This window comes from Aeromonas sp. sif0611 (genome assembly GCF_019218845.1).
GTDB classification, from domain to species: domain Bacteria; phylum Pseudomonadota; class Gammaproteobacteria; order Enterobacterales; family Aeromonadaceae; genus Aeromonas; species Aeromonas media.
In genome coordinates this window covers 691,400-749,070 of record NZ_JAHUWU010000001.1, presented here as the reverse complement: position 1 = coordinate 749,070, position 57,671 = coordinate 691,400, and the positions used below count along the sequence as shown (strand labels likewise).

47 protein-coding genes and 1 pseudogene (2 of these 48 running past the window's edge) are annotated in these 57,671 nt (G+C 57.8%); 19 read left to right on the top strand and 29 right to left on the bottom strand.

Features of this window, described 5'->3' with window-relative positions; translation table 11 throughout:
• The 5 genes from KW824_RS03220 to KW824_RS03200 form a co-directional block, all read right to left on the bottom strand.
• Positions 1–913, bottom strand: the 5' portion of a protein-coding gene (locus tag KW824_RS03220; protein WP_218408888.1) for a proprotein convertase P-domain-containing protein. Its footprint begins 1,502 nt before the window's first position; only the first 913 of its 2,415 coding nucleotides appear in the window; it begins with the start codon at positions 911–913; its stop codon lies off the left edge, out of view.
• Positions 914–948: 35 nt separating this feature from the next.
• Positions 949–2,991: a prolyl oligopeptidase family serine peptidase gene (locus KW824_RS03215; RefSeq protein WP_218408887.1), complete on the bottom strand. Its 2,043-nt coding sequence runs from the start codon at positions 2,989–2,991 to the stop codon at positions 949–951.
• A complete protein-coding gene (locus tag KW824_RS03210) occupies positions 2,991–5,141 on the bottom strand; it encodes a TonB-dependent hemoglobin/transferrin/lactoferrin family receptor (protein WP_218408886.1) in 2,151 nt (716 codons plus the stop codon). The genes KW824_RS03215 and KW824_RS03210 overlap by 1 nt, the downstream gene beginning before the upstream one ends.
• 260 nt (positions 5,142–5,401) lie before the next feature.
• The gene (locus KW824_RS03205) at positions 5,402–7,249 is read right to left on the bottom strand and encodes a DUF3413 domain-containing protein (RefSeq protein WP_218408885.1); all 1,848 of its coding nucleotides are present in this window, start codon (positions 7,247–7,249) and stop codon (positions 5,402–5,404) included.
• Between the two features lie 43 nt (positions 7,250–7,292).
• Positions 7,293–7,520: a DUF1414 domain-containing protein gene (locus KW824_RS03200; RefSeq protein WP_011705556.1), complete on the bottom strand. Its 228-nt coding sequence runs from the start codon at positions 7,518–7,520 to the stop codon at positions 7,293–7,295.
• A 73-nt stretch (positions 7,521–7,593) separates the two neighbouring features.
• Between KW824_RS03200 and yejK the strand changes: the two genes are divergently transcribed.
• The 5 genes from yejK (at position 7,594) to KW824_RS03175 (ending at position 14,070) form a co-directional block, all read left to right on the top strand.
• Entirely contained in the window at positions 7,594–8,655 is a 1,062-nt protein-coding gene (gene yejK, locus KW824_RS03195) for a nucleoid-associated protein YejK (protein WP_043130040.1), read from the top strand.
• A 396-nt stretch (positions 8,656–9,051) separates the two neighbouring features.
• On the top strand, positions 9,052–10,233 hold the full coding sequence (gene malE, locus KW824_RS03190) for a maltose/maltodextrin ABC transporter substrate-binding protein MalE (RefSeq protein ID WP_005328161.1): 1,182 nt from the start codon (positions 9,052–9,054) through the stop codon (positions 10,231–10,233).
• A gap of 75 nt (positions 10,234–10,308) precedes the next feature.
• Positions 10,309–11,961 carry a maltose ABC transporter permease MalF gene (gene malF / locus KW824_RS03185; protein WP_005328158.1) on the top strand — a complete coding sequence of 551 codons (1,653 nt, stop codon included), beginning with the start codon at positions 10,309–10,311 and terminating at the stop codon, positions 11,959–11,961.
• 12 nt (positions 11,962–11,973) lie between these two features.
• On the top strand, positions 11,974–12,864 hold the full coding sequence (gene malG, locus KW824_RS03180) for a maltose ABC transporter permease MalG (protein WP_025326477.1): 891 nt from the start codon (positions 11,974–11,976) through the stop codon (positions 12,862–12,864).
• Positions 12,865–12,933: 69 nt separating this feature from the next.
• Positions 12,934–14,070, top strand: a complete 1,137-nt coding sequence (locus KW824_RS03175) for an ABC transporter ATP-binding protein (RefSeq protein ID WP_043130037.1) — start codon at positions 12,934–12,936, stop codon at positions 14,068–14,070.
• A 101-nt stretch (positions 14,071–14,171) separates the two neighbouring features.
• On the opposite strand, the gene ppk2 is transcribed toward KW824_RS03175, so the two are convergent.
• The gene (gene ppk2, locus KW824_RS03170) at positions 14,172–14,987 is read right to left on the bottom strand and encodes a polyphosphate kinase 2 (RefSeq protein WP_042648271.1); all 816 of its coding nucleotides are present in this window, start codon (positions 14,985–14,987) and stop codon (positions 14,172–14,174) included.
• A 242-nt stretch (positions 14,988–15,229) separates the two neighbouring features.
• Here ppk2 and KW824_RS03165 point away from each other — a divergent pair, with 242 nt between their 5' ends.
• Positions 15,230–16,036, top strand: coding sequence for an alpha/beta fold hydrolase (locus tag KW824_RS03165; protein ID WP_218408884.1), 807 nt, complete (start codon positions 15,230–15,232; stop codon positions 16,034–16,036).
• Positions 16,037–16,106: 70 nt separating this feature from the next.
• On the opposite strand, the gene KW824_RS03160 is transcribed toward KW824_RS03165, so the two are convergent.
• The 3 genes from KW824_RS03160 to KW824_RS03150 all read right to left on the bottom strand — a co-directional run bounded on the left by KW824_RS03160 (position 16,107) and on the right by KW824_RS03150 (position 18,495).
• A complete protein-coding gene (locus KW824_RS03160; protein WP_218408883.1) occupies positions 16,107–16,916 on the bottom strand; it encodes a MipA/OmpV family protein in 810 nt (269 codons plus the stop codon).
• Positions 16,917–17,101: 185 nt separating this feature from the next.
• Complete coding sequence (locus KW824_RS03155; RefSeq protein ID WP_218408882.1) at positions 17,102–18,172, bottom strand: AI-2E family transporter; 1,071 nt, start codon at positions 18,170–18,172, stop codon at positions 17,102–17,104.
• Positions 18,173–18,252: 80 nt separating this feature from the next.
• Entirely contained in the window at positions 18,253–18,495 is a 243-nt protein-coding gene (locus KW824_RS03150; protein ID WP_218408881.1) for a sulfurtransferase TusA family protein, read from the bottom strand.
• Between the two features lie 130 nt (positions 18,496–18,625).
• On the opposite strand from KW824_RS03150, the gene KW824_RS03145 reads away from it, so the two are divergent.
• Positions 18,626–20,080: a M48 family metalloprotease gene (locus tag KW824_RS03145; RefSeq protein WP_353852146.1), complete on the top strand. Its 1,455-nt coding sequence runs from the start codon at positions 18,626–18,628 to the stop codon at positions 20,078–20,080.
• Positions 20,081–20,150: 70 nt separating this feature from the next.
• Here the strand turns inward: KW824_RS03145 and KW824_RS03140 are convergent, their stop codons facing one another.
• A complete protein-coding gene (locus KW824_RS03140; RefSeq protein WP_042648265.1) occupies positions 20,151–20,630 on the bottom strand; it encodes a TlpA disulfide reductase family protein in 480 nt (159 codons plus the stop codon).
• 58 nt (positions 20,631–20,688) lie between these two features.
• Here KW824_RS03140 and arsC point away from each other — a divergent pair, with 58 nt between their 5' ends.
• Together arsC and KW824_RS03130 are read left to right on the top strand one after the other, a co-directional pair.
• The gene (gene arsC / locus KW824_RS03135) at positions 20,689–21,039 is read left to right on the top strand and encodes an arsenate reductase (glutaredoxin) (protein WP_218408880.1); all 351 of its coding nucleotides are present in this window, start codon (positions 20,689–20,691) and stop codon (positions 21,037–21,039) included.
• Positions 21,036–21,416 carry a DUF2069 domain-containing protein gene (locus KW824_RS03130; protein ID WP_043130029.1) on the top strand — a complete coding sequence of 127 codons (381 nt, stop codon included), beginning with the start codon at positions 21,036–21,038 and terminating at the stop codon, positions 21,414–21,416. Before arsC ends, KW824_RS03130 begins: the two co-directional genes overlap by 4 nt.
• Before the next feature lie 75 nt (positions 21,417–21,491).
• Here the strand turns inward: KW824_RS03130 and KW824_RS03125 are convergent, their stop codons facing one another.
• Both KW824_RS03125 and KW824_RS03120 read right to left on the bottom strand, forming a co-directional pair.
• Positions 21,492–22,826, bottom strand: coding sequence for an amidohydrolase family protein (locus KW824_RS03125; RefSeq protein ID WP_218408879.1), 1,335 nt, complete (start codon positions 22,824–22,826; stop codon positions 21,492–21,494).
• Positions 22,827–23,009: 183 nt separating this feature from the next.
• Positions 23,010–23,630: an ACP phosphodiesterase gene (locus KW824_RS03120; RefSeq protein ID WP_218408878.1), complete on the bottom strand. Its 621-nt coding sequence runs from the start codon at positions 23,628–23,630 to the stop codon at positions 23,010–23,012.
• Between the two features lie 426 nt (positions 23,631–24,056).
• Between KW824_RS03120 and KW824_RS03115 the strand changes: the two genes are divergently transcribed.
• The 5 genes and pseudogenes from KW824_RS03115 to KW824_RS03095 all read left to right on the top strand — a co-directional run.
• Positions 24,057–24,836, top strand: coding sequence for an ABC transporter substrate-binding protein (locus tag KW824_RS03115; RefSeq protein ID WP_371316590.1), 780 nt, complete (start codon positions 24,057–24,059; stop codon positions 24,834–24,836).
• A gap of 66 nt (positions 24,837–24,902) precedes the next feature.
• Positions 24,903–26,033, top strand: a complete 1,131-nt coding sequence (gene iadA, locus KW824_RS03110; protein WP_218408876.1) for a beta-aspartyl-peptidase — start codon at positions 24,903–24,905, stop codon at positions 26,031–26,033.
• 895 nt (positions 26,034–26,928) lie between these two features.
• Complete coding sequence (locus KW824_RS03105; RefSeq protein ID WP_218408875.1) at positions 26,929–27,924, top strand: autotransporter outer membrane beta-barrel domain-containing protein; 996 nt, start codon at positions 26,929–26,931, stop codon at positions 27,922–27,924.
• Between the two features lie 180 nt (positions 27,925–28,104).
• Entirely contained in the window at positions 28,105–28,659 is a 555-nt protein-coding gene (locus KW824_RS03100; protein WP_218408874.1) for a hypothetical protein, read from the top strand.
• 39 nt (positions 28,660–28,698) lie between these two features.
• A pseudogene (locus KW824_RS03095) lies at positions 28,699–29,022 on the top strand (amidohydrolase family protein); the annotation flags it as partial.
• A gap of 77 nt (positions 29,023–29,099) precedes the next feature.
• On the opposite strand, the gene KW824_RS03090 reads toward KW824_RS03095, so the two are convergent.
• Positions 29,100–30,002, bottom strand: coding sequence for a lysine exporter LysO family protein (locus KW824_RS03090; protein WP_043130023.1), 903 nt, complete (start codon positions 30,000–30,002; stop codon positions 29,100–29,102).
• Positions 30,003–30,534: 532 nt separating this feature from the next.
• On the opposite strand from KW824_RS03090, the gene KW824_RS03085 reads away from it, so the two are divergent.
• The 4 genes from KW824_RS03085 to KW824_RS03070 all read left to right on the top strand — a co-directional run bounded on the left by KW824_RS03085 (position 30,535) and on the right by KW824_RS03070 (position 33,875).
• A complete protein-coding gene (locus KW824_RS03085; RefSeq protein WP_005332890.1) occupies positions 30,535–31,305 on the top strand; it encodes an ABC transporter ATP-binding protein in 771 nt (256 codons plus the stop codon).
• 65 nt (positions 31,306–31,370) lie between these two features.
• Positions 31,371–32,144 (top strand): ABC transporter substrate-binding protein, encoded by a 774-nt coding sequence (locus KW824_RS03080; protein WP_041206090.1) that lies wholly within the window; start codon positions 31,371–31,373, stop codon positions 32,142–32,144.
• Between the two features lie 204 nt (positions 32,145–32,348).
• Positions 32,349–33,089 (top strand): ABC transporter permease, encoded by a 741-nt coding sequence (locus KW824_RS03075; protein ID WP_005332892.1) that lies wholly within the window; start codon positions 32,349–32,351, stop codon positions 33,087–33,089.
• Positions 33,090–33,182: 93 nt separating this feature from the next.
• Entirely contained in the window at positions 33,183–33,875 is a 693-nt protein-coding gene (locus KW824_RS03070) for an ABC transporter permease (protein ID WP_043130022.1), read from the top strand.
• Between the two features lie 63 nt (positions 33,876–33,938).
• Here KW824_RS03070 and KW824_RS03065 read toward each other — a convergent pair whose 3' ends face one another.
• The 13 genes from KW824_RS03065 to KW824_RS03005 all read right to left on the bottom strand — a co-directional run bounded on the left by KW824_RS03065 (position 33,939) and on the right by KW824_RS03005 (position 52,918).
• Positions 33,939–35,252: a capsule biosynthesis protein gene (locus KW824_RS03065; RefSeq protein ID WP_218408872.1), complete on the bottom strand. Its 1,314-nt coding sequence runs from the start codon at positions 35,250–35,252 to the stop codon at positions 33,939–33,941.
• 7 nt (positions 35,253–35,259) lie between these two features.
• Positions 35,260–37,344, bottom strand: a complete 2,085-nt coding sequence (locus tag KW824_RS03060; protein WP_218408871.1) for a capsular polysaccharide biosynthesis protein — start codon at positions 37,342–37,344, stop codon at positions 35,260–35,262.
• A gap of 23 nt (positions 37,345–37,367) precedes the next feature.
• Complete coding sequence (locus tag KW824_RS03055; RefSeq protein ID WP_256351232.1) at positions 37,368–38,423, bottom strand: galactosyltransferase-related protein; 1,056 nt, start codon at positions 38,421–38,423, stop codon at positions 37,368–37,370.
• A gap of 55 nt (positions 38,424–38,478) precedes the next feature.
• Positions 38,479–40,236 carry a D-glucuronyl C5-epimerase family protein gene (locus tag KW824_RS21190; RefSeq protein WP_218408870.1) on the bottom strand — a complete coding sequence of 586 codons (1,758 nt, stop codon included), beginning with the start codon at positions 40,234–40,236 and terminating at the stop codon, positions 38,479–38,481.
• The gene (locus KW824_RS03045) at positions 40,226–44,182 is read right to left on the bottom strand and encodes a glycosyltransferase (protein ID WP_218408869.1); all 3,957 of its coding nucleotides are present in this window, start codon (positions 44,180–44,182) and stop codon (positions 40,226–40,228) included. Before KW824_RS03045 ends, KW824_RS21190 begins: the two co-directional genes overlap by 11 nt.
• A gap of 48 nt (positions 44,183–44,230) precedes the next feature.
• A complete protein-coding gene (gene wecC, locus KW824_RS03040) occupies positions 44,231–45,487 on the bottom strand; it encodes a UDP-N-acetyl-D-mannosamine dehydrogenase (protein ID WP_218408868.1) in 1,257 nt (418 codons plus the stop codon).
• Positions 45,488–45,558: 71 nt separating this feature from the next.
• The gene (gene wecB, locus KW824_RS03035) at positions 45,559–46,707 is read right to left on the bottom strand and encodes a non-hydrolyzing UDP-N-acetylglucosamine 2-epimerase (RefSeq protein WP_371316589.1); all 1,149 of its coding nucleotides are present in this window, start codon (positions 46,705–46,707) and stop codon (positions 45,559–45,561) included.
• A gap of 79 nt (positions 46,708–46,786) precedes the next feature.
• Complete coding sequence (locus KW824_RS03030) at positions 46,787–47,746, bottom strand: glycosyltransferase (protein WP_371316574.1); 960 nt, start codon at positions 47,744–47,746, stop codon at positions 46,787–46,789.
• A 248-nt stretch (positions 47,747–47,994) separates the two neighbouring features.
• Positions 47,995–49,197 (bottom strand): sugar transporter, encoded by a 1,203-nt coding sequence (locus KW824_RS03025; RefSeq protein ID WP_218408866.1) that lies wholly within the window; start codon positions 49,195–49,197, stop codon positions 47,995–47,997.
• Between the two features lie 15 nt (positions 49,198–49,212).
• Positions 49,213–49,863, bottom strand: coding sequence for an ABC transporter ATP-binding protein (locus tag KW824_RS03020; RefSeq protein ID WP_218408865.1), 651 nt, complete (start codon positions 49,861–49,863; stop codon positions 49,213–49,215).
• Positions 49,864–49,885: 22 nt separating this feature from the next.
• Complete coding sequence (locus KW824_RS03015) at positions 49,886–50,686, bottom strand: ABC transporter permease (RefSeq protein WP_111872991.1); 801 nt, start codon at positions 50,684–50,686, stop codon at positions 49,886–49,888.
• A 63-nt stretch (positions 50,687–50,749) separates the two neighbouring features.
• Positions 50,750–52,519: a polysaccharide biosynthesis/export family protein gene (locus KW824_RS03010; protein WP_218409080.1), complete on the bottom strand. Its 1,770-nt coding sequence runs from the start codon at positions 52,517–52,519 to the stop codon at positions 50,750–50,752.
• A gap of 24 nt (positions 52,520–52,543) precedes the next feature.
• Complete coding sequence (locus KW824_RS03005) at positions 52,544–52,918, bottom strand: hypothetical protein (RefSeq protein WP_218408864.1); 375 nt, start codon at positions 52,916–52,918, stop codon at positions 52,544–52,546.
• An 817-nt stretch (positions 52,919–53,735) separates the two neighbouring features.
• Here KW824_RS03005 and KW824_RS03000 point away from each other — a divergent pair.
• A complete protein-coding gene (locus tag KW824_RS03000) occupies positions 53,736–54,260 on the top strand; it encodes an acyloxyacyl hydrolase (RefSeq protein ID WP_218408863.1) in 525 nt (174 codons plus the stop codon).
• A gap of 79 nt (positions 54,261–54,339) precedes the next feature.
• Here KW824_RS03000 and KW824_RS02995 read toward each other — a convergent pair whose 3' ends face one another.
• From KW824_RS02995 to KW824_RS02985, 3 genes are all read right to left on the bottom strand, one after another.
• The gene (locus tag KW824_RS02995; protein WP_218408862.1) at positions 54,340–54,981 is read right to left on the bottom strand and encodes an energy-coupling factor ABC transporter permease; all 642 of its coding nucleotides are present in this window, start codon (positions 54,979–54,981) and stop codon (positions 54,340–54,342) included.
• 95 nt (positions 54,982–55,076) lie between these two features.
• A complete protein-coding gene (gene pflA / locus KW824_RS02990; protein ID WP_218408861.1) occupies positions 55,077–55,919 on the bottom strand; it encodes a pyruvate formate lyase 1-activating protein in 843 nt (280 codons plus the stop codon).
• 75 nt (positions 55,920–55,994) lie between these two features.
• A protein-coding gene (locus KW824_RS02985; protein ID WP_218408860.1) for a GGDEF and EAL domain-containing protein crosses the window boundary here: on the bottom strand, positions 55,995–57,671 show its 3' portion. Its footprint extends 1,263 nt past the window's final position; 1,677 of the gene's 2,940 nt are visible here — the last part of the coding sequence; its start codon lies off the right edge, out of view; its stop codon occupies positions 55,995–55,997.

The window sequence follows — 57,671 nt, the reverse complement described above, 5'->3', positions numbered from 1 at the left end:
TGAGGTCGGTGAAGCCGAGGGCCTTGAGGTGGCGCTGGGCGAGATCCAGGTGGTAGTAGGCGTTGATGTCGGCAAAGCCCGGGTTGTCCCGGGTCAGGCGAAAGGCCTGCTGGTTGTCTGTCCCGTAGGGGGCCATAGTGGGCTCGATGGCATCCACCACCCTGGCGTGGGGGCCGCTCAGCACATAGTCCGAGTCCTGCAGGCTGACCGGCAGGGAGACCTTGTCCTGATAGGCGGCATCCGCCAGCACCAGGGCCTCGTGCCAGACCAGGCTGGCGTCTTGCAGCTGGGTGCGGGGATCGGGATCGAACACCCGCGCCAGGACGCGCTGATCCCCCGCATCCGGAGTACGCTGCGCCTGGGTGCTTGCCTGATCGCCCCAGCGGCCGAGCTCGCGATCCCCCTCGCAACTGGCAAACAGCTGGACCCGGGTGGCCTTGGCATTGCCCTCCTTGTGCTCGCTCACCCGCTGGCGCAGGGCCGGCACCAGGGTGTCGCCGTCACGCCAGTACCAGGCTTCGACCGGCCCCTGCGGGTCTATCCGGCTGCCGTCGGCGCGCAGCAAGTCCAGCAGGGGATCCAGGCTGGTGCTGGCATCGCAGCCGGGCGCGGCGCTCTGCAAGGGGCGCAGATTGTGATAGAGGCGCCAGGGTCTGCCGGCGCCGTCTATGCTGACGGCGGCCTGGGTGGTGGCCACCGGCAGGCCGTTGACCAGCATGCGGAAGCTATGGTGATGGCCGAGCAGGCTGGCCCTGTCGTAGTCGGGGGTGAGCGTCACGCCGAGGCGCTGCTCCAGCCAGGCCTGGGGCGTGGTGGTCAGGGGGGGCTCATCGACAAACTGCAGTTCGGCCGCCAGCAGGGGCTGGGGGAGCAGGGTTGCCGCCAGCCAGAGGGCCAGGGAGGAGGGTTTCATGGGTGACTCCAAAACAGAAAAGGTGAATGCGGACATCAGTGACGGACTCCAGCCAGGGAGAGCAGGAAGGCATATTCACGGGCAGCCTTCTGCTGCGCGGTGCCCGCACTGGCGAGATGGCCGCCGTCGAGTTCGGTGTGCAGCAGATAGGGACCGGCCCCTGTGCTGTGGGCCCGCAGGCGGGCCAGCCACTTGAGCGGCTCCCAGTAGGGCACCTGGCTGTCGTGCAGCCCGGCCGTCACATAGAGGGGCGGGTAGGGGACCGAGTGCAGGTTGTCGTAGGGGCTCAGGCGGCGCATGGCCGCATAGTCGGCCGGGATGGCCGGATTGCCCCACTCCCCGTACTCCTGGCGGGTGAGGGGCAGCTCGGGATCCTGCATGGTGCCGAGCAGGTCGACGAAGGGGACCTGCAACACGGCCCCAGCGAAGCGGGTCGGTGCCTGATTGAGGGCCGCCGCCACCAGCAGGCCGCCGGCGCTGCCCCCCATGGCGAACAGCCGGTCGGGATCGATGGCGGGATCCCGGGCCAGGCTGTCTGCCACCGCCAGGAAATCGTCCACGCTGTGTTGCTTCTGCTGGCCGCGACCCTCCTTGTACCACGCCTCCCCCAGCAGACCCCCGCCGCGCACATGGGCGATGGCGTAGACGAAGCCGCGATCCAGCAGGCTCAGCACCTGGGGCTGATAGTAGGGGCGCATGGGGGTACCGTAGGCGCCATAGCCGTAGAGCAGCAGCGCCTTGGGCGCCTGGATCTCTTTGCGCCACACCAGGGAAACCGGCACCCGGACGCCGTCCTTGCCCACCACCCAGCGCCGCTCGCTCTGATAGAGGGGGCTCGCGACCGGTTTGTCAGCGGCTTGCCATTGACCGGAGGCGAGATCCAGCCAGCGCTGGTGCGGCGCCTCGGCCATGCCCTGGCGGCGGATCAGGATCTGCTGGCTGGCGGGAGCATGGGCCCCCTGGATCCAGGCCGTGCCGGCTCCTTCGGTGAGCGCCAGGCTGTGGGTCAGCTTGCCCTCTGCATCCAGCACATCGAGCCAGTCGTCCCCTGCCTTGCGGTATTGCAGCACTGTGTGGCGGGCAAACAGGCGCCACTTCTCGAGCTCCCGGCCCTCGCCGGACCAGAGGGGCTGCCAGGGACCAGCCGCCAGGCTCGTCAGGCTGGGCACCTGATAAAGCCCCATGACCCCGTCCCGGTTGCTCTTGACAAGCACCCTCTCCCCCAGGGTATCCAGATAGTATTCGAGCCCATGTTCACGGGCCCTGAGCAGGCTCGGGCCGCCCTCATCCAGCAGGTATTGCTCCGAGCCGTCGTGGTTGTTGCTCTGCAGCACCAGGTGGCGGTTGTCCGTGGTGCGATAGAGGCTGAGCAGCCAGGCGGGATCGGCCTCCTGGTGCACCAGCGCCTCCTTGCCGGCCTGCCAGGCCCACAGCTGCCAGGGACGAAGGGTATGGCGCTCGTTGGCGATGGTGTAGAGGGTCTTGCCATCCAGGCTCCAGAGCAGGTCGCTGGCCCTGTGGGTCAGGGTGGTGAGCGTCTCGCCACTCTCCAGATCCAGCACTGTGATGCGGTAGTCCCTGTCCCCACGGCTGTCTTCGGCCAGGGCAAGCAGGCGGCCATCCGGGTGCAGGGCCCAGGCGGCGATCTCGTAGTAACCCTCGGCGGGCTGACGGGGGGCCAGCCGCTGGCGGGGGGTAGAGCGGGCGTCGCTGCGCTGCCACAGGCTGCCGTCCGCCTCCATGCGCCACTGACTGCCCGCCTGAGTCAGCCACTCCTCTGGCAGGGGCTCGCCCCGCTCCCTGGCCTGCCACTCCCCTTGCAGCGTTGTTTCGAGGGGTTGTTGGGCGGCGAGTTGCTCGTCGGTCCAGCGATTCTGCTCGCGCAGCAGCGCCAGCAGCTCGGGGGAGCGGCGGCTGTCGTCACGCCAGCCGCCATAGGGATCGAGGCGGGCTATCTCCCCCTTCATCAGTTGTGGACGCTCGGGGATAAGGGGTACTGCCTCCTGGGTTGCCCCAGGAAGCGGGGCGGCAGGGGCTGGGGTGGCCAGCAGGCTGGCCAGTACAAACAGGCTGTGCATCAGATCCCCACGAAGGTGTAGCGCAGGCTGGCACTCAAGGTGCGCCCGCTCTGGGTGAAGAGGGAGGCGTCGGTACCGGCTTCCAGCCCGGCCACGTCCTGATAGCGGGTGTAACGGGTGTCGAACAGGTTATCGAGCTTGAGGTTGACCTTGAGGGCATCGGTGATCAGCCAGTCCGCCGTCATGGCGAGACTGAACCAGCCCGCGCTCGTGAGGCAGGCATCCTGGCTCTTGGTCAGGCTGTTGCCGCAGCTGGGCACTCTGTCCATGGCCGCGGCGTAGTCCGCCTGCACCCCCAGGCTCCAGTCATGGGTCTGGTAGCTCAGGCGAGTGTTGCCCTCCAGCGGGGTCAGAGTGCGCAGCGCCTCGCCCTGGCTGTCTTCCCCGTCGACCCAGCCGAGCTTGGTGGCCAGCTCCCACTCCTGGGTCAGCCAGTAGCTGGCGGCGATTTCCGCGCCCCAGGTCTCGGCCTTGGCCACGTTGCGGTACTGGCGCAGGATGACGCCGTCACTCAGGCGCAGCCCCACCTCGCGCCAGTCGATGAAGTTGTAGTAGCGGTTGTAGAAGAGGGCCGGCTTGATGCTCCAGTTTTCCCCCTCGCCGCTGAGCCCCCACTCAAAGCTGTGGCTGGTCTCCTCCTTCAGATCCGTGTTGGCGATGATCTGGAATGGCGGCAGGGCGAAGTAGTGGGGAATGTTGCCGTACACCTTGTCGTAGGAGGGGGCCCGAAAGCCGTTGGCATAGCTGAGCCAGCTGCGCCACTGCTCGTTGACGCGGTAGCTGGTGGCCAGGCTCGGGGAGAGATGCCAGCTGTGGTTCTCGCCCTGGTTGCCATCTTGCGGGCGCAGCCACTGGTGATCCATGCGCAGGGTGGGGGTGAACTGCCACCGGCCCAGGGTCGCCACGTCGCCGAGCCAGACGCCGGCCCGGTCGGTGCGGGCACTGCTGAAGGGCTCGGACTGGCTGGGCTGGGGCACCCCCGCCTCCAGGCTCAACTTCTCCACCGGCCGCTCGTGGCGGGTACGCTCCAGCTCGACGCCGTAGCTCAGCTTGTGGGCGATGGTGCCGGTGACGAGATCCCGGCGTACGTCCAGCTCGCTGCCGACCCTCTCTTCGGTGAAGGTGGAGAGCTCCCGCTCGCTGCGGTAGCGGGGATAGCCGCTCAGCAGGTCGTTTTGCAGCAGGCTGCGCTTGGTGGCGCTGTTCTTGGAGTGGTTGCCATAGAGGCTCCAGGTGAATTGATCCGCCAGCAGACTGCCGAGATCGCTCGCCTCCCAGCCAAGCTTGCCCCCCTGGGTGCGCTGGCTGCCCTGCTCGTGGTATTGGCGCACCTGCCACTTGCCGTCGGGCTGTGGCACTTCGCGCGGTCCCTGATCCCGCTTCGCATTGTCCTCGAAGTAGTCGAGCTCCAGGCGCAGCAGGTGGTGATCGCTTAACGGGAAGCGGGAGCTGGTGGAGGCGCTGAGGCCGTCCAGATCCGCCGGGATGCGGCTCTCGTCATAGTTGGCGGTCTCGTGCCCCTGCCAGCCGGAGACCCGCAGCAGGTGCTCGCTATCCAGTACCCGGGCGGCGCCGGTGGCGCTCAGCTTCTGCTTGTCGCTGCTACCGTCATGCAACACCTTGCTGCCGAGATAGGTATCCTGCCCCTGCAGGTAGTCCTCCGGCTGCTTGGTAGAGATGACAATGGTGCCGCCGATGGCGTCGGAGCCATGGAGAGAGGAGCCGGCACCCTTGGCGACCTCTATCTGCTTGACGTCATCGAGATCGAAGCTGAAACGGCCCACCTTGTCGTTGAGGTCGTCGGCGCCGAAACCGTCGCTGACCCGCACCCCATCCTTGATGATGAGCACCCGGTTGCCGCCCATGCCGCGGATGATGATGTTCTGCGGCCGACCGGCCGAGCCGGTCACCGAGACCCCGGGTTCGTTCTTGAACACGTCGGTGAGCTCGGTGGCGACCTGGCGATCCAGATCGTCTTGTGTGATGACGGTGATGGAGCCTGAGACATCGGACAGCTTCTGCTCGATGCGCTGCCCCTTGACCACTATGGTCTCGTGGGCCCTGGGTTCTGGATCTGTCCCAACGGGATCGCTGGCGGCCAGGGCTGTACCGGACAGCAGCATGGGCCAGTAGTGAAGCAGTGTTTTCATTGTTGATAATGATTTTCATTTAAACCTGAAGGGCGCGGATTATTGCAGATGAACCTCTTTCCATCAACGATTGATAATCATTATCATCTTTGTTTTATGATCTTGATCGAATTGATTTTTTTGAGAGATGAATCAGTAGGTGCAGGGCATATGCTTGCGAAGGGCACTGACCGGGGGAGGGGAAGTGGAGTGTCCCGCCTGGATCTTGAGACAATAAAAAGCCCGCCGAGAAGGCGGGCTGGTTGGAGGCGTGTGAGCACCTATGGGGTGCGATAGAAGCGGTTGAGCTCGTTCATCACCTGGATCATGGCTCCCATGTCCGGGGTGCCGTGCTTGATGGGGCGATAGGTGGCGCGATCCAGCAGTTCGAAGTCACCCTGCTTGTTGAACTGGGTGATGGTGTTGTCCTGATAGATGGCAAAGTCATTCTGATCGCCAGCCAGCAGCCAGTTGCGCGGGCTGGTGTCGAACAGGCTGCGCCCCGTGCTGTAGTCGCGAGGGGGATTGCGTACCCCCAGCATGCTCTTCATCAGGGTCGGCACCAGATCCAGGTGGCTGCTTGCCTGCTCCTGTGGCTGGCTATCGATCCCCGGCCAAGCGAGGACCAGGGGAACCTGCACCTGATAGGGGGAGTAGTTGCTGCCATAGCCCCAGCTGTTGCTCTGGGTTTCGTTGAACTCCTGGCCGTGATTGGAGGTGATGACGACTATGGTCTGCTCGCCGAGCCCCTGCTGCTGCAGTTGGGAGAGCATCTGCTCCAGCAGTTGGTCGGTGTAGAACACCGAGTTCTTGTAGCGATTCTCCAGCTTTTGCAGGTTCTCGGGTTTGTAGGCGGTAGCCGGGTTGAACCGGGTCAGCTCGGGCTGGAAGGGGCCCTTGAGGCTGGCGGGCACCTGATAATCTCCCGGGCTAGAGAGATAGACCAGAGAGAACCAGGGTCTGTCCGCCGTGCGTGTGCCAAGCCACTGCTGCCAGTCGCCAATGAGGCGTGTATCGTCGGTCTGGCGGGAGACAAACACCTGCTTGCGCAGGCCGGCGAGCAGGCTCTGCTGATATTGCTGGGCATCTTCCAGCGCACCGAACAAGCCGAACTGGTAGTCCTGGCGCAGCATCTCGTCGAACAGCACCGGCGGACGCTTGTCGGCACGGATATCGCCATAGTAGTGGCCCGGCAGCCCGTAGAAGAGGCTGAACATCCCCATGGCGTCATCGTTGCCGCCACTCATGTGGTTGGCAAAGTTGAGGTGTTGATCCGCATAGCGCTGCAGATTGGGCATGTTGATGTTGTTGAGCATGTCGGCCCGCAAGGAGTCGACCACCACCACCAGCAGGTTCTTGTGCTCGGCCGGGGCACTCACGCTGAGGGGGCGCAGGGGGTAGAGCAGGCGATGCTCGGCGCTACCCTGGTTCTCTGCCTTCTTCTCATACTGCTCGAGATCGAGCCAGCCATGCTTGGCCAGGAAGCTTCTGGCTGTCATGGGGTAGGAGAGCGGGAAGTTGGCGCGCTGCATGGTGATGGGCTGATACAGGGTTGCATCGGCCCAGCTGTTGACGAGGTGAGTCAGCATGAAGCAGACCAGCAAGGCCAGCCCCACCTGATTGCCGTACTGGCGGCGTTTGCGCTTGTTGATCTTGCGCCACACATAGGCCGACAGCAGCAGTTGCAGCAGGAAGATGGTGGGCACGGCGACGAAGATGATGCTCCAGATAGAGCCCTCTTCGGTCTGGGCCTGATCCAGCAGCAGTTGCCACACCTGGCCATTCAAGTGGAACTTGAACAGCTGGAACACCTGGGTGTCGATGAGCAGCAGCACCTGCGCCAGGGTGGCGATGATGGCCGAGATGAAGCGCAGCGGCTTCTCCCTGGGCAGCACGAAGCTCAAGGGGAAGACGGTCAGCAGATAGGTGACGAAGCTCAGGAACGAGAAGTGACCTATCCAGCTGATGATGAGATAGGTGACCCCGAGCGTGGTCGATGGCCAGCTGATGGAACCCAGGTATCGGGTCGCGATCAGCATGGCCAGGATGATGTTGAAGAAGGAGAACCAATGCCCCCAGGTGATCAGGCGAGAGACATTATCACGATAGGGGTTGCCGGTTTCGACCATAATGATCCATCTGCTTGAAAAACATCAAAGAATGCGAAGAAACTCAGTGAGCATCGTGGCGATGATCCACCGAGGCGGTGAGCGCCTGGATGTACTTCTCGGTGATCGCCTGACGCTGGGCCGGGGCCATACCGTTGATGATGTTGGTGGTCAGGTTGCCAAGCACCATGAGACTGAGATCCACCGGCGCCTTGTGTTTCTCCAGGGCGGTGATCAGGTCGTTCATCAGGGCGTCAAACTGCTCGTTATTGTACTTTGATACGATGGGCATAATCTTGGGTTCATCTCGGTTCAAAGCGCCTTATAATACTTCACCCTTTCGGCTAACACTATGGCTTTGTGACATGAGTCTCGATATCGACAAGATCATTCTTCACTCCCTGCGCGCCGGCAATGACGGTCAGCCGCACGCCGATACCCGCAGTCAGACTCTGCCTGCCGACGAGGCGGTGCAAGGGCTGATGGCAGAACTGCATCGCATCTACAACGGCAAGGGTGGCAAGGGCTTCGGCTTCTTTGCCGACCCGGAAGCCGACGTCGCCGAGCTGGCAGAAGGTGAAGAGGCTCCCAGACAGCCGTCACCGGCCTTTCGCATCGCCCTCGAACAGCTGCTTGGCGAGCAGACCGAATTCGTCCCCTTCTCTATTACCCTGACCCAGATGCTGGTCAAACAGTTGGTGGAGCACGCCTTGGACGAGCAGGGCGTGTTGCTGATTGCCAAATACAACTATGTCGGGGTCGATTATCTGATGGTTGCCCTGCTGGAGGGCAAGGAGAGCGTCACCGTCAGCGAGGCGCTGGACCTGCGTCACATTCATTATCTGGATATCGGCAAACTCAACCTGGTGGCCCGCATCGATCTGACCGAGTGGAAAACCCAGCCGGACTCTCGCCGTTATATCACCTTCAGCAAGGGGCGGGTCGGCCGCAAGCTGGGGGACTTTTTCATGGACTTGCTGGGTGCCCGCGAGGGCATGGATGCCAAGGTGCAAAATAAAGGCTTGCTGCAGGCGGTGGACGATTACTGCGACAGCCGTCAGCTCGAACCCGCCGAGCGCAATGATTACAAGAAACAGGTCTTCAAATATTGCACCGAACAGGCGAGCGCCGGTGAAGAGATCGAGATCAAGGAGCTCTCGGCGGAGCTCTCCGCAAAAGAAGCGGGAGGTGGCGACCTCGATTTTTACAGCTTCATCGGTCAGGAATACGAGCTGGAGGAACGCTTCCCGGCGGACAGATCCACCCTGCGTGGCCTGACCAAGTTCGTCGGTTCCGGCGGCGGCCTGACCTTGAGCTTCGAGCAGAAGCTGTTGAACAGTCGGGTGTTTTACGATCCCCAGACCGACACGCTGACCATCCGTGGTGTGCCGCCCAACCTCAAGGATCAGCTGCTGCGCCAGTCATAATGTGATCTACTCGCCATTTCTGGCAAAAAGGCATCGGAGTCCGCTCCGATGCCTTTTTATTTAAGGGGGAGATGAACTTGGAATCCGGCTTGGTACTTTTGTTAACACATTAAACAAAATAATGGAGATGAAAGGGTTTTCATTGAGGTGAAACCCCTTTCATTGGTGTAAATTTATTTCTTTTTGGTAATTAGTTTTCTGTGCAAGGCCAAAAATATGGCGATAAATCCCGATAAGTCGCTGAAATAAGAAAATGTTTTCATAACTTTCTGGAAGAAAATACGTAATTGCATTTCAAAAATGCGAGGCGTGTCATGTGAGGCGTTGCAGGCTTGGGATAATATTCATCTCGCACACAATGCTCTTACAGCGCGGAACTAATACAAGGAAAGGCTCATGAAAAAGAAATTGCTGTCATCCCTGATCGGTCTGGCTACCCTGGGTGTGGCTTGTTCAGCCACTGCTGCGATTGACGAAGGTCAGCTGACCATCTGGATCAACGGTGACAAGGGCTACAACGGCCTGGCCGAAGTAGGCAAGAAGTTCGAAGCCGAGACCGGCATCAAGGTGACCGTCGCTCACCCGGATCAGGTAGAAGTGAAGTTCCAGCAAGCCGCCGCCACTGGCAACGGCCCGGACATCTTCTTCTGGGCTCACGACCGTTACGGTGAGTGGGTCAAGGCCGGTCTGCTGGTGCCCGTGACGCCGAACGCCGCCACCAAGGCCAAGTTCGAGCAGTTCGCCTGGGACGCCATGGCTGTCGATGGCAAGACCTATGGCTACCCGGTCGCGGTGGAAGCCGTCAGCCTGATTTACAACAAGGATCTGTTGCCCAATCCGCCGAAGACCTTCGAAGAGATCGCCAAGATCGACGAAGAGATGAAGAAAAATGGCAAGCGCGCCATCATGTGGGCTTATGACACCCCTTACTTCAGCTACCCCCTGGTGGCTGCCAACGGTGGCTATGCCTTCAAGAAGACCGCCACCGGTTATGACGTGAAAGACACCGGCGTGGCCAACGCGGGTGCCAAGGCGGGCGTCGGCTACATCTCCGAGATGATCAAGTCCGGTCACCTGGAGAAGGGCATCGACTACGGTGTCATGGATGCCAAGTTCAATAAGGGCGAAGTGGCCATGATGATCAACGGCCCCTGGGCCTGGAGCAACCTGGACAAGAGCGGCATCAAGTACGGCGTAGCGCCGCTGCCGACCCTGAAGGGTAATCCGGCCAAGGCCTTCGTCGGCGTACTGGGTGCCACCATCAACGCCGCCAGCCCGAACAAGGATCTGGCCATCGAGTTCCTCGAGAACTACCTGCTGACCGATGCCGGTCTGGCACCGGTGAACGCCGACAAGCCGCTGGGTGCCGTGGCGCTGAAGTCCTTCCAGAAGACTCTGGAAACCGACCCCAACATCAAGGCCACCATGCAGAACGCCCAGAATGGCGAGCCGATGCCGTCCGTGCCTGAGATGAGCCGTTTCTGGTCTTCCTTCGAAACTGCCCTCAAGAACGTCACCTCTGGCCGTCAGAGCGTTGACGAAGCCCTGGATACCGCTGCCAAGCGCATCGTCCAGTAAGCACGCACTACCGGGGAGGCCGCAACGGCCTCCCACTCTCTCAAATCTCTCTTGGCGCAATAAAGGTTAATTGGCATGGAAGTAGTACCTTCTATTGAATCCTATGCCGGTCCGAAGAAAGACAAGTACGTCTGGCTGAAGTGGACCATGGCGGCACTGATCGCAGTGCTTAATGGTTATGCGGCCGTGATGATGTATGCCAGCGGTGAGTGGGTGTTTGCCCTGCTCGATCTGGTGGTCGTTTCCGTCGGTCTCTATGTCTTCATGAACAAGAAGACCTATGCCCACCGCTATATTTTCCCCGGTGTGGCAGGCATGGTTGTTTTTATCATCTTCCCTCTTGCCTACACGATCGGCATCGCCTTCACCAACTATTCGGGGTCCAACTTGCTCTCCCTCGAGCAGGCACGGGATTTCCATCTGAAAAAAATCTATAAGGTGACCGGCGGTGAATTCGATTTCACCCTTCTGGGTGGTGAGAACAATCAGTTTCAGCTGCTGCTGCAACAGGACGACCAATCCTTTATCAGTCAACCCCTTACCTTGCTGAACAACAAGGCACGTGAACTGGCCGTCCGTGAGGGCCGGGTTCATGACGAGCCACAGGCTGTTCAGTTGCAACCCCTGAACGGGGAAGCGATCGACCAGGCGGCACCCATCCGTGCCATCGTCGATCACCGTACTCACCTGAGTGCTCTGGATCTGGTGCTGCCCGAAGGCAATATTCACCTGACCCTGAGCAGCCTGCGCAAGTTCGCGGCGCAAAAGCCCCTCTACACCCAGCTGGTGGACGGAGCCGTGCTCAAGTCCGGTGTCGTTATCAAGGACGGCAACCTGCTGCGTGACAACCAGAGTGGCGAGCTGATGCTGCCCAACGGCGATACCGGCTTCTATCAGTACATCGATGCGGAAGGTCATTTCGTTGGCAAGGGCATAGCCCCGGGCTTCGTGGTGAGCGTGGGCTGGAAGAACTTCGTACGCATCATGACAGACCCGGGTATCCAGGGTCCCTTCATGCAGATCTTCGTCTGGACCGTGATCTTCTCCGCCTGTTCCGTGGCCTTCACCCTGGCCATCGGCATGGTGATGGCGTGTCTGGTGCAGTGGGAGCAACTCAGGGGACGCGGTTTCTACCGTGTCATGCTGATCCTGCCCTATGCGATACCGGCGTTCATCTCCATCCTGGTGTTCAAGGGCTTGTTCAACCAGAACTTTGGCGAGATCAACCTGTTCCTGGAAGCGGCGTTCGGCATCAAGCCGGACTGGTACACCACCCCCTTCCTGGCCAAGGTGATGATCCTCATCGTCAACACCTGGCTCGGCTATCCCTACATGATGATCCTCTGCATGGGGCTGCTCAAGGCCATCCCGGAAGATCTCTATGAGGCATCCGCCATGGACGGTGCGGGTCCGGTACAGAACTTCTTCAAGATCACTGTGCCGCTGCTGATGAAGCCGCTGACGCCCCTGTTGATTGCATCCTTTGCCTTCAACTTCAACAACTTCGTGCTTATCCAGTTGTTGACGAACGGCGCGCCGGACATCATAGGGGCCAGTACCCCGGCCGGGACCACGGATCTGCTGGTGAACTACACCTACCGGATCGCGTTCCAGGGCTCGGGTGGTCAGGACTACGGTCTGGCCAGTGCCATCGCCACCGCCATCTTCCTGATCGTCGGCGCGCTTGCACTGCTCAACCTGAAATTGTCCAAAGCGGACAAGCTGTAAGGAGGCTTTTCAATGGCTATCGTACAACCCAAATCAGTGAAATACCGGGTGTGGGCAACCCACCTGGTCATGTGGGGCTTCCTCGCACTGATCATCTTCCCGGTGATCATGGTTATCGCCATCTCGTTCCGTAACGGCAACTTCTCGGTGGGGGAGATCATCCCCTCCAATCCGACTCTGGATCACTGGAAGCTGGCGCTCGGCATGTCCATCACCAACGCCGATGGCAGCATCACGCCGCCACCGTTCCCGGTGCTGACCTGGTTGTGGAACTCCATCAAGATCGCGGGCATCACCGCCCTGATGATAGTGGTGCTCTCCACCACCTGTGCCTATGCGTTTGCCCGCCTGCGGTTCCGTGGCAAGCAGACCATCTTGCAGGGGATGCTGATCTTCCAGATGTTCCCGGCGGTGCTGGCACTGGTGGCCATCTATGCGCTCTTCAACAAGATTGGTGACTACATCCCCTGGTTGGGTCTGAACACCCACGGCGGCCTGATCCTGGCTTACATGGGCGGCATCGCGTTGCACGTGTGGACCATCAAGGGCTACTTCGAGACCATCGACTCCTCCCTCGAGGAAGCGGCGGCCATCGATGGTGCGACTCCCTGGCAGGCATTCCGGTTGATCCTGCTGCCCTTGTCGGTGCCCATCCTGGCGGTGGTGTTCATTCTGGCCTTCATCGGTTCCATCACCGAGGTGCCCGTGGCCTCCATCCTGCTGCAGGATGTGAACAACCTGACCCTGGCGGTCGGTGCCCAGCAATACCTCTATCCGCAGAACTATCTGTGGGGTGACTTCGCCGCAGCCGCCGTGTTGTCCGGTCTGCCCATCACAGTGGTGTTCCTCATGGCGCAGCGCTGGTTGGTCGGTGGCCTCACCGCGGGCGGTGTGAAAGGTTAAGGTTAATGGCCGGGGGAGCAGGCTCCCCCGGCCGTCACGATTTGCAAAGATTCAAGAGCGGAGCTCGTCATGGCTGAAGTAGTACTCAACAATGTTCGCAAGAACTACGATCCGGCGGTCCACAAGGACACGCTGCGCAACATCAACCTCGCCATCAAGGAAGGGGAGTTCATCGTCTTCGTCGGCCCGTCCGGTTGCGGCAAATCCACTCTGCTGCGGATGATCGCAGGGCTGGAAGACATCACCAGCGGTGAGCTGACCATCGGCGGTCGTTACATGAACGACGTGCCGCCGGTGGAGCGCAACGTGGGCATGGTGTTCCAGTCCTACGCCCTCTACCCGCACATGAACATCTACGAGAACATGGCCTTCGGTCTGAAGCTCAAGAAGATGGACAAGGAGAACATCCACAAGCGGGTAATGCGTGCCGCCGAGATCCTGGGGCTCGAGCCTCTGCTGGACAGAAAGCCCAAGGCGCTCTCCGGCGGTCAGCGCCAACGGGTGGCCATCGGCCGCTCCATCGTCCAGCAGCCGCAGGTGTTCCTGTTCGATGAACCCCTGTCGAACCTGGATGCTGCCCTGCGGGTCAAGATGCGCATCGAGATCGCCAAGCTGCACAAGGAGCTCAACTCCACCATCATCTACGTGACCCACGATCAGGTGGAGGCCATGACCCTGGCCAACCGCATCGTGGTGCTGAGCCCGCTCAAGGGCGAGGCGACCACCAACCTGGAGCAGTTCGGCACCCCGCTTGAGCTCTACCACAACCCGGACAACAAGTTTGTGGCGGGCTTCATCGGCTCCCCCAAGATGAACTTCCTGGCGGGCGAGCTGCTGGAGATCGGCGAACAGGAGTGCGTGGTCAAGCTGACCTCCGGCGACACCGTGCGTGCCCGGGTCGATGCTCGCAGCGGCGCAGTCGGTGACAAGGTGGAGCTGGGCATTCGTCCCGAGCACCTGGTACCGCTCGATCATGCCCATGCCGACAGCAAGGTGAGCGGCGTGGTGCAGGTAGCCGAGCACCTGGGTGCCGAGTCCTTCGTCTACATGGACGTGGATGGTCACGATTTCACCGTCAAGGCCAGCTCAGACGTGGACGTGGCCACGGGTCAGGAGTACAGCGTCGGCATTCCGGCGGAGGCTTGCTACCTGTTCGATGCCAAGGAGCAGGCGTTCCCGCGCACCGCCAGATATATCCGTACTTGATGATTTTTTTGCGTTGGTTTTCTTTAGTATTCAATGCCTTTTTGCCGGTCGAAAGACCGGCTTTTTATTGCCTGTCGTTTCGGTAACCGAGCCGGCAGGGTTCAGGCTTCGAGGTCGGCGGTGATGTCGGGCACGAAGGTCTGGCTGGTCAGGGGCGGGCGCTCATAGCCCTCGGTCTTGATGGGGGGCAGGGTGATGGGCTCGTAATGGATCGCCTCGTAGGGCACCTTGCCGAGCAGGTGGGCGATGCAGTTGAGGCGGGCGCGACGCTTGTCGTCGGCATCGACCACGAACCAGGGGCAGTCCTCGGTATCCGTGTAGGTGAACATGTCATCCTTGGCGCGTGAATACTCCACCCAGCGGGAGCGGGATTGCAGGTCCATGGGGCTGAACTTCCAGCGCTTGATGGGGGTGTTGATGCGCTCCTTGAAGCGCTTCTCCTGCTCCTCGTCACTGACCGAGAACCAGTACTTGATGAGGGTGATGCCGGAACGAGTCAGCATCCGCTCGAACTCGGGGCAGGCGCGCAGAAACTCGCGGTATTCGGCGTCGGTGCAAAAACCCATCACCCGCTCCACTCCCGCCCGGTTGTACCAGGATCGATCGAACAGCACCATCTCGCCCGCCGACGGCAGGTGGGCGGCATAGCGCTGGAAGTACCACTGGGTGCGTTCCCTGTCCGAGGGGGCGGGCAGGGCGGTGACCCGGCAGACCCGAGGATTGAGCGGCTCGGTGATCGCCTTGATGACGCCCCCCTTGCCGGCGGCATCGCGTCCCTCGAACAGCACCACCACCTTGAGTCCCTCCTGCTTGACCCACTCCTGCAGCTTGACCAGTTCCTCGTGCAGGCGGGCGAGGCTGTGCTCATAGGTTTTCTTGTCCAGGCGCGGGCGTTTCTTGCTCTTTTCCTTCTGCATGGTCTTCTCCTGTTCGAGTCCTTTCTGTGGGTTGCCCCAGCTTGCCCCAGGGAGGCGCCACTGCCAAGGCCGACGTGTTACACTGCCGCCCCATCGCTGGCAGCAAGACAGAAGAAAACATGAGGCAATGTATGGCGATTGATACTGCCGCCTCATCAACCGCTGGCAATAGAAAAAACGAAGCCATTTATGGCGATTTTGCACGGCCGTCTCATCATCAGCCGCTGGCAACAGGAGATAACATGAAGCATTTTATGGAGATAGCGGGTCGCCGCATGGCCTATCTGGACGAGGGGCAGGGCCCTGTGCTGCTCTTTGGCCACAGCTATCTGTGGGACAGTGCCATGTGGGCGCCGCAAGTCGAGGCGCTCAAGGGCAGCTATCGCTGCATCGTCCCCGAGCTGTGGGGCCACGGTGATTCCGACGTGCTCCCTGACGGTGGTTGCACCCTGGCAACCCTGGCCCGAGATCACCTGGCACTGCTCGATGCCCTCCACATCGAGCAGTGCGTGCTGGTGGGGTTGTCGATTGGCGGCATGTGGGGCGTGGAGCTCGCGCGCATGGCCCCGGCGCGGCTCAAGGGACTGGTGCTGATGGATACCTTCGTTGGCTGGGAGCCCCAGATCCCCTGTGAGCGCTACCTCGGCATGCTGGCGATGATAGAGCAGCTGGGCACCCTGCCGGCCCCCATCATCGAGCAGGTGGCGCCGCTCTTCTTCGCCCATGAGCCGGATCCCGCCCTGATGAGCGGCTTCAAGGCGCGGCTCGCCCAGTGGCCAGCGGACCTGGTGGCGAGTCTGGTGGCGGTGGGGCGCAGCTTCGTGACCCGGGAGGATCGCATCGAGTGGCTCGAAGAGATGGCGATGCCGAGCCTGGTGATGACAGGCTGCGAGGACAAGGCGCGCCCGGTGCTGGAGGGCTATCTGATGGCCGAGGTGCTGAACTGCCCCTTCAGGGAGATACCGGCTGCGGGCCACATCTCGACCCTGGAGAACCCCGAGTTCGTCAACCGGACGCTGGCCGAGTTCCTGGCCGGGTTGCAAGGGTGATGCATTGCCCGATAGCACAAGAAAAGGAGCCATGGGCTCCTTTTCTGTTATTCAGTCCTGCCGGATGGGGTTACCAGATATAGCCCACGCCGAAGCCAGCGTAGAGTTCGCCATCGTGCTGGACGATGGGGCTGTTGGCGATGTCGTCGTCGTAGCGTTCGTAGTTGGCGGCAAACATGCCGATCCAGTGGGGGCTGAAACGGTAGCTGGTGATGATGGCCACCATGGGGGAGAGGGTGGTGCCCGTGTCCCACTCGGGGCGCTGTGCCCTGGCTTCGCTGCCCGAGACGCCGCCAAAGTAGTAGTTCGCCATCTTGTCGCTGCGGATCATCATCCCCATGCCGGGCATGATGAGCAGCTTGTCCCGCAGTATGGGGAAGTCGGCCCACAACAGCAGTTCCTGGCCGTTGCTGCGCCCGGTCACGTCCGTGCTGAGGCGGGTGCTGAGCAGGGCGTAGGGGGTGATGAGGCTGGCGCCGACGCCCCCTTCCAGCTGCCACTTGCGCTGCTCCATGCCCGCGAGTTCGGGGGCATCGTCCGGGTCGAGATTGCCAAAGCGTACCCGGCCGTAACCGTAGGCGGCGAAGTTGTCATCCTTGTGGAAGTAGTAGCGGGCCCTGTCTCCGAGGAACATGAACTGATCGCCGAAGTAGACGGCACCCGGCACCGCCAGGGCCGTGTCGTCCTGCCCCTGATAGCGGGCATCGCCACCGATGACGGCACCGCCCAGCACCAGCCCCTTGGGCACCGGGCTGGTGGGGCTGTCCTGCACGAAGATATCGAGGGAGCCGAGATCGACCTCGGCCCGGGCCGGGGTGACGAACAACAGGGTCAGGAGCGCGCCAAGGGCGGCGCGGTGCAGGGGGCGAACAGGGGGCATGGACTGATCCTTCAGAGTCGGGGCTGCCAGAGCATACTGCCGATGACCTTGTCAGTGAAGCCTGTTTTTATTTGAAATTCAAGTCGATAGCGTCACAGTGTCCCGCCTGGATTCAGGCGGGAACGGAGTCTGTGGTCGACGAGATCGCGGCAATAACAGAAAAGAGGCGGCGGCCTCTTCCGTCATCAGGGGGCGGGGCGGGGAAGATCGTCCCGTTTGGGCCAGGCGTTGAGCACCGCTTTCACCAGGGTCGCCAGGGGAATGGCGAAGAAGACGCCCCAGAAGCCCCAGAGCCCGCCGAACACCAGCACGGCGATGATGATGGCCACCGGGTGCAGGTTGACCGCCTCGGAGAAGAGCAGGGGTACCAGCAGGTTGCCGTCGAGGGCCTGAATGACCAGATAGGCTACCATCAGCCAGGCGAAGTCCGGGGTCAGTCCCCACTGGAACAGGGCCACCATGGCGACGGGCACGGTCACCGCCACGGCCCCAATGTAGGGGATGAGCACGGAGAAACCGACCGCCACCGCCAGCAGCACCGAGTAGCGCAGCCCCATCAGGGCGAAGGGCACATAGGTCGCCACCCCGACGATGAGGATCTCGATCACCTTGCCGCGGATGTAGTTGATGATCTGGTCGTTCATCTCCACCCATACCCGGTTGACCAGGGTGCGGTTGCGGGGCAGGAAGCGACGCAGGCCGCCCATCAGCACCTGCTTGTCCTTGAGCATGAAGAACACCATCAGGGGCACCAGGATGGCGTAGATGAGGATGGCCACCACGTTGATGAGGGAGCTGAGCGAAGCGCTCACCAACTGCTCGCCCCCGGTCAGGATGCGCTGGCGGATGTTGTCGATGATGGTCTCGACCAGGCTGACGTCGATGATCTCCGGGTACTTCTGTGGCAGGGTGCGCACAGCGTCCTGGGCATGGGCCAGCATGGACGGCGCCTCCTTGGCGAGGTTGACGCCCTGGCTCACCAGTGTGGGAATGAGGCCCAGCACCATCAGGGTGGTCACCGTGATGAACAGCAGCAGCACCAGGCTGGTGGCGAAGGTACGGGAGAGCCCGGTGCGTTGCAGCCGGCTGACCGGCCACTCCAGCAGGTAGGCCATCACCACGGCCACCAGCAGCGGCGCCAGCAGATCGCCGAACAGCCAGAGCACCGCGAAGCAGAACACCAGCAGCAGGAACAGGGTGACGGCATCGGGGTCGGAAAAACGGGTCTGATACCAGCGCTTCAATACATCTAACATCGAGGCTTCCTTGGTTTATCGGGTCATGGCGATGGAAAGGGTCGATCCGGTGTTGGGCCATATCATGGGCATTGGCACCATCATGATGGCCGGTTTTGGACGACGAGCAGCAGGGTGAGAGCGGCTTCCGACTCCTGCAGGCGCTGCACCTGATGGCCCTGCCGCAGCAACCAGGCCGGAATGTCTTGGCGGGAGCCGGGATCCTTGAGCAGGATCAGCAGGGATTGACCGGCCCGGGCGCCGCGCAACCAGAGCTTGAGCCGGATCAGCGGCTCCGGGCAGCGCCAGGGGGTCAGGTCGAGCTGTTCCCAGTGCGGTTCCATATCGGGGGAGGCTCCATGGTGCGTGATGGTCGTCATTATGGCCGCGATGGGAGGGCGAAACAACGCTTGTAGGCCTTGATGGGCAAGGGTATTCTGCCCCCGAGCACTTTCTGATGGAGATAGAAACACAGTGGCCCGCTTTTCCCCCTTGATGGCATCACTTCCCCTGCTGGTCTCCCTGATGGGTGCCACCTTTCATGCCCAGGCGAACAACCAGTTGCCCGACATCGGCACCGCCGGGGTCGCGGCCCTGCCCATCGAGCAGGAAGTGCGCTATGGCAACGCCTTCATGCGGTTCGCCCGGGCGGGCTTGCCCATCATCGATGATCCCGTGCTGAACGAATACATCGACGATCTGGGTCAGCGATTGCTCACCAATGCCGACGGGGTACGTTTCCCCTTTACCTTCTTCCTCATCAACGATCCCAGCATCAACGCGGCCGCCTTCCTCGGCGGGCGGGTCAAGGTGCACACCGGCCTCTTCCTCTACGCCGACAGTGAGAGCGAGCTGGCCTCGGTGCTGGCGCACGAAATCACCCACGTGACCCAGCGCCACATCGCCCGTTACATGGAGGCGCAGGCGAGCAGCTCGGCCATGACCCTGGCTGGCCTGGTGGGCTCCATCGCGCTCGCGGTGATCAACCCCACCGCCGGTATCGCCGCGCTGCAAACTACCCTCGGGCTCTCCATGCAGTCGGCCATCAACTATACCCGTGACAACGAATACGAGGCGGATCGCATCGGCATGAAGACGCTGTATGACGCCGGTTTCGATCCCATGGGCATGGCCAACTTCTTCCAGAAGCTGGCGGCGGAGTATCGCTACGCCAGCAAGCCGCCCGAGATGCTGCTCACTCACCCCCTACCCGAGACCCGGATCAGCGAAGCCCGCGCCCGGGCGGGCAGCTATGGCCGCCGAGCCTTGCCCCCCAGTCTCGACTTCTGGCTGGCCAAGGTGCGCATCCAGGTGCGTTATGGCACCGAGAGCCCCCAGGCGCTGCTCACCTATTTCGACAGCCGCCTGCAGAAGGGGGACTACCCTCTCAAGGACGCCGCCACCTATGGCAAGGCGCTGGCCCTGTTGCAGCTCAAGCGCACCGACGAGGCCGATACCCTGATGCAGGGGCTGGCCGCCCGCCATCCGGAAGATCTGTTCGTGGTGGATGCCCTGACCGACATCGATCTCGCCAAGGGGCGCAGCGCCCAAGCCATCGCCCGGCTGGAACGCTTCCGCACCCGGATGCCGGACAACGAGGTGGTAGTGGTCAACCTCGGCAACGCCTATCTGGAAGGGGGCAATTACCAGAAGTCCATCGCCATCCTGGACCCCTATGCCCGGGAGCACGACGAGAACAGCCTGGCCTGGAGCCTGCTGTCGGACGCCTATCGCAAGGCGGGACGGATGACGGATCTGCACATGGCACGGGCGGAGACCCTCTCCCTGCGCGGCGACTACCAGGCGGCCATCGACGAGCTGATCGTGGCCCGCGGCACCACCAGCGACAAGCTGACCCTGGCCCGCATCGAGGCGCGCATCACCCAGCTGGAGCGGGCGAAGAAGGATCTGGACAGCCTGAAGGGCTAGTCCGGCTCACCGCTCCTGTGACGCAACGGGGTGCTCCAGCGATGGGGCACCCCGTTTCGTCATGGGGCCATCAGGGCTGTGCTGCAGCCCAGGCTCTGAGGTCGGCGAGCCTGTGTTCATCTATCTCTCCCACCAGTGTCTCCTGCAACCGGCCCTCGCCATCGAGCAGGTAGCTGGTGGGCAGCGCGCCGGGTCTGGGGAAGGGGAGGCTGGCTTCATCGAGGGGCACCATCAGGGGGACGGCTATCTGATGGCGCCGGGCCAGCTCGGCCAGCTCACCGGGGGAGGCGGGATCATAGTTGATGGCGATCACTCCAATCCGCCCCTCCCGGTGCAGCGCCGCGAGCAGGGGCATCTCCCGTAGACAGGGGGCGCACCAGGGGGCGAAGTAGTTGACCAGCAGCGGCTTGCCCGCCAGGGCGCTCAGGCTGATGCTCTTGCCCGTCTCGTCGGTGAAGTCGGGCGCCGGGCTGCAGGCCCCCAGCAGGGTCGCCACAATCAGCCAACAGATTCGTTTCATTTCCATATCCTTCCCGCTTACCCTGCCCATCCGTTTCCCCTACAATAGCGCCATTTGTTGTCCCATCTTGCAATATCAGGGAGTTACCATGAGCGAGACCCAAATCTATCACAACCCGCGCTGCTCCAAGAGCCGTGAAACCCTGGCCTTGCTGGAACAGCACGGAATAGCCCCGGAGGTGGTGCTCTATCTGGAACAGGCGCCGAGCGAAGATGATATCCGCACCCTGTTGAGCCAGCTCGGCTTTCGCGATCCGCGCCAGCTGATGCGCACCAAGGAAGATCTTTACAAGGAGCTGGGGCTGGCCGAGATGAGCGGCGATGCCCTCATTCGCGCCATGCACCAGCATCCGAAGCTTATCGAACGCCCCATCGTCATCAAGAATGGTCAGGCCCGCATCGGCCGTCCGCCCGAGCAGGTGCTGGAGATCCTCAAGTGAGCACCCGCTTCGCCCGTCTGCTGACCCTGGTCGGCTTCTTCGGTCTGCTGGGCTGGGTCATCCTCTGGCATCTGTGGCTGTCACCCCATCCGGATCTCAATCCCTGGCTGCTGCCGGTGATCTGGACGGTGCCGCTGCTCTTCCCCCTCAAGGGGATAGTGCAGGGCAACCCTTACACCCATGCCTGGGGCAACTTCGTGCTGATGCCCTACTTCCTCCACGCCCTCACCCTGATCACCACGGATGAAGGGGAGCGGTGGCTGGCGGTGGTGGAGCTGGTGTTCACCACTCTGGCCTTCGTCGGCACCATCTATTACGCCCGCCTGCGCGGTCGTGAGCTGGGCCTGAGCATTCGCAAGAAGAAGGAAGATCGCTGAGCCGCGCTGCCGCTGGCAGTCGTGTAGCTCCCATCAAAAAGGCCCCTTTCGGGGCCTTTTTGTCATCCAGGGAGGTCAGTGCGTGTTCTTGTAGATCTTGCCGTCCTTCATGATCACCTTGAAGTGCTTGGCCGGATCGGCCACCAGGGAGAGATCCTTGAGCGGGTCACCGTCGATCAGCAGCAGATCGGCCAGTGCCCCGGCCTCCACCACGCCCAGCCTGCCCGGGTAGGGGCTGCGCGGGCCGGAGAGGGCCAGCAGCTCGGCGTTGTCATGGGTGGCCATCCTCAGCACCTCGGCCGGGGTATACCAGGTGCCCATCTTGGCCAGCATGGTGCCCTGACTGGCGGCGGCCTGGGCGCTGAACAGGGCGTCGGTACCGAACGCGGTCTTGATGCCGTACTTCTTGGCCATGGCATAGGCGTGGTCGGTGCCCTTGTACATCTCAAGCTGTTTCAGACGGTTGGCCGAGCCCTCCGGGAAGGGGGACTTGCGATCGTCGGTGAAGGGTTGCAGGCTCCACCAGACCCCCTTCTCGGCCATCAGTCTGGCAGTGTCCTCGTCGAGCATCTGACCGTGGTCGATGCACTTGACGCCTGCCTCGATGGCCTGGCGCACCGCTTTCGGGGTATAGGCGTGCACGGTCACATAGGTGCCCCAGTTGTCGGCGGCCTCCACCGCGGCGCGGATCTCCGGCACCGTGTACTGGGTCACATCGATGGGATCATAGTTGGAGGCCACACCGCCACCGGCCATCACCTTGATCTGGGAGGCGCCGAGGGCGAGTTGCTCGCGGGTGCGCTGGCGCACGGCATCCGGACTGTCGGCAACCATGGCCGCGTTGGCCCGCTCGCCGAAGGAGTATTGTCCCGCCAGTGCCGGCAGTTCGTTGGGCAGGCGGAAGTCGCCGTGGCCACCGGACTGGGAGATCATGGCGCCGGCCGGCCAGATACGCGGTCCATTGATCAACCCCATGTCGATCCCCTTCTTGAGGCCGAACACGGGGCCGCCGAGATCACGGGCACTGGTGAAGCCGCGCATCAGCATGTCGTTGGCCGCCCTGGTTGCCGCCACCGTGGTGAAGGTGACGTCGTTGGTCAGCACGGCAATCTGCGGCAGGGTGGCGAACATCAGGTGGGTATGGGCGTCGATGAGGCCCGGCATTAGAGTCTTGCCCTGGCCGTCGATACGCTGCACCTCGCCTTTCACCTTGATGCCGCCTTGGCTGATCCTGGTGATCTGGTTGCCTTCCACCAGGACGGAGGAGGGGGCGCTGAGGACACTCCCCTTGCCATCGAAGATACGCACGTTTTCAAACAAGATGGCTGCATGAACCGGCTCGGTGGCGTGAACGGCGCTACCGGCCAGGAGGGCGCCGCACAGGGCGCTACAGAATAATCGCAATGACATGAAGAGGTCTCCTTGGGTCTTGAGGGGGCTGAGTCTAGCCCAGCCGCGCCCGTTCAGCCTGAGCCCGGGCTGAGCGGCATCGCCAGTCTCCTCCCTTTTTGGGTGCCACAAAAGACCCAATCTGATCCAGCTTTCGTTTCCTCCCTTGCCCCGCCAGCCTTGTCTGAAACAGGATCAGGGCATCTAACCTGGGGGTCCTTGAGGATCTCTGGTGGTGCGGTAGTGGGCGAGCTGCCGCTCACTGAAGCAGATCAACGCGGGATAGAAGCGCAGAAACCCCCGTTCACACTCGTGCCAGCGGCCCTCATCCAGGGTATGGAGTGCCTCTCCCAGCAACAGGGGGCGACGCAGGCGGCGGCCGATGCCGTTGAGGGCCTGACCCAGCCCCTCCCGGTGCCGGTATGAGGCGATCCAGTCCTGCTCGGCCATCCGCCTGAGGGGCACCGGCAGGCCCTCCGGCAGACGGTGATGATCCGCCAGCAGTTGACCATAGCTCTGTTGCAGGAAGCGGGGCAGGGGTTGCGGGCTGAATTGCTGCCAGTGGCGACTCAGCCAGTGGTCGTAGAGCATGTCCACCAGGATGCCGCCAAAGCGGCGCCAGGGGGCCTCGAAGCAGGCGACCGCCGCCCTGTGCTCGGGGTGGGCATCGGTGAAGGCATCTATCTTGCGGTGCAGCCAGATCCCCTCATCGAAGTGGGGCTCGAGACCCGTGGGCAGCGGCCCCTTGACGAAGTCTCCCAGCAGGTTGCCAGTGAGGGAGCTTCGGGTGTGGGCCGCCAGGTGAAGGTGCGCCAGGTAATTCATGGGATCAGGGTCGTGTGCAGATCGATGACAAGGTGCTCCGAGCCTAGCGGATCCACCTTCTGTTGACCATGGTCCGGGTTTTTGCAACGGACCTGCAACGCCCCCTTGCGGGGCAAATTTTGGGCGTGCTAAGGTGGCGGACATCTTTGTCACAGGACACGACAAACCATCATGATGCGCAAAGCCAGAGGCTTTTTTCTGGCCTTCTACTTCAAGCCTTTCTACCTCTCCGAGTGGTTCGACGAATAAGTCGAGGCCCCGGAGCAGTTCATTGACGCCCGCCGATCACTGACGTCTGCCGATCATTGATACCCACGGGGGCGTGATCTCGCTCATCCGCGTTTTGCCGTTTGTTGGCCATCGCTTGCCCATGTTTGCGATGCCTTGACCGCGCCTGTGCGCTTTCTATGTAATGGAGTACTCATGATGAATACCAAACTGACCCTGTCAGCCCTGTTTGCTGCCTGCTTGCTCACCACTCCCGTCACGGCCAAGGAGTGGAAAACCGTGCGTTTCGGTGTGGAAGGCGCCTATCCTCCCTTCTCCTGGACCGATGCCTCGGGGGAGATCAAGGGCTTTGACATCGATCTCGCCAATGCCCTGTGCCATCAGATGGCCGTCAAGTGCGAGCTGGTGGCGCAGGATTGGGACGGCATGATCCCGGCCCTGTTGTCGCGCAAATACGATGCGATCATCGCCGCCATGTCGATCACCGACGAGCGGCGCAAGAAGGTGGATTTCACCGAGAAATATGCCCATATCCCCAATCGCTTCGTGGCGGTCAAAGGCACCGAGCTGGCGCTGACCCCGTCGGGGATGGCAGGCAAGCGCATAGGTGTGCAGCGTGCCACCACCCACGACAAGTACCTGACGGACAACTTTGGCTCCGATGTCACCATAGTGCGCTACGGCAATGCCGATGAAGCCTATCTCGATCTGAAGGCGGGTCGGGTGCTCGCCTTGCTGGCCGATGCTTCGGCCATCGATCAGGGGCTGCTCAGCAAGGCGGGCGGGGACAAGTTCGAGTATGTGGGGCCGGCCCTGACCGATCGCCAGTGGTTTGGTGACGGCATGGGGATTGCGGTACGCAAGGGCGATCAGGATCTCAAGGCCAAGTTGGACGAGGCGATCAAAACCCTGCGTGCCAATGGCAAGTATCAGGAGATCAACCAGAAGTACTTCAAGTACGATATTTATGGTGGCTGATGGGGGGAGGGAGCTTGCTCCCTCTCTTTTTTCGCAGCAAGAGGTGATGAAGCAAGGAGATACCCCATGTTGACCCTGATCGAGGGTGCGGAAATTCATAGCCCGGTCCCGCTCGGCCAGCAGGATCTGCTGGTGGCCGATGGCCGCATCGCCTGGCTGGGAAAGGGGCTGACGGTTCCCCCTGACTGGCCGCTGGTGCGTGTCGACGGCCGTGGCCGCTATCTGGTGCCCGGGTTGGTGGATCCCCTGGCCCACATCACCGGGGGCGGTGGGGAGGGGGGCTTTGCCTTTCGCACCCCAGAGCTGGCGGCAAGAGAGGCGCTGAGTGCGGGGGTCACCACGCTGGTGGCGGCGCTTGGCACCGACAGCCTGACCCGCACCCCGGCCCAGGTGCTTGGCAAGGTGCGCGAGTTTCGCGCCGCCGGGGTGAGCGCTTACATGTATACCGGCTCCTATCACCTGCCGGTCAAGACCCTCACCGGGTCTGTGGAGTCGGACATCATGCTGATCCCCGAGGTGCTGGGGGTGGGGGAGCTGGCCATCAGCGATCACAGATCCAGTGCGCCGACTCATGACGAGCTGGCACGGCTGGTGAGCGAGGCGCGGGTGGCCGGGCTGCTCGCGGGCAAGAGCGGGGTAAGCTTCTTCCACGTCGGGGACGGCCGCGGGGCGCTGGCGCCGCTGCGGGCCCTGCGCGATGGCACCGACATTCCCCTGCGTCAGCTCTATCCCACCCACTGCAACCGCAACCCCTGGCTGTTTGCCGAGGCCATCGACTGGGGCCGGGCGGGGGGCTGGGTCGATCTCACCACCTCGAGCTTCCCCGAGCTGCTGGACGATGGCGAGCAACTGGCGGCAGAGGCGCTGGTGGCGCTGCTGGAATCCGATGTGCCTGCCGATCGCATCAGCTTCAGCTCGGATGCCAACGCCAGCCTGCCGCGCTTTGATAGCGAGGGGCGCCTCATCGAGTTGCGCTGCGGCCAGATTGCCAGCCTGTGGCAGGAGTGCGTCCGCGCCTGCGCCCTCGGGGTGTCGCTCGAGGTCGCCTTGGGGGTGGTCACGGCCAATCCGGCGCGGGCCCTAGGGCTGGCAGGCAAGGGAGCGATAGCGGTGGGGCAGGATGCGGATCTGCTGCTTATCGACCCGAATACGCTGGCCATCCAGCGGGTGATGAGCGGCGGCCAGTGGCGGGCTTGAAGCCAGTATGCGCCCGTCAGTAAACAGAAAGCCCGGCACTGCTGCCGGGCTTTTTTCCACCTGGGGTCGCACCAGGCTCAGATAGCGAGGAATGCCAGTATCAGGATGGGGCCGAGCGGGCTCAGAATGAAGCCCGAGACGATGGCCACCGGCACCATCTGGATGCCACTTCCTGCTTGAACTTGGCAGTGAATGAGCGACGTTGTTTTGCCATTGAACACCTTAGGTAACGGTGGCACCTAAAACGGTGTTCGGGATGATTAGATCACTACACTCGTTCAGCCGCTGTACTGGGCGCGTGAGGATAATACTGTCTTCATTCCGTGGTTGTGCAGCAAGTCACTGAAGAAACGCAATGCTTCCTCGGGGAGCAGGGGCGTGCCGCCAGCGCCTGAATCTGGGTTTTGAACTCATCCCAATGGGACAGCCCACTCCCAGCGAGGCCTTCACTGCCGCTGCATCAAATTGTGTCGAGCGGGGCAACTTGACGTTGAACTTGACCTCGCTTTGTTCAACGGTCCAGTCCATGCCAGGCGGCCTGGAGCCAGATGTTGAGAGATTGCCGCGGGGGTAACAGATTGCCGAAGTCATGCCCGGGTGTTTGGCCGGTGTAGGCTATGGTCTCGATAAGGTGAGCCATATTCCCTCCAAATGACGTGATATGCAGGGAACATCCTACGTATTCATGGAGGTGATATATGGCTGTAATTATTTTAAATTACGGAGATTTTAATAGTAGCTAATTAGGATGATATTTTTACACGCTAAAAGGATAAAAACGGTGGAAAAAGTTCACTGGTAAATTTAATCGTCAAAAATATAACCAAAATGCCAATTATTAAGATTTGGTGATTCATTTGTTGTTAGTATAGCTGGCCAGTCAATGTTAATAAAGATGAGAAGTATGCATGTTTTGCTTTTTATATTTCTGTTTCTAACCTTATCGATAGCGTCGGCTACTGAGTTTTCATCCTCAGATGAGGTAGACCTCAATGAGAGTCGCAAACAGATCAGAGCTTTGCGCAAAGCTGAGCGGAATGCCACCATCCCTGCAGATGTACGCCCATCTATAACTCGGTCAAGTCAGTCAAACCAGCAGAGGCTGAATCGCAAGTGGGAACATGCATTACCTTTCTATGCGCAGAAGGCGATTGAGCTTGGATTTGATTTACCTCTACCCTTCTCCTTTTCCATTGTGCCTACTTATATGCAACAGGGGATTGGTTTTTCCGGCCTGAAGCTGGCAATCCCCAGTCGTCCGGATATCGACTTTGATCGTTTAAATCTGGATGAGATCGATTTTGGTCATCCAGAAAGCAATACCCAGACATGGCAACTGAAACTCAGCTCGTGGGTTCTACCGTTTATGCAGGTCGGCGTACATGCCGGACGTTTTGATGGAAGCTCTGACCTGGAAGTCACCATCCCGGATTCGGTGTTTAATCATATTAAGCCGGGTATCAAGCCGATTCATTTTTCGCCAGATTTCTCAGGTTGGAATTATGGGGTAAGTACGAATTTTACCGCTGGTTTCGGTCAGTATTTTGGTGTTCTGCCGATCAGTTATACCAGGTCGGAAACTGATGATAAGCGAACCGAAAGTGTAGCTCTCCTGATTAGCCCGCGAATTGGTCGTTCATTTCACCTCAACAATCTGGGGTTGGTCAGCCCTTTTGTTGGTTTTTCTTATATGAAAGTGAAGGGATTTACGCAGCAGAATGAGCCGTTTGGATACAATGTCGCTTACAGTATTTCTTCTGAAAACGAAAATGAATGGGCAGGTGTGGTTGGGCTGAACTGGAATCTGGCCCGCCATTATGGCGTAGTGACAGAGCTCAGTGTTGGTCCTGAACGAACCAGCATGGTCATGATGCTGGACTATCGATGGTAGGCAGAGCCATGATGACCAAGCTTTATTTATATTGGGCGGAGCTTCGACGGAACAATAATTATAATGTTAGAGGTGTCTAACAGTTATATTAACCATCGTATGCTGATTATTCATATTTATAAATTTCAATAGATTTCGTTATATGAAGGTGTCCGTATTTCTGCGTTGTCGTGGGAGAGTATGTTGAAAACAAATCGGTGTGCATTGATTTTTATTATGTTAATGGTTGCAGGTTGCAGCCATTTAAATGATGAACAAAAGAGTATAAAGCAACAGAGCATTAATGACATGGCACGCAACACTATTACGCAGTTGCTCGAGCGGGATGAAAGACTCACTAAAGCATTCGATGAATCGTTAGCTTATATGGTTGTCGACATGAAAGTAACAAAAATTCCTGCTGTTGGAGTAGGTGGCGGCGAGGGGGTGCTTTTCATGAAAGCAGAAAATAAACCTACTTTTTATCGTGTTCAGCGTTTTGATCTGGGCGCTGGTTGGGGGGCTCGTTCCTATAAGGCTTTAGTTTTAGTGTCGTCACAAAACATCATGGAAAAACTAAAAGAGGGTCTCTGGGTATTTGATATCGGCGGAGAGGCTTCCGCTGGCACTGCTGCTATGGCAGGTACATCGAGTGACATTATTCCTGAGTACTCTGTACACATCTTATCTGATGGTGGCGTGTCAGCTTCAATTACAGCAAGGGCAATCAGAATCAGTAAAAGTGACCTCAATTGAACCAGAATATGAGCTGAAGGCTCCCTTTAGAGAGGACTATTGCTGGCCGTCGGGGTGCTCGCCGATCGCATCAGCTTCAGCTCGGATGCCAACGCCAGCCTGCCGCGCTTTGATAGCGAGGGGCGCCTTGTGGAGATGCGCTGCGGCCAGATTGCCAGCCTGTGGCAGGAGTGCGTCCGCGCCTGCGCCCTCGGGGTGTCGCTCGAGGTCGCCCTCGGGGCGGTCACGGCCAATCCGGCGCGGGCCCTGGGGCTGGCGGGCAAGGGGGCGATAGGAGTGGGGCTGGATGCGGATCTGCTGCTTATCGACCCGAATACGCTGGCCATCCAGCGGGTGATGAGCGGCGGTCAGTGGCGGGCTTGAAGACAGTGTGCGTCCGTCAGTAAACAGAAAGCCCGGCACTGCTGCCGGGCTTTTTTCCACCTGGGGTCGTACCAGGCTCAGATAGCGAGGAAGCCCAGTATCAGGATGGGGCCGAGCAGGCTCAGGATAAAGCCCGAGACGATGGCCACCGGCACCACCTGGATGCCGCCGGATTTCTGGATCACCGGCAGGGTGAAGTCGAGCGCGGTGGCGCCGCCGTAACCGATGGCGGCGGAGGGGTGGCGACGCATCAGCACCGGAATGAGGAGGATGGCGATGAGCTCGCGCCCCAGATCGTTGATGAAGGCGGCGGAGCCGAGCACTGGCCCCAGCTTGTCGGCCACCAGGATGCCGGAGAGCGAATACCAGCCGAAGCTGGAGCTCATGGCCAGCCCGTGGGCAAAGGGCATGCCCAACAGCTGTGAGGCCAGCAGGCTGCCGAGCCAGCTGCTGAGGATGACGGTGGCGGCTATCTTCATGCCCCAGGGGTTGAGCAGGATCTGGCGCAGGCGCATGCCGGAGTTGCGCATCTGGATGCCGATGAGCAGCAGCAGCAACATCAGCGCCCACTCGCTCCACTTGTCAATGGGCAGGGCGCGCAAGTCCACCAGCAGCCCCAGCAGCACGCCGCCGAGCACCACGAAGCAGAGCTGGAGAGACTCCCACAAGAGGTGCAGCTTGCTCGGCATCTTGCCGTCGCTCGCCTCATGGGTGGGCGGACTACGCCTGTCCAGCCACCAGAGCGCCAGCAGGTTGCAGACGGTGATGGCGGCCAGCATCACCCCGGCCACCTTGAAGATCACCGCCAGGTTGCTGCCGAGGTTCTCCACATAGGCGAGCCCCAGCCCCATCAGGAACAGGATGAGATAGACCATCTTGCCCAGCGATTGATTGACCAGCTTGATGAGCCGCTGACTGGAGAGGGGAACAAGATAGCCGATGGCCAGTGGTAACAGGATCAGCAACACATTCAGCAACATTGGGGCCTCGGTCACAAAACTGGTAAAAACGGCACCTTATCACGACTTGTTGCATCTGTGTCACATATCCGTGTATTTGAATGCCCCAGACGGGGCTTTTTTATCACATTGTTATGTTTTTTCGATGACTGGCGGAATGGACTGGCTGTGTGAAACGGGGGAGCATCACCAGTAAAATCAATTCCATCCTCATATAATTGTGCGATGGCTTCACCAGAGAAGGATGAATAAAGTCGTTTTGGGTGACATCTGGTGTGGATAGTGGAATATTCTTGCCAGTAGGGCGTTGCAGGTATAAAAGTGCGGTATCCGAGAACCGACTGAAAATGGATTTTATGCAGACAAAGTGCTGAAAAATACCGATGAGGCCAATAAAAATACAGATAAAACACTAAATACCTCGGTTCTGTATTGTTTTTTGACTACCTGAATGATATTTTCGCTGAAGGTTGCCATCGGTTAACGTTTTGTTAAATTGACGATGGTGGGATCACGCCGTAGCGGCGTCTAGGGACAGACAAGGTTGTAATGGATGAGCGACGTTGCCGCACTGGAAGTTCGTGAACTGCACAAGTATTTTGGCACCCACGAAGTGCTCAAGGGCATCGATATGACGGCCCACAAGGGGGATGTGATTTCCCTGATCGGCTCCTCGGGTTCGGGGAAGTCGACCTTTCTACGCTGTATCAATCTGCTGGAAACCCCCTCTTCCGGCACGGTTTCCCTCCATGGCGAACTGATCCGCATGAAAAGCAATCGGGCCGGTGAGCGCCTGCCTGAGGATATGCGTCAGGTGGAGCGGATCCGCAGCCGCCTGGCCATGGTGTTCCAGAGCTTCAACCTCTGGTCGCACATGACCATCATGCAGAACATCATCGAGGTGCCCATCCAGGTGCTCAAGGTGCCCCGTGCCGAGGCCATCGCCAAGGCGGAGCTGCTGCTCAACCGGGTGGGTCTGTGGGAGCGGCGCGACTACTACCCCGGTCATCTCTCCGGCGGCCAGCAGCAGCGGGCGGCCATTGCCCGGGCGCTGGCGGTGGATCCCGAGGTGATGCTGTTCGATGAACCCACCTCGGCGCTCGATCCCGAACTGGTGGGGGAGGTGCTCGGCCTGATGCGCGAGCTGGCCGAGGAGGGGCGCACCATGCTGGTGGTCACCCACGAGATGTCGTTTGCCCGTGACGTCTCCAACAAGGTCATGTTCCTGCATCAGGGGCGGGTGGAGGAGGAGGGCAATCCCAAGGAGATCTTCGCCCATCCCAAGTCGGAGCGATTCAAGCAATTCATCTCTTCCATCTATTGATGGTCGAGCTGTATTTTCAACAATCTGCGTTTTCAATGATCGACGTGTTTATCAAGGAGAGATACATGAACAAGCTGATGCTGGCGACTGCCGTGATGACGGCCCTGTGTTCCGGTAGCCTGATGGCCAAGGAGTGGAAAGAGGTGCGGATCGGGGTGGAAGGTGCCTATCCTCCCTTCTCCTGGACCGAGCCGAGCGGCGAGGTGAAAGGCTTTGACATCGACATCGCCAACGCCCTGTGCGAAGAGATGAAGGTGAAGTGCACCCTGGTCAAGCAGGACTGGGACGGCATCATTCCGGCGCTGCTGTCGCGCAAGTATGACGCCATCATCGCCACCATGGACATCACCGAAGAGCGCAAGAAGAAGGTGGACTTCACCCAGAAGTACCAGCACATTCCGGCCCGCTTCGCCGCCAAGAAAGGCACTGACGTGCAGCTCGACAAGGCCTTCATGGATGGCAAGACCATCGCCGTGCAGCGCGCCACCTCCATGGACACCTACATCACCGACAACTTCCCCAACGCCACCATCAAGCGCTACGGCACCGCAGACGAAGCCTATCTCGATCTGAAATCCGGCCGGGTTGACTACGTGATGGCCGACTCCGCCGCCATCAGCGATGGCCTGCTGAAGAAAGAGGGTGGCGATGCCTACGAGTTCGTCGGCCCGAAACTGACCGATCCCAAGTGGTTTGGCGAGGGTGCCGGCATCGCGGTACGCAAGGCAGACAAGGATCTGAAAGAGAAATTCAATGCCGCCATCCTGGCCCTGCGCGCCAACGGCAAGTACAAGGAAATCAACGACAAGTACTTTGATTTCGACGTGTACGGCGAGTAACCCCCAGGCGCGCTACCCCGGGTAGCCGCCGAAGGGATTGCGGCGAATCATCACGACAGGTTGACCCTCGTCTGTAGTCACCGGGCCCGTTGTCTCTCGCAAGGGAGCGATGGGCCCGCTTAGTTGCAATGGAGCTGCATGTGTTTGGTTTGAAAGGATATTGGGACGGGCGATCCCGCTCAATGCGTTGCAATGGAGCCGCATATGTTTGATTTGAAAGGATACGAAACCTCCCTGCTGGAGGGGGCCTGGGTCACCCTGGAGGTGGCATTGGCCTCTCTGCTGCTGGCGCTGCTGCTGGGCATGCTGGGAGCGCTGGCCAAGCTTTCCCCCTACAAGTGGGCGCGCGGCATCGCGACCGCCTACACCACCGTCATTCGCGGCATCCCGGATCTGGTGCTGATGATGCTGCTGTTCTTCGGCGGCCAGGTGCTGATCAACGGGATCTGCAGCTGGGTCAACGAGGCCTACAACAACTACCTGCTGGAGAGCAACCCGAGCCAGGAGTGGGTCTCCCTGCTACCGGATTATATCGACATCAGCCCGTTTGCGGCTGGGGTCGCCACCATCGGCTTCATCTTCGGTGCCTACATGACCGAGACCTTCCGCGGCGCCATCCTGGCGGTGGACAAAGGGGAGCTCGAGGCGGCGCGCGCCTTTGGCATGCGGGCGACCCAGGTGTTTGTGCGGATCCTCTTCCCCCAGATGATGCGTCACGCCCTGCCGGGGTTTGGCAACAACTGGCTGGTACTGCTGAAAACCACGGCGCTGGTCTCCATCATCGGGCTCGATGACATGGTGCGCAAGGCGTCGCTGGCGGCGGGCTCGACCCAGCAGCCCTTCACCTTCTACATGGCGGTGGCGCTGATCTTCCTGATCTTCACCGCAGTCTCCACCTCGGCGCTCAAGTGGGCCGAGCGTCACTACGCCATCAAGACGAGGTAAGCCATGTCGTATTCAATGCAGTCGTTCGTTTACTGTGATCGTCGCGGTGTCAGTGCCGAGCGTATCTACATCACGATCAAGATGAGGTAAGCCATGGATTTCTCGATCATTCTCACGGAGTGGCCCACCTACTGGGAGGGTTTCTACACCACCATCTGGCTGGTGGCGGTGTCCCTCATGCTCGGCCTCATGCTGGCGGTGCCCATGGGCATTTTGCGTAACAGCCGCAACTGGCTGATCAAGGGGCCGATCTGGGCTTATATCTATTTCTTCCGCGGCACTCCGCTGCTGGTGCAGCTGTTCATCATCTACTACGGCGCCGCCCAGTGGGAGTGGCTGAAAAACGGCCCCGCCTGGGCGCTCTTCTCCGAGGCCTGGTTCTGCGCCCTGCTGGCGTTTACCCTCAACACCGGTGCCTACACCGCCGAGATAGTGCGCGGCGCCGTGCTGAACATGCCAAAGGGACAGATCGAGGCGGCCAATGCGTTTGGCATGAGCCGCTGGCAGACCCTCACCCGCATCATACTGCCCAACTCGTTTCGCCGTGCGCTGCCCGCCTACAGCAACGAGGTGATCTTCATGCTGCAGGGCTCGGCGGTGGCGGGCATCATCACCATCGTCGACCTGACCGGTGCTGCGCGGATCATCAACTCCCGCTACTACAGCCCATTCGAGGCGTTCCTGACCGCCGGTCTGCTCTACATGCTGCTCACCTTCGCCATCGTATGGCTGTTCAAGAAGTGGGAGGCCCGCTGGCACGCCCACCTGCGTCCCCGCAGCGTCTGACCTGATACAAAAGCCAGAGACAAAAAAGCCCGCAGTCGCGGGCTTTTTCTTGCTCGGCATGAGCTAGAGCATGGTCACCGGAGTGAGCATCTCCTCGGTCAGGAGGCAAAATGCACTCAGGATGGCGAAGGCCCCGACAACGCCGGAAGGTGTTGCCGCGCGTTTACTCTTCTGGGCAGAGAGGGCCTGCACATTGTGCTGCTGGATCTTCTCCACCACGGCCATGGCCCCCATGTCCAGATGACGGTAGAAGCTGGCATTGAGCTGGGTCAGATGCAGTAATGACTGGCGCATCCGCTCGAAGGTCTCGCTGCAAACCGGACTCTGCTTGTGCCAGAACTTCGCCAGCGTGCCCCGGGTGGTGAGCCCTGGCAGGTCGTAGAGGGCCCGCCCCATGCAGAAGGTTGGCACCTGGTGCAGCAGGGCGGAGAGGCCCACCGTGCTGTTGATGGTGATGACCCCCTTGAGCAGCGGATAGAGGGTGGGCAGTGGCAGCTCATAGCCATAGAACACCCGCCCTTCCAGCCCGAGCAGCGTCACCAGGCGGTTGATCTGGGGCTGATAGCTGACATAGCCCCGATCCATGGGGTGGTGCTTGAACAGCAACACATCCTCGCGGCGGGCGTGCTCGGCGAAGGAGTTCATCACCTGGGCGACCATCTCTTCCACCCCGCTCAAATCCGAATGCTCCCGGATCTGAAAGTCTTCGGTGACCTGCAGCGGCACGAAGAAGATATGTCCCTTGTGCCGGGGCAGGGCCTTGAGCAGGGAGTGGTCGCTCCATCTGTGCTTCCACTTCACCACCCCCCCAGCCACCCAGCCCCTGGCCTCCTGATAGAGACTCCAGGGCCTGTGATTGACGAAATGGGGGTAGCGCCAGCGCAACAGGTTCTTGTTGATGTGGTAGCGGCTGGCATACCAGGCCCGGCGGGCGAAGGTCTTGCCCACCTTCAGCGGCGCCTCATAAGGCGCTGGCCACGTCATCTCGACCAGCGAATCACGCTTGGCATAGAGCGGGCTGAAGGCATTGACGCCCCCTTGCTCCAGGGTCACGAAGTCGGGACGCAGATAGCCCTCCTCCATGGCCCAGACACGGATTTTTTTCAGCTTGCAGATACGGATGGCCTGCTGATGGTAGTAACGGCAATCACCGTAACAGATGAGGCTGTCGATGCCATGGCGCTTGATGAAGCGGCGAAAGAAGGTGTTCCAGGTATCCGGCTTGCCGGTGAAGCGTTCGCTATGGCCCACGCAGCGCCAGCACTCATCCCCCCCGTTGAAGTGGATCTTGTAGACCTCGTGGCCGGCGTCGGAAAGCGCCTGGCTGAGGGTCTGAAAGAAGGGGCCCAGCGGTCCTTGCAGCAGCAAAATCTTCATGTACGACTTATCTCATCAACTGGGGAAGGGAGGGGCGTTGCAGCAGGGTCTGTGCCAGATAACTCAGCTTGACTTGCCAGCGCTGCCAGCGGCTCGACTTGTGGCCGGATGATTGGCCTTGTGTGGCCAGTTGGCGGATCAACTGCTCCGGACTTATCCAGAGTCCGCTCTGCCAATCGATATAGAGCGGATAGGCCACCAGAGTCAGATAGACCAGTGCCGCCAGGGGGAGTGAGCGCTGGCGCCGGGCCGGGGGATGGGCATCCGTGGTCAGCCCCCAGCCGCTGTAGAAGGGCTGGCCCCAGGTCGTCACCTTGACCCCTTGCACCAGCGCCTCGAAGCCGCTCAGGGAAGTCATGGTGTGCAGCTCGTCCACGTGGGGATAGAGGCTGGTCAGGCCGATATCCAGCACCTGGCTGTCCACGCACTCCGCCAGGCAGGCCGCAGAAATGGCCCCGGCCCGATTGCCCGCCACCACATCCGGGTGGGGTTTGTAGAGGATGTGGGCCTCTGGCTTGGCGGCGCGCACCGCCCACAGCAACTGCTCGTTGCTGCGAATGGTCGGGCTGCCGGTCAGGATGGAGGCATCCCCATCCACCTGACCCACCACCAGCACCAGGGGACGGCCATCGGCGGGGGGCGTGAAGTGCGCCGGGGCGCCGACATTGTATTTGCTCACCTTGTTTTCGCGCAGCAGGGTGAGCAGTTGCTCACCCCGGTCGAGCTGTGACTGGGTCAGCTCCTGGTAATTGAGCAACTGCTCGAGCCCGCTGGGGCTGCGGCTGTCGAAATAGATCCCGACCGGATCCAGCGACAGGGAAGAGGGGCGACACAGGTTGGAGCCAAGCCCCTTGGAGCGGATAAAGCCATCTTCCACCCGAATGGCCGAGGTGAGCTCGGGGTAACGACTGCCCCACACCAGCACCTGCTCGTCACCGGTCAGCCGTTTTGGCGGCTTGCGCACAAAGCAGAGTTCCTCGGCCAGGGGCCGGCAGAAGGCCTGCATAAAGGCGCGCTTCCACAAGGAGAACCCCACCAGATAGAGCCTGCGCCAGCGGGGGGCGGCCTTCTGCTGACGGGCGATGATGGCGATCACCTCTTCCACCTCGCAGCGTTGGCCAAGCACGGGATCCAGATAGCGGGGATAGCAGATCAGCGCCGCCGCCACCAGTTGGGCCAGTGACACCTGAACGTTGCGGCGTTCGCACGGTTTGCTGTCCTGGGTCAGACCCCAACCCGCATAAAACGGCATGCCGAAGCAATACACCGATTTGCCGAGCAGCAGCGCCTCGAAGCCGAGCTGGGATGACACCGTGTAAACGGCGTCCACCAGGTTGAGCAGGGCATGGGGATGACAATGGTCGGCAACGATCTCTACATCCCTCAGTTTCAATCTGGCCAGCACGCCACTCTTCTTGCCAAAGCGGGTATCCGGGTGGGTGCGAAGCAAGAGGCGGGCATCGGGATGATTGCGGCGCGCCGTCTCTACCATGGCGATAAAATCCGCCTCGCTGGCCAGGGCGCCGGGAATGGAGAGATCCCCGGCCACCTGATCCACCAGCAAGACGCAGGGCCTGCCATCTTGCAGCAGGCGCTGGGCCAGCGCCACAGGCAGCCCGGCGACATCCTTCGCCGTCAGGTTGGTCGCCGAACAAGAAGAGAGAGAAGTGGGTCGCCCGGCATAGCAGTTGTATTTGGTGACCCCAAGGCGCACCAGCTCATGGACAAGCCGCTCGGCTCGCGTCAGCATGGCGGCGTCACAGGGGGTGGCGATCAGCTGTTCAAGCTGGCTGGGCTGGCGGGCATCGTAATAGATACCGACAGGATCGGCGATAAGGGACACCGCCTTGCCGCCCTTGGCCGGATGGCCGATATAGCCGATAAAGCCATCTTCCAGTTGCCAATAGGGCAGGCCCAGATCTTGTGCCTGCTGCTTGATCTGGCGGGCATTGGCCTTCTGGCCCCAGCCAACCAGCACATCGCCAGCCTGGGGGGAATCAGGGGAGACAAGGCGTGCCAATGGCTGGTCAAGGCAGGTGCTGATCTGGGCGCTGCGGGCTAGAATGCCGCCGGATTGAGTCCATAGAGTCATACAAGTTGCTCAAATAATAAGATTCAGCGAGATGTGGGTTTGAACATGTCTCTGAAAAAAGCCCGTGGGTTGAGGTACAGCTTGCGAACTTTGCGCCACAGCGGGCGCCTGAGCGTGATCCCATCCTGCCAACGTAACAGCCCCGGGTACTCGCTGACGGGATACCCCGCCTCTTCTTGCAGGCGGATCATCCACTCCCGAAAGTCCGGCAGCTCGCCATTGAGGTCATTGCAGGGCACCACGGGCCCCTTCAGGGGGCCTCGCTCAGCCTCGCTGCGTGACAGCATCTGTTCCAGCAACTGATCATTGCCCGCCCGTCGCTTGTGATAAGGGTGCGTCAGGGGGCGCGGGTGCCATTGATGCACCAGGAAGCGACCGGCAAACAGGTGGGGGAGGGCATAGTAGCTGAAATAGCGGCGAAAGCCCTGATAATCTCCCGGATGCTGGGCCTTGATATTGAGGGCATAGTCATCTGGCCTCGGTCCGATGGGATAGTGGCGGGTGAGCCGGTCTATCAGCTCCAGATCTTCGCCGCCATGGCCGACAAACTGCTCGTCAAAGCCCCCCAGCTGCAAGAACCACTCGCGGTTCATCAGCAGGCAACTGCTGGCCAGGGCGATGCCCTCCACCCTGTGGTTTTCACCACGTAAGAAGGACTCCAGACAGCCCTGAAAATCCCCGTCAAACCGCTCCGTCTCTTCTTTGGTCAGATAGAGGCAGGGGTACATTTCGAAGAATGGAGGCCTACAATAATCGGGCTGACTGAGCAATGACTGTATGTGTATTATTAGCGACGCTTGGCTCATTAGGTCAGCATCAAAGATAAAAATATATTTAGAACCACATGATTTAATTGCTTCGTTCCGTGCAACGCCAGGAGAAAAATCTCCACGGTTAAAATTAAGAACGCGACTCACTATCCCATGCTTAGAGAGGATTTCTTTAATATTACTTGTTATATATATACTTTCTTGTTCATAGGGAGATAATGAACTGATGGCATTACTCAATCTCGTGATAGAAGAACTTATCTCCCCACGATTACTTGCATGATAAAAAGGCGTTATAATGTTTATCATGAGTTTCCTTGAAAAAGTGATAGGGTTACCCCTACCACATGTCGTTTTATTGTTCTTATTGTATTGAACTTATCCATTTGTCTGTCAATGTCAACCAGCTTTCTCTACTAAAAGCTTTGTAGAGAATAGCACCCAACACACAATGAGTTATATGATAAGGAGCGTTGCTCAAGAGCGGCTTTTCACTTAAACCAGTATAGTACTCAAGTCCATATGAGGTGACAACATTCTCACCACCATCCCAAGTTGCAAGATTTGCCACCTCGAATAGTGCTTCTTCATACTTAATCGCTTTAGCTTTCAAGTCCACATCGTCAAGAATAATCGCAGCATCAAGAATAGATAGAACAGCGAATTGAGCACCATTTAGAACATGTCGTTGTTTCGATTTGCCAGGAATTGGATATTCTTGTGGTAGTAGAAAATCTGATAACGTGTTGTCAACATCAATCAAGGATGAAATTACTCCACCATCAGCGATTGGACGGAGATAGCACTTTAGCATGGCATAAATGGCATCGTACAGCTTGGACTTTATTTCACGGTCATTTTCTATAGACCAAAGTCTAGCCCATAACGCAACATTTTTGAGCTGTATGCCAGATATCCAGCCTTTATCATATGAATAATAGCCACTATTATATTTGTTTAGTGGAACTTCACCAGATATAAGTTGCGCATTGACAAGTTGCATGCCGACAAATTTCGCAATGTTAAGTTGCTCTTCATCTGTTCTTCCAGAACTATGCCAAACTGACCAAGCTTTTAAACCACCATTCACTTGAGTTACTTTGTTTTCAGAGTGAGGGTCTGCACCATTAATGCTATAGTGCTTTAAATGTGCAAATTCTCCATCTGGAATATACTCGGTGTTTCTGTAGTCATGTTTATGAGGTAAAAATGCAGGTATTCTACTATGTATTTCATTAATTTCATTTGAGAAAAATAATTGAGCTTTCTTATTAATCTCAAGGCGATTATTGACAACATTCCAGCCTTCAATAATCCTGCTTTTTATGATGCTAACACTTATAGATGTATCCAAAGGGCGATGACCAATAAATCTAGAATTTATTGAAATGTTTATGTCACCAGAAAAATTAAAGGCCCTGCCATTTTTTGTCAACTTAGAAATGAATTCTAGATGTTCTTGAATTTCATTGTCTTCTCTATTTGTGAGAATAGTAAATGGTGGAATATAGCTTTCTTTCAGGAAACGTTCGTAAACATCAATCCGCTCCGGATGCTTAAGATAAAAATTCTCTAGTTTGTTATTGATAGAATTTTTCTCTATTTCATGAAGAGATGATTTATATGGGTAATTTAATAGATTTAACTGTGGGACTTCAGCAATAGCGTAGGAGTTCTCGATTTTACTCGATAGCATTAGTGCACCAAACCCCCCCATTGATGATCCATAAATAATTATTTTGTTTTCGCTTAAATTTAGTTTTATTAGAAGTTCCTTTGCAAAAACTGCCATTTCCTCTATATAGTCAATGTTTTCATCGCCAGATATAAACCAGCCGCCATGTAGCTTAGCACCATATAAACTTGGATCGCTAAATGTTATTATTGACTGTTCTTTTAGATACTTACTCCAAGACCATCTATGGAAGATCGGATTCTGAATCTCATCTTTTTTGGGCTGGGCTGATGGCATGAATATAATAGTATGTTTGCTGTCTTTTCTAAAGTTGCAGACACAATCTATCCTTACCTTTTCATTCAGTTCCTTGTAGATGGTCACTTCATTCGAGTTATATAGGCAGTCTTTTTTTATATTATCTACACTAAAGCTTTCAAATTCCACGATGGTATTGTTCCTCACGAGTTTCTAGCAACGAAAGTTCATTATTTATTATGTGTCTTGCGTTGCACTTTATGTATGCATTTTCCCGTGCCAGATTTGTTTTTTTGATAAAAATATCTTCATTTTCATAAAGCTCAACAATGCCACGTACAATTCCTTCATAGTCATCGTCGTGAGACAACACTGCACAAGAATTATCAACAAACTCAGGTACAGCAGCTACAGCATTAGTGAGTGGCACCAGCCCGGATGACATTGCTTCATCACGGGATACGCCTTGCGTATCCATCCGAGTGGGACACATAAAGAGCCCATATTGCTGGTGCAGCGCCTTAATCTCATGACGGTTGACAAAGCGGCGTTCAATAATAACGTTATCCAGTCCCACGATGGGGGCGAGAACCTCGTCAAATAGTGGGCCATCGCCGATGATTCTAAACTCCAGCTCTTTAAAGAACTCATATTTCTGCAGTTCCAGAATCGCTTCGACCATCAGATCGTTGGCATATACGCGGGAGGCGTAGGGGCGGATGGACAGAATTTTCTTTCTCTGCTCTGCAGGCTTGGGTTTGTATTCAAAGAAGTCGGTGTCAATCGGGTTATGGATGATTGCATATTGATGCGGCGGGATTTGTATCCCCAGATCTGCCATGGATGTTTCCGCCAAATACCGTGACACAAACACTATCTTCAGATTTGGGTGCATGGGGCAGAGCATCTCTCGCCACAGAGAGAGGCGCGCATCGCTCAACGTCTGCGCCTTGGCATGTTGCTCGGGCGTCTCATAGAGGAAGGCTCGTCGTTCGTAGGACTGAATATCTGCGCCATGGGTCCAGACGGTCACCCGCACCCGGTCCAAGTGGTGCTTGATAACGTCCCAAATCCCGCGATCGATAAAGTGGATCACGATGTGCTTGTAACGACCGTGTCGCAGTTGTACCTCTAGTGCTTCGGCGCCCCCCGTGGTGACATCGATATCCTCAAACTCATGATAGGAGAGTGCTGTATCGGCCTTAAAACGGAAGACATCGCAGGCAACGCCGGCTTCCTTGTAAGCCTTGACACGGCTGTGAACGAAGGCATTTTTGTAGAGATCGTTGTAGCTGGGGTAGTTGTTGGTGATCACCAGATAAGGGTTGCATGTCAGTTGCTGACAGGGAGTCTGTGGCTTGAAGTCGAGAATGAGCGATGAGAGCGATGCCGAACCAGCCGCATAGATCCGCAGGCCAAACTTGACCGATACCGTTCCCTGTGGAATGGCTATTTCCACATTGCGATTGGCAGGTTTCACCACATGGGAGAGACGCTCATTGTTCCCGTCCATAAAGAAGAGGACAAATTGCAGGTTCAGTCCCGGTGTGGTCTCCATATGCAGACGCAGCTTGTCATTTTGCACATTGAGCTCTGACAGATGGTGCTCGCGTTTGGCATACCAATACTCATGTTTGCCGTCGGACAATGAAGAGCTGAACGTCAGCAGGCCGTTTTCCATTAAGGCTGAAACCTGGGTGTTCTTGGCAGGTACCAGCAACTCGCTCAAAGTGATTGCTTGTAACGCGGGCAGCTCATCGACGTTGCGTTCGAACGGTTGGCAGTTTTCGGCAATCTGGTTGAGCTCGGTCAAGCCATAACCAGTTGCCAGCGTTGGGGCATTAAACGCATCGAAGCGCTCTGCTTCCTCAGCACCGTTCATGCAGTAGTTGAATTCATCCACCGAGAATGCGCGAGCATTTTCATAGTGATAGGTGTAGAGGCTGGTGACCCACTCGCGAAGGTTTCCCTCGGGGATTAGTGAGCCAAACGCAAGGCTGCTACGTGCTGGCAGGACGGCCATCTCCTGATAGATACGTTCACCATGATTCAGTTGCAGCTCACCATTTTTAACCTTGTATAGCGACCCCTTTCCAATGACCTGAGCGTCTGTGTAGCGTGTCGCAATGATGATGTCAGTCAGATAGTGAGGGCCATAGTAGTCTTCTGCCACCATGACTGACAGCCATGCCCCGTCGCACACCTCGCGCAGTCTGAGCTGTTGAGCGTCCGATGCACTCAGCAGAGTGACATTGCCCTCGGGAGCAAGGCCGGAGGTGTCCAGTCCGTTCGGTGTAACGATTACGAGGCGCTTGTTCTCATATTCTTGACGTGTGAAGTGTTGCATCAGGGTGACGCACTCTTCGATGCTTCTGGCATAGGCGGTGACGCAAACTGCAGAAAGCATATTTTCCTGTGGGGTGCTGCTGACCTTGGAATAGATGTACGCGAGTCGATCCTGATAGGTATGTTCCAACATGACCTTGCGCAGGGCCATCAGCCGTAGCTGCTTCACTTTCAGTGGATTCCCGGCGACATGCTTTAACCGCCTGACCAGCTCGCTTCCCGAATCTCCCGTAAAGACCAGATCGCCAAACATGGCTCTGACCCCACGTGAGAAATTACTGACACTGATAGTGTTGGATGCCAACAACTCGAAGACTCGACGTGCAAACATCGACTGCGACTGCTTGATCGAGTTCAGATTGATCGAGTAATAATAACCCTTGTAGGCCTTGTCTATTTCGCTATAGGGGAGCGTACCGACAATAAAGGGTTGATACTCTGTCGGGAACTTATAATTAGGATCATTCTTTCCATAGTTTCTGTCATATATTTCTACTGGCTTGAAACTGGGCAGGCTTAGCAAGAAATCACCTAGGTCACGGGTACGCTCAGGATATTTGGCATAGTAGGCACCAGCAAAGCAGAATGCATCCTTACGCTGATATTTCTCAATCGGATTGTTAACCTTTGGCTGAGCAGCAAATGGCAGGAAATAAACACGGTCATGACCAAGCGCAGTCTTATACCGGCTGATACAGTCGATATCTGTCGTAAAGACATAGTCAAAGAGCTTAGCAGTATTAAGGAAAGTCTCGAAATGAACCGGATCCTCTTTATTCCAGAAAATAGTGGGCACATTGTTGCTGCGGCACCATTCAACTATGCTGACGACTTCCTGGCTCATGTGACCGACTTTACTGCCCCAGAGATCATTTTTACCGCGCCAGGCTGACTCAATCATGAGCATTTCTGGGCGGAATGACTCGAGCTCGGTCAACCAGTTCTGCGGGGTGAGTTGAAGCAGATTGCATTCAGGTTCGTAGGAGAGATAGGTAAATTCATCCATAATGCTGGCGATTTTGAGACGCCTTAATGCATTAATGATTCCATCGCCGGTATCAAGGACCAGTTTTTCGATGGCGCGTTCGAGATGAATAACATCGGCTCGGGTGTGGGTACTGGTTGTGTCAGGTAGTGGTTTGGACAGCATACTCGGAGGAATGGTAATTCCACGCCGCTCCTTGGCAATTTTCTTCAGTGCCAACAATTTTAGAGGCAAAGAGAAAAAACCTTTCCAACTCTTGGTGGAAAAGATGAGCGTATGACCGAGTTGATAGGAAAGTGTGTTTTTTAGCTTGGCGGCTTTCACCCGTTGCTCTTCCAGCTCGCCATGAACGCGGGCCAGCTCTTGCCTCATCTCATGAAGAGCGAGTCTTGAGCGCAAGAACTCCATCTTCATGTGTTCTTGTTCAGACTGAATCGATTGTGTCACCGCCGTATTGACAGACAATGCACTGTCTTTTGTCAAAAGGTGACCATTGAGTTGTTCAACTTGATGATTTAACTGAGCAAGTTGCTGCTGAAGAGTATCCCGTTGTTCTCGTGCCTCATCATATTCTTTTTCTAGGTTGGTGACTTTTTCCTTATAATCAGAAACTTGCTGGGTCACATTTCGGTATTTGAGCCGAGCTTCACGTAGCTGGTGAAGGGATGCTTGTATTTCATCCTCAAGTGTGTCGATTTTCTCTGCAGACGCGCTTGCCGTCAGATCCAGTTTTTTTACCAGATCTGCCTTGGATATCTCGGCCATGCTTTTCTTAGCTATTCGGTTTTTTCTTTGTTTTTTCATGTTCTTATATATATCAACGGGGCCATGTTGACATGGCCCCGTAGTTAGTTACTGGATGGCGTTAACGAAGTCGAGTATCTCGCAGGACTTGGTATCGTGCTGGGTTATACCAAGGAACTGCGTGTGCTTGACCAAAATCACGAGCACATCAGCTTGCAGCAGAGCGTCGGAGAGAGTGGCGAGAGCAACGTTATTACGATTTTCCAGTACTGGCGGCAGGGCCTCGATATTGGGTTCCACCGCCAGAATCTGATAGGCCGGATTGCTGGCCAGGGTCTTGGTGATATCCAGGGCCGGGCTTTCGCGCAGGTCGTCGATATCCGGCTTGAACGCCAACCCCAGACAGGCAATTTTCGGATTGCTCAGCCCGGCGACAGCCTGTTCAACCTGCTCCACCACATAGTGCGGCTTGTAGTCGTTGATAAGGCGCGCCTGGTGGATGATCTTGGCGGTATCCGGGTTCTGGTTGACGATAAACCAGGGGTCGACCGCGATGCAGTGACCGCCTACGCCGCAACCCGGCTGCAGGATATTGACGCGGGGGTGGCGGTTGGCCAGGGAGATCAGTTCCCACACATCGATGCCCTGCTTGTCGCAGATGAGGGACAGTTCGTTGGCAAAGGCGATATTGACGTCACGGAAGGCATTCTCGGTCAGCTTGCTCATCTCGGCGGTGCGGGCTTCGGTCGCGATGCACTCCCCTTTTTTCACAAACATCTTGTAGACCTGGGTGGCGGCGGCGGTACTGGCCTTGTCCATGCCACCGATGATGCGATCGTTTTCCACCAGCTCGCGGATCACCTGACCTGGCAGAACCCGCTCCGGGCAGTGCGCCACAAAGATATCAGGGGTCTGGCCCTCAGCCACAGTGTGCGGGAAGGTCAGATCGCTGCGCTCTTCCGCCAGCCATTTGGCCATCTGCTCGGTGGCGCCGACCGGCGACGTGGATTCCAGTACCACCAGGTTGCCTTTCTCCAGCATGGGGGCCAGGGCGCGGGAGGCACTCTCGATATATTTCAGATCCGGCTCATGATCCTCGCCCTTGAAGGGGGTCGGCACGGCAATCAGGAAGGCATCGGCCTTCTGCGGGCTGGTATGGGCACTCAGATGGCCATCTTGTACGGCTTGCTTGACCAGGTCTTCCAGACCCGGCTCAACGATGTGGATCTTGCCCTGGTTGATGGTGTCGACCGCATGCTGGTTGACATCCACGCCCACGACACGAATGCCGTTGCTGGCGATGACTGCGGCAGTTGGCAAACCGATATAACCCAGACCCACGACAGAGATGGTTTCGAATTTCATTTTATTTTGTGCTCTCGATAGTAAAAAAGGGGCATAACCCTTGCCCCCTAGACAGGTATGTAATCTGTAAATCAGGCCACTTGCAGGCTGCTGTCAATCTGCTGGCCCAGAGCGCCGCTCAGACCCAGCACCGCCTCGACGATACGCTGACTGGTCTTGCCATCCCCATAGGGATTGTTGGCGTGGCTCATCACCTGGTAGGCCAGCTCGTCATCCAGCAGACGAACTGTCTCGGCGACGATGGTTTCGTCACAGGTGCCGACCAGGCGTACGGTGCCAGCCTTGACGGCGGCAGGGCGCTCCGTGGTGTCGCGCATGCAGAGCACGGGCTTGCCCAGGGTTGGCGCCTCTTCCTGAATGCCACCGGAGTCGGTCAGGATCAGATAGCTCTGCTTCATCAGGTAGACGAACGGCAGGTAATCTTGCGGCTCGATCAGGTACACGTTGTCGAGCCCCTTGAGGTTGCGATTGACCGGCTCCTGCACATTGGGGTTGAGGTGGACCGGATAAACGATCTGCACGTCATCCCGCTGGGCCAGTACCGCCAGCGCCTTGCAGATGCGCTCGAAACCATCGCCATGGTTTTCACGGCGGTGACCGGTCACCAGGATCAGCTTCTTGCTCTGGTCAAGGAAGGGGAAGCGGGCAGCCAGCTCTGCTTTCATGCCCACGTTCTTGTCGATGCGATGGGATACCTCGATCAGGGCGTCGATCACCGAGTTGCCAGTGACAAAGATGGTCTCGGGGGCGATGTTTTCCATGATGAGGTTTTTCAGCGAACTGATGGTCGGGGTGTAGTGCTGGTCGGCAATCCCCCCGGTCAGGCGGCGCATCCCCTCTTCAGGCCAGGGAGAGTAGATATTGCCGGTGCGCAGGCCGGCTTCAACGTGACCCACCGCGATGCGGTGATAGTAGGCCGCCAGGGTCGCGGCAAAGGAGGTGGCGGTGTCACCGTGTACCAGAATGCGATCCGGTTTGAACTCGGCAAACACAGGTTTCAACCCCTGCAAGATGGCGGTGGTGACATCGGTCAGATCCTGTCCAGGCTTCATGATGTTGAGGTCATAGTCAGGCTTGATCTCGAACAGATTGAGCACCTGGTCCAGCATCTCTCTGTGTTGTCCTGTGACACAGACTCTGATGTCCACCTTGCGATTGGCCTGGAAGGCCTTGACGATCGGGGCCATCTTGATTGCTTCAGGCCTTGTCCCGAATACCATCAATACCCGCTGCGCTTTCATCGGCATAATAGTCATTCCCGTGTGAATTTATGTGATTTATGTATTGTTCCAAAACTACTCAATAAAGGCCGAGGTCGCGATTAAGCTGTGCCAGCCGATGTTGCCAGGTGTGATGGGCAAGCACTATTTCCCTTGCCTGTCTACCCAATTCGCTTCTTTGTCGAATATCTTTCTGCAATTGCACACACCATTCTTGTGCCGCGGTACCATCCTGCACCGTGACAATACTCTTGCCAAAAATGTTATCCATTGCTCGCGAAGGTGTACTGATAATAGGGCACCCTGCTGCGGCCAACTCAAATACCCGGCGGGATAACATGGTCGGTGATTGGCTGATTGTGTTGAAGTTCAAATAAAGCTGATATTGACGATAGGCCTTGGCAACCGACACCGGTGAGATGGCCGGTTTGCAATATGGCTGCAGTTTTTCTGGGTAGCTGCAACCGTTGTTCTTTTGCCAAAATCTGTCGAAAATGATTAACCCTTGGTCACGCAGTGCATATAACACCTCTTCTTGTGCCCGGCTACGCTCAGCCAGCTCGTTGCCGTAATAGCCGCCCAAAAAGGCGATCCCTGACTCCCGTTCTTCCGCCGCTGCGGGCAGATACCAGCGCGGCTGGGCGGCAAACATCAAGACCCCTACGTGCCGGAAGGCCTGACGAGGCAGGGCCTGATAGCGAGCGACTGAATCGGCATCCGTGGTGTAGACCACATCGAATAGCGCCGCGGCATCGGCAAAGCGTTCGAAATGAAAGGGGTCCTCTTTATTCCAGAAAATGGTGGGTATATGCCGCTTTTGGCAAAATGCCACCAATTTACTCAATTCCGGTTTGACGGGGGAGCTATGGGCATAGCTGGCAATTTTCCCTTGCCAGCTATTTTTATGACCACGCCATGCTGACTCGACCAACAGAAAATCTGGTTTGAATATCCTCAGTTTCCATTGCCAGTCTGATGGCGTGATGTGAATAAGGTCTGCATCAGGCGTCAGGCTGAAAGTGGTGAACTGGTCTGCCACTAACGCAATGCGCGGGCGTTTATTATTATGCAAATGGATTGACTCACAGCTTTAATAGAGTGGGAAATACGATAATTACATGTCGATATGACAAGAGAGTGAACTTTCTTGTCAATTGGGCGCCTTGGTGAGGCGCCTCGATAATATCCTTGCTCATTCCAGAGAACCAGGGATGCAGTCAAAGCACGAAATAGGCCATACCCATAGGTTTGAGCTCGCCGGGTATGGTCCAATTCAGCACCTCGTTGTCAGTCCTGGTGCTCACGCAGGGTGGCAAGGCCCATCACGATCAGCCCGTAGAAGAGGAACAGCAGCACACCGACTGTGGCCAGGTTGTAGAGACGGCGAGGGTATTCCGCATCCTGGGCCTGGCTCGGTTGACTGATGACCAGCAGGTGTTTGAGCTTGCGGTATGCCTCGACCCTGGTCTGCTCCAGACTGATGAGTCCCGTCTTGTAGAGATCCGCTGCCAGAGTGGCCTGGGTTTGCACATCCAGATAACCGGCGTTGATTTCGTTCATGGCATCTTTATCGAGACCGGTGAGCTTGGCACGCTCCTGCTCCAGTTGCCTTGTCAGGGCATCGACCCTGCTCTGCACCGAGATGACACCGGGAGCGTTCTCTCTCATATAACTGCGCAGTTGTTTGAGTTGCGCCTGCTGGTTCACCAGCTCGGCCTCGATCTGGCTGACGACCCCGAGACGCGCGCTACTGGTGGATTCCGGACTGATGAGTTGATGGCTGTTTTGAAAGGCGAGCACCTTGGCCTTCTCATCCTGCAGCCGTCGATAGGCACGGTCGACCTCTTTCTCGACAAAGGCCAGTTGATCCAGCGCCACCTGATGCCCCAGCTTGTTGATAAAACGCTCGGACTCCTTGAGCATCATGCCCACCACCCGCTGGCCATACTCGGGGTCAAACGCCTGCAATTCGATGGTGAGCACACCCGACAGCTCATCCAGGCGCAGTGTCAGGTGATCGCGGTAGTATTCGATAAAGTCTTCCCGGCTGACATCCTGTGGCAGACGGGAGAAATAGTCGGCCTGGTCGCTCTGGTAATGGGACTTGAGGTTGAGCTCTTTATCCAGCTTGGCCAGCAGATCCCAGGAGTTCAGATAATCCTGGATCAGCAGCACATCCTGATGATTGCTGCCACCAATACCCAGCATCGACAGGGCATCGGGCAGCATCTTAATCTGATCCGCCTGCTTGATGATGATCTCCGCCCGGCTCACGTAACGGTCAGAGGCGATGACCCCCAGATAGAGTGCCGCGATGGTAAAACAGGCCACGACCCAGAGAAAACTGCCGAGCTTGAGGCTCTGTTGCCAGGAGCGGTGGGCAATCTGAAAGCCGCTGGAATCGATAAAGAACTGCTTGGGTTCATTGCCGAGCTTGCGCAGTTTGCGCGCGAAGCGGGATGGTCTTTCGGAACGGATAGGTTGAGTCATATTGGGTGCAGCTTGTTAAAGATCCTGATAAATGCGGATGGCGTCATCGATATTGTCGAAGATTTCCAATTTACTGTTGCGCAGCAGCATCCCCATGTCGCACTGCTGACGCAGGTTTTTCATGTCGTGGGACACCATGATAAGGCTCGCGGTCTCGCGCTTTTGATTGAAGGTATCGATGCATTTTTGTTTGAAGCGGGCATCCCCCACCGAGGTGATCTCATCGGTCAGATAGATATCAAAGTCAAAGGCCATGCTGACGGCGAAGGAAAACTTGGATCTCATGCCGCTGGAGTAGGTTTTGATCGGCAGCTCGAAGTGTTGGCCGATTTCGGAGAACTCCTTGACCCACTCTTCCACCGCCTGCGTGTCGCGTACCCCGTGGATGCGACAGACGAAGCGGGTGTTCTCCCGCCCCGTCATGCTGCCTTGAAATCCACCACCGAGGGCCAGCGGCCAGGAGACGCGACATTGGCGCGTCACCTTGCCCTTGCTTGGGGTGTCCATGCCCCCCAGCAGGCGAAGCAGGGTGGATTTGCCCGCCCCGTTGACCCCCAGAATACCGATGTTGCGATCCCGCGGCAGGGTGATGCTCACATCGCGCAGCACATAGTTGCGGCCGAACTTGGTGGGGTAGTACTTGGATACGTTGTCGAGAATGATCATGTTATTCCGCACTCATTGGCGATCAACTGGCGATCAGCCGGCGATGGCTCAGACGATAGCAGCTCATGGCAAAGGTCAGCAGCAGCAGGGTCACGCCTGACAGATAAGCCGCACTGACATTGGGACTGCTGTAACCGGCGATCCAGCCACTTCGAATCAGCTCGAGAGCATGCACCAGCGGGTTCCATAAAAACCAGTGTTGATACTGAACTGGGATGCTGATCAGGGGATACATCACACAAGAGATAAACATCAACGGCATCATCAGCAGACCGAGGAACTTGTCTGCCTCCTGAAATAGCGTGCAGATAACGCAGAAGACGATGCCGAGGGAAAAGGAGAACACCATCAACAGCAAATAGATGAGGATCACCTGCAAGGGATCCGCCGGAATGGCATCGAACCCGAACCAGAGCAGCCCCAGCACCAGGATGATACCCACCATCATGCCAATCAGGGTCTCGAGCATGAAGCGGGCAACAAAGGTAGAAAATGGGGTCACCTGCCGGTAGCAGAACAGCCCCATATTGGCGCTGACCGCAGATTGCAGCTTGCTCACGACATTCTTGAAAAAAATAAAGGGTAAATAACCGGCGGTAATGAAGAGCGGCGCCGGCGCCCCTCCGAATCCGCTGTGGCCGCGCATGCCAAAAATGAGGCTGAATGCGCCAATGATGAGCAGTGGGTCGAGCAGGGCCCAGGCATAGCCAAGTCGGTAACTGCCAAAGCGGGTCTTCAGTTCTCGGATAAGCAAACCGAACGTCACATCGCGCAGTACCTGCAAGGGCGTTCGAGGTGTTTGATTGAGAATGGGTTTATGCATTGAGTCGTTTACCGTATGGCAGACTCGCCGATTGGCGAGCCTGCATTGTTCGGTGTGGGCGGTTTAGTTGATGGCTACGTTCGCCGCCACGGCGATCTGATAGATGATCTGGGTGATGTCTTTGACAGACTGCATGGTTTTGCTGTCAACCTTGGGCAACACCATGATCTGATCCCCTGGCTGAACATTCCCCTGGCCCTTGAACTCCACCAGCCCGTTGGCATGCACCACGGCGATGCGCTGATCATTGGCTCGTTCGGTAAACCCACCGGCCCAGGCGACATAATCATCGAGGTCGGCATTGGCGTTGTAGACCACGGCTTGTGGCATCAACACCTCACCACCCACCTGGATAAGGTCAGTCTTGTTCGGGATCACAATCTGGTCGCCTTGCTCCAGCTGAATGTTGGCGATGATGCCCTTGTCTGCGACCACGACCTTGCCCAGAGGCTGAATCTTGCGAGCCTTGTCGACAAATTGCATGACCAGCTCGGCCTCTTTGGCACGGATGGTCGCTTCACCATCCGAACTGGCCGGTGCGGTGAATACGCTGCGCTCCAGGCGGTTGAGCGATTCATCCAGCATCTCTTTTTGCCGGATGGCCACGCTCTTGCGCATCAGATAGATGGATTGGTAATCGGCCAGATCCGGGTTGATCGGAATATGGTTGAGCAGATCGTGCAGCTTGGTCTCTTTGCGGACGGTGAAGTAAGAGGGGCCCATATAACTGCCGGTGACCTGCACATCGTAAACTTGTGCATGCATGTCATCGTTGAACAGCACCTTGTCACCGTCCTTGAGTTGGACCCGGGCAAAATCTTTGTAAGGCAGATAAATAGAGAAAGGACCGTTTGCACGATCGCCAATTACCCCGACATGACTCACCTTGGCGAGGGGCAGGGCATAATTGACCAGTTCCGAACCCAGTGTATTGCGCTGCTTTAATTCGAAGCGGAATGGGTTGCGAACCTTGCCAGCCACATTGATCATCGGCCCCTGGGGTTCCACCAGGATCACATCCTGATCCTTCAGGGAAAGCTTGGGCATTTTGCCTTTTTGCATGAACTCATACAGGTCGATCTGCTGGAGGACCTGGTTTTGGCGCAAGACCTTGATTTGACGGTAGCTACCACGCTCTGAATCGATACCACCCGCCCGCTTGAGGAAATAGAGCACGCTGTCAGACGATTGTCCGGCATATTGGCCTGGGCGGATCACCGGCCCCGTCACGAATACACTCACGGGGGTTGTCGTCAGCAGGTTGACGTAAATATTGACGTTGTTGGTGAATACATCACCAATCTTGCTGGTTACCAGATTATTGATTTGGCTGGCTGGAACATTCTTGACATTGATTGGGCCTACATCAGGGATGAAAATATTGCCCTGATTGTCGACTGTTACCACATTGGAGAAATTGACGGCGCCCCAGATCCAGATATTCAGCTTGTCACCTGGTGCTATCAGGTAATTGTCATTCAAACCATCGCTGCGTTCGGTTTCATATCCACCGGCAAAGAGGTTGGCACCGTAGGGGGGAGGGAGTCCGGCCTCGGCTTGTGGCAGTAACTTCCGAACATCTGCCTCACCTGGCAGCAACATGCCCTGCCGATTTTGTTGCGCAAAACTGCCGGTTGTTGAACTCGTGCTGGCTTGACCACTCAGCGATGATTGGCCGCCAAGTTGGGGCCGATTGTTATCGCCTGAATTACCCGACAGGTTATAGCCAAATGATGCCCCATTTGCCTGGGCCTGGTCCGGTGCGCTAGCAGCCATGGCGGTGCAGGAGGCACCGATGAGAAACAGAAGGGTACTCAGCTGACGAACATTCATTTTCAAAACAGATACCTTCGAGTTTTATTGTTCAGCAAGAAGGCTGCTGACAGAAGCTTGATCCAATTGAGGTATCAGGTACCACAGTTCTTCGCTCTTGCATGCGACACTTCTTTGCGAGTGGCCTTGCATGTTGTTGAACAAGAGGTCAACGCACTCACGTCCCATGGCCGACACATAGCGTTGACCCAGGGTGAAGGTAACGCTGTTTGTGCTGAGTACAGCCCCCTGAGGTTGAGTATTGAGCGCCTGTTGCAGGTTTGCTGGCATGGCTTGCAGTGCTGTGGTCGATGATGGATTGACGAGGGGACGGGAGGCTTCGACCTGCTTTGGTTCATATGCGCAGCCAGCAATAGACATGGCTAGCGATATCGCCAGAAACCGGGTTGCGTAGTTCATGTGAAATATTATCCAGGTGTCAAAACTTGATGTGTTAACTCTGTGTTAATTCTGTGTTAACTCGGTGTTATCGTGAGTGTTCGTTTTGCAATAATACTTGTCTCATGTTGTTCCTTGGTATTGCTGTACCGAAACTGTACACGGGAATAGATTATCTCAAAAGGCAAAAAAAAAGAAAAGCTACCGCACGGAAGTGACATTGCTCCGGTCTAGGGCGGTCAAATTGTGGCTTGAAATAAAATTGACATATAAAAACAGGCTGTCAAAGACAGCTCTGTTTTTAGAGCATTTCTGTCGTGCAGGAGCCGAACCCGCGTATATTGCGTCATTTCGAGACGCTCGTCATGTTTAATTTTATGACGGGCGCATACTACCTGTGGGCCGCGAATGAGTCAACACATATTAGTCCTACAGCCGGTAGCACCAGAGTGATTTAATCTGTTGTTATGTAACTATATTTTCATATTTGCAGTAATGGTTTAAACAGGTCTGATGAGTATTTTTAGCGTAGATGCTGTTAATTTAGAAAGCTCTTAAATAAAGAGCGTTTGAGATATTTATTTGACGATGGATGTTTTTGTTGCATCAGAAGTAACGATGTGGTTGGGAATATCATTAAGACATACACAATGTGCGTTATTAGTATAATCTTCTTTAACGTCACACTCAGTCGCTGATTTTGTAGACTATTTCTTCGAAAACATATTTATTTTTAGTTTTTGGTGTTGGGTTGACAGTTCTTTCCCTCACTGACTATGCCTGATGTGTGCCTGTTTGACGCTTGACAAAGCGGGGACATCAGGATGTAGGAGGGGGCATGGACGCCAATCTTCACTCGATCGCCAGATTATTGCTCTTGCTGAGCATGAGCACGACAGCCATTGCCAATGACGAGATCGTGGCTGTGCAGCTAGGAACACCTGCCGAAAACGAGAAGCTCGATATTTATACTGCTGACATCAAGCTCCACCATATGTTTTGGCACTGGAGTGAGTCGGGTTGTCAGTTTGGGTTGGGAGTGCGTGGTGGCGTGCTGGATGTTGGCCATGAATCCGGGGCCCGGTTGGGTGCTGGAGGGCGTGCTGAATGCCTGTGGGGCCAATGGGTGGTATGGATGCCGGTTGAGGTGCTGTGGCTAAGCAAACATGAGTTCGGGCACAAGGGGAATGGTTTTAAGGACTATGGTGGCCCTGTCCAGCTATCAACTGGATTAGGGCTGGGGTATGCCTTCAATCGGAATTGGCTGCTGGGATATCAGTATGAACATATGTCCAATGGGCATATGTATGAGCCCAATCCATCACTGGACAGTCACACACTCCACATCGAGTACAGATTCTAGCTTTTCATCAGGTCTTCTGAGCGCTGTTCGGCGTTCAGGGGACCCATGACATGGGCCTGCATGGCCATTTATGTCAGGATCAGCGCCCCAGATATTCCCTGTCGAAGAAGGTGCTTACCCAGTGGGGGCGGTAGACGGCGAGCAACGTCATGGCCATGCCGTTGAGCAGGGCCTCGGGGAAGAGCAGCAGTGGCCAGATGGAGAGGTAATCGGCACTGATAATGTGCCAGGGGTAGGCGCCGCTCATCCCCATCAGCAGGGCGTTGGCGAGGATCTTGATCGAAATGCTGAGCGCCCCCCCCAGAAAGGCGGCCACGAACAGGTAGACGAAGAGGTGGCGGGGCAGCCAGGCCCAGCTCCCTAGAAACAGCAGCCAGCTGGTGACAACCGGCAGCGCGATGCCGATGAGCGCCTGCCAGCCGAACTCCGCCAGATCGGTGACACCAAAGGCCCCGAGGATCAGCAAGGTGAGGCAGGGGGCCAGCAGGGCGAGGCGCCAGCCCAGCAGCAGGGTCAGGCTGGTGAGGCCGAGAAAGTGGATCTCCAGCCCCTCGTGCAGACCCGCCCGCAAGGTCCAGAGTGGCACCAGGACGATGGCGCTCCCCAGGCAGAGGTGCTGATAGAGGGGGTTGGCGTGGAGGGTGCGTAGCAGGGAGGCGTTCAGGCTGAAGGCGAGCAGCACCAGCCAGAGCAGGAGGGTGGCGACTTGTCCTTCACTCATGGCATGTTCCCTCGAATGTCACTGCCCGGTGATGAGCCCGGGCGCCGGGGTGGCGCAATGAAAAGAGGCCGCCCAGTCCCGGGCGGCCTCCTGTCTCAATACTTCACGTTGGGGTGGTACTTGCCGAGGATGGTCTGAACCCTGTCCATGGTCTCCTTGCTGGGGGGCTTGATCCCGGTCAGATCGTAAGTGTCTCCCAGCACGTCCCACTTGTGTTTGCCCAGTTCGTGGTAGGGCAGCAGTTCCACTTTCTCGACGCAATCACCGAGCTCTGCGATGAACTGACCGAGGCCTTCGGCGCTCTCGTCATCATCGGACCAGGTCGGCACCACCACGTAGCGGATCCACATGGTCTGGCCGCGGGACGCCAGGTAGCGCGCGAACTCCAGGGTGTACTTGTTGCTGACATGGGTGAGGGGGATGTGCTTCTCGTCGTTGATCTGCTTGATGTCCAGCAGCACCAGATCGGTGTTGTCGAGCACCCGATCGAGCAGCTCGTCGTAGTGACGCACGAAGCCGTTGGTATCCAGGCAGGTGTGGATCCCCTGTGCCTTGCAGGCGGCAAACAGTTCGGCGATGAACTCTTGCTGCAGCATGGCTTCCCCACCGGAGGCGGTGACACCGCCGCCCGAGGCATTCATGAAGTGGCGGTAGCTGGTGAGATCCTGCATCAACTCGGGCACGGTGACCTCGCGGCCGCCCTGGGTGTCCCAGGTGTCCCGGTTGTGGCAATACTTGCAGCGCATCAAGCAGCCCTGCATGAACACGATGAAGCGGATGCCGGGGCCGTCGACGGTGCCACAGGTCTCGACGGAATGGATCCGGCCAATGATGTCGGGACTGCTGGCGTCGCTAACGGTGGCGGCAGGGATCCGCTGAGTGCCCTGATCGGCAGGGCCGCTGGTTTCAACGGCAGGGATCCGGTTAATGACTGACATAGACGACTCCAATTGTTCGGACAGGGTTCGAGCGGTCGTTATTTTATGACATAAAGCCCTATAAATCCTACCTGTTTAGCCGGTTGGGGTGGCACCCAGCAGACTCTCCAGTGCCTTGACGGGAAGCGGGCGGCTGGTCAGGAAGCCTTGATAGTGCTGGCATCCCAGTGCCTTGAGCACGGCCAACTGCTCTTCCTCCTCCACCCCTTCGGCGGTCACGGTGAAGCGAAACACCTTGGCGAGATCCAGAATGGCCTTGACGATGGCCTTGTCCTGCTCGCTGTGCACCAGCGTCTGGATGAAGCTCCTGTCCAGTTTGACCTCATCGGCGGGCAGATCGCGCAAATACGCGAGAGAAGAATACCCGGTACCGAAGTCATCGATGGAGATGAGGATGCCCAGCGCCTTGAGCTGACGGATCTTGGCGATGCTGTCCAACCGGTTTTCCAGCACCACGGACTCGGTGACCTCCAGCAGCAGGCGCGACGGCGGCACCCCGGTATCGCGCAGCACATACTCTACCTGCTGCACGAAGCCAGCGGTGTGGAACTGACGGGCACTGACGTTGACCGACAGATGGGGGATGGCGAGGCCGTTGTTGAGCCAGAAACTGTACTGGGCGCAGGCCGTCTTCATCACCCAGTAGCCTATCTCCTGGATCAGGGTGGTCTCTTCTGCGATGGGAATGAACTCCCCGGGGGGGATCATGGTGCCGTCCATCTTCTGCCAGCGCAGCAGGGCCTCCACGCCCGAGAGGCTGCCGTTGTCGACTCTGTACTGGGGTTGATAGTGCAGCACCAGCTCGTTGTTGCGCAGGGCATCGCGCAGCTGGTTGCTCAGGGAGAGCTTGCTCTTCTCCTTCTCCGCCATGGCCTCGCTGAAGAAGATGTGGTTGCCCTGGCCGGCTCGTTTGGCCATGTGGACGGCGGTGTCGGCCTGCTGCATCAGGATCAGGTGATCCTTGTCATCGTCGCTGAACAGGCTGATCCCCACGGAGGCACTGCAGTGCAGTTTGTGATCGCCGATGTCGAAGGGGAACCGGAAGATCCCCATCAGCTCCCTGGCAAAATGCTCCGCCAGGATCTTGGCGGTGATGTAGCCCTGGCCCAGCGCCGTGAACAGCAGGGCGAATTCGTCTCCCGAGGTGCGGGCCAGCACCAGGTTCTCCTGGGGCAGGGACTTGAGCCGCACCACCACGGCCTGGAGCAGCAGATCACCGCAGGCGTGGCCGAGGGAGTCGTTGATCGACTTGAAGTTGTCGAGATCGAGCAGCAGCAATGCCCCCCACTGTCCGCTCGGGAGCGCAAGGGTGCGCTGCATGATGTCGTTCAGGCTGCGTCTGTTGTAGAGGTCGCACAGATCGTCGTAATAGGCGAGCCGCTCGATGTGGCGGGCCGCCTCCTTCTCCTGGGTGATGTCGTGGAAGCTGCAGACGAAATGGCTGATCTCGTCCTCCTCATCCTTGACGCCACTGACCATGAGCCGTACCGGGAAGAGATGGCCATCCCTGTGCAGGCACTGCTCTTCGCCGAGCCAGTACCCCTGTTCATCGACGGCGGCGATGACCTCCTCCTTCAGGCTGTCGCCATAATAGGTGGGCCGCAGGGCCTCGATATGCTGACCGAGCATCTCATCGTCCCCGAACCCGGTAATGCGGCTGAAGGAGTTGTTGACCTTGAGGATGATGCCGCCATGGTCCATCACCAGCAGACCGTCGTGGGTGTTGAAAGCCACCTCGGCCAGGCGCAGGGC

What these genes read in the sequence shown, in the direction of transcription:
- KW824_RS03115 (WP_371316590.1), top strand. Translation starts at nt 24,057, where the DNA reads ATGAATACCAAACTGACCCTGTCAGCCCTGTTTGCTGCCTGCTTGCTC.
- KW824_RS03025 (WP_218408866.1), bottom strand. Translation starts at nt 49,197, where the DNA reads ATGACTCAACCTATCCGTTCCGAAAGACCATCCCGCTTCGCGCGCAAA.
- wecB (WP_371316589.1), bottom strand. Translation starts at nt 46,707, where the DNA reads ATGGTATTCGGGACAAGGCCTGAAGCAATCAAGATGGCCCCGATCGTC.
- KW824_RS03120 (WP_218408878.1), bottom strand. Translation starts at nt 23,630, where the DNA reads ATGAATTACCTGGCGCACCTTCACCTGGCGGCCCACACCCGAAGCTCC.
- malF (WP_005328158.1), top strand. Translation starts at nt 10,309, where the DNA reads ATGGAAGTAGTACCTTCTATTGAATCCTATGCCGGTCCGAAGAAAGAC.
- KW824_RS03165 (WP_218408884.1), top strand. Translation starts at nt 15,230, where the DNA reads ATGAAGCATTTTATGGAGATAGCGGGTCGCCGCATGGCCTATCTGGAC.
- yejK (WP_043130040.1), top strand. Translation starts at nt 7,594, where the DNA reads ATGAGTCTCGATATCGACAAGATCATTCTTCACTCCCTGCGCGCCGGC.
- wecC (WP_218408868.1), bottom strand. Translation starts at nt 45,487, where the DNA reads ATGAAATTCGAAACCATCTCTGTCGTGGGTCTGGGTTATATCGGTTTG.
- KW824_RS03150 (WP_218408881.1), bottom strand. Translation starts at nt 18,495, where the DNA reads ATGGAACCGCACTGGGAACAGCTCGACCTGACCCCCTGGCGCTGCCCG.
- KW824_RS03125 (WP_218408879.1), bottom strand. Translation starts at nt 22,826, where the DNA reads ATGTCATTGCGATTATTCTGTAGCGCCCTGTGCGGCGCCCTCCTGGCC.
- KW824_RS03210 (WP_218408886.1), bottom strand. Translation starts at nt 5,141, where the DNA reads ATGAAAACACTGCTTCACTACTGGCCCATGCTGCTGTCCGGTACAGCC.
- KW824_RS03020 (WP_218408865.1), bottom strand. Translation starts at nt 49,863, where the DNA reads ATGATCATTCTCGACAACGTATCCAAGTACTACCCCACCAAGTTCGGC.
- KW824_RS03080 (WP_041206090.1), top strand. Translation starts at nt 31,371, where the DNA reads ATGAACAAGCTGATGCTGGCGACTGCCGTGATGACGGCCCTGTGTTCC.
- KW824_RS03155 (WP_218408882.1), bottom strand. Translation starts at nt 18,172, where the DNA reads ATGTTAGATGTATTGAAGCGCTGGTATCAGACCCGTTTTTCCGACCCC.
- KW824_RS03140 (WP_042648265.1), bottom strand. Translation starts at nt 20,630, where the DNA reads ATGGGCAGGGTAAGCGGGAAGGATATGGAAATGAAACGAATCTGTTGG.
- KW824_RS03175 (WP_043130037.1), top strand. Translation starts at nt 12,934, where the DNA reads ATGGCTGAAGTAGTACTCAACAATGTTCGCAAGAACTACGATCCGGCG.
- KW824_RS03055 (WP_256351232.1), bottom strand. Translation starts at nt 38,423, where the DNA reads ATGATAAACATTATAACGCCTTTTTATCATGCAAGTAATCGTGGGGAG.
- KW824_RS03065 (WP_218408872.1), bottom strand. Translation starts at nt 35,252, where the DNA reads ATGAAGATTTTGCTGCTGCAAGGACCGCTGGGCCCCTTCTTTCAGACC.
- KW824_RS03000 (WP_218408863.1), top strand. Translation starts at nt 53,736, where the DNA reads ATGGACGCCAATCTTCACTCGATCGCCAGATTATTGCTCTTGCTGAGC.
- KW824_RS03060 (WP_218408871.1), bottom strand. Translation starts at nt 37,344, where the DNA reads ATGACTCTATGGACTCAATCCGGCGGCATTCTAGCCCGCAGCGCCCAG.
- iadA (WP_218408876.1), top strand. Translation starts at nt 24,903, where the DNA reads ATGTTGACCCTGATCGAGGGTGCGGAAATTCATAGCCCGGTCCCGCTC.
- KW824_RS03045 (WP_218408869.1), bottom strand. Translation starts at nt 44,182, where the DNA reads ATGAAAAAACAAAGAAAAAACCGAATAGCTAAGAAAAGCATGGCCGAG.
- KW824_RS03090 (WP_043130023.1), bottom strand. Translation starts at nt 30,002, where the DNA reads ATGTTGCTGAATGTGTTGCTGATCCTGTTACCACTGGCCATCGGCTAT.
- arsC (WP_218408880.1), top strand. Translation starts at nt 20,689, where the DNA reads ATGAGCGAGACCCAAATCTATCACAACCCGCGCTGCTCCAAGAGCCGT.
- KW824_RS03205 (WP_218408885.1), bottom strand. Translation starts at nt 7,249, where the DNA reads ATGGTCGAAACCGGCAACCCCTATCGTGATAATGTCTCTCGCCTGATC.
- pflA (WP_218408861.1), bottom strand. Translation starts at nt 55,919, where the DNA reads ATGTCAGTCATTAACCGGATCCCTGCCGTTGAAACCAGCGGCCCTGCC.
- KW824_RS03015 (WP_111872991.1), bottom strand. Translation starts at nt 50,686, where the DNA reads ATGCATAAACCCATTCTCAATCAAACACCTCGAACGCCCTTGCAGGTA.
- KW824_RS03005 (WP_218408864.1), bottom strand. Translation starts at nt 52,918, where the DNA reads ATGAACTACGCAACCCGGTTTCTGGCGATATCGCTAGCCATGTCTATT.
- KW824_RS03075 (WP_005332892.1), top strand. Translation starts at nt 32,349, where the DNA reads ATGTTTGATTTGAAAGGATACGAAACCTCCCTGCTGGAGGGGGCCTGG.
- KW824_RS03200 (WP_011705556.1), bottom strand. Translation starts at nt 7,520, where the DNA reads ATGCCCATCGTATCAAAGTACAATAACGAGCAGTTTGACGCCCTGATG.
- KW824_RS03100 (WP_218408874.1), top strand. Translation starts at nt 28,105, where the DNA reads ATGTTGAAAACAAATCGGTGTGCATTGATTTTTATTATGTTAATGGTT.
- KW824_RS03085 (WP_005332890.1), top strand. Translation starts at nt 30,535, where the DNA reads ATGAGCGACGTTGCCGCACTGGAAGTTCGTGAACTGCACAAGTATTTT.
- KW824_RS03215 (WP_218408887.1), bottom strand. Translation starts at nt 2,991, where the DNA reads ATGCACAGCCTGTTTGTACTGGCCAGCCTGCTGGCCACCCCAGCCCCT.
- KW824_RS03105 (WP_218408875.1), top strand. Translation starts at nt 26,929, where the DNA reads ATGAGAAGTATGCATGTTTTGCTTTTTATATTTCTGTTTCTAACCTTA.
- malG (WP_025326477.1), top strand. Translation starts at nt 11,974, where the DNA reads ATGGCTATCGTACAACCCAAATCAGTGAAATACCGGGTGTGGGCAACC.
- KW824_RS02995 (WP_218408862.1), bottom strand. Translation starts at nt 54,981, where the DNA reads ATGAGTGAAGGACAAGTCGCCACCCTCCTGCTCTGGCTGGTGCTGCTC.
- ppk2 (WP_042648271.1), bottom strand. Translation starts at nt 14,987, where the DNA reads ATGCAGAAGGAAAAGAGCAAGAAACGCCCGCGCCTGGACAAGAAAACC.
- KW824_RS03010 (WP_218409080.1), bottom strand. Translation starts at nt 52,519, where the DNA reads ATGAATGTTCGTCAGCTGAGTACCCTTCTGTTTCTCATCGGTGCCTCC.
- malE (WP_005328161.1), top strand. Translation starts at nt 9,052, where the DNA reads ATGAAAAAGAAATTGCTGTCATCCCTGATCGGTCTGGCTACCCTGGGT.
- KW824_RS03160 (WP_218408883.1), bottom strand. Translation starts at nt 16,916, where the DNA reads ATGCCCCCTGTTCGCCCCCTGCACCGCGCCGCCCTTGGCGCGCTCCTG.
- KW824_RS03070 (WP_043130022.1), top strand. Translation starts at nt 33,183, where the DNA reads ATGGATTTCTCGATCATTCTCACGGAGTGGCCCACCTACTGGGAGGGT.